Raw genomic sequence first — 50,171 nt, 5'->3', positions numbered from 1 at the left:
TGAAGTTCGTGGATGATCGCAAGTTTGACTGGCATTACATCGCGCCAGGCAAGCCGACCCAGAATGCCTTCATCGAAAGCTTCAACGGCCGCCTGCGCGACGAGCTCCTGAACGAGACCCTGTTCCCGTCCCTGCACCATGCCCGCGCCACACTGGCCGCCTGGCGCACGGACTACAACACCGAACGGCCCCACTCCCGCCTCGGCTGGCAGACCCCAGCCGAATTTGCCCGAACCTTCGCCCCGCAACGGGGCCTGACGCTGCGTAACCCGCAAAGCTCCGCGCCAGCCCCCGTTGCCCAACCCGCCCAAATGGGCAAAACTCAAACCCGGAGTCTCGCTCACCATGGATAAAAGTCGGGGGCAACGTCACTTCCCACGCACTTCAGCGGAAAACTTGTTCATTGTCTTGCTCATCATGCTCCATCCCACTCAGGAGGTGGAGCCTCCGGCAAACCCGGCGCGGTTCATAACCACCTCAATCAGGCAGGATACTTAAAATCGGCGATCAGTTGCCAGATCGTTCTGTTGAGCTCTCCCAAGCCTGCAATTGCCTTGCCAATCTCAGCGCGCGCCTGCTGATCAAGTACTTCGATCTGGCCCAGTTTTATCGCATCTCGCCGGTCTGAAATCCGCATCTGTATTGTTTTCGGGGAGCCGCCTTCGACATCGAAAGAGTAGATGCAATGATTGTAGCGGTTTCGCAGGCTGGAGAACCCCACCAGCTGACGCGTCAGGGTCAAGACCCGTGGCCGCTCCTCCGGCTGGCGCGGGTCTGTCTTTACCAGACGTTCGATCAGATCGACGCGAGCGCGCGTCGTGTTCAGGGTCAGGAATATGATGACGGCGGTTTCTTTGCTTGTTCCTGCCAGTCCAGCAATCAGATGGATCAACAGACTTTCGGTGTTCGTCCACGCGTAGTTGAGCCGCCCGACAAGAAGCATGACCTCGTCAAAATCGGCACCGGGTGCTGGTTGTGTCATCTTGACCCGTTGCGTGAGTACTTGACGAACCACTGAGCAGCCTGGGTCCGGTTGTGGACGCCGATCTTGCTAATCAGATTGTGCAGGTGCAGTTTGATCGTGTGTTCCGACAGGCCAAGTTGGTGAGCGATGGTCTTGTTGCGCATGCCCTGTGCGACAAGCCCGAGAACCTCCGTTTCGCGAGGAGTCAGAGCGCCGTTTTCGGCCCGCATCGGCTCAGCATGGGGAGCCGGTACTGAAACCAGGTCCAGAAGTCGGCCATGCACCACAAAATCACCCAGCAGGGCTAACCGGAACATTGGGGTCCAGACATCAATTGTCAGGTCCATTGGCAGAAAGCCCAAACCTGCGCCGCCCATCACTTCGCGGCGACGCGCCAGAAGCTGGCGCGCCAGGCTTTCGTTGCGATAGGCAAAGACAGACCGGATGCTTCCAGCCAGTTTCAGATCAAGACTGTTGTCACCAAGGATTTCGCTCCCAGCGGCGTCATCGAAAAAAACGAAGCGTTGCGTCCCGTCATGCGCATCCAGTCCCTTCAAAGTGTCGACCCGAATGACATCCATGCCACCGGATTCAGCTTCGGCGACGCGCAGAATCCAGTCTGAAAATGCAATCTGGCTTCCCCAGAACACGATTGAGCCTGGGCTCCTCGAATGGGGGCGGTTTGGTGTGCGGTCCGGTTCGGAAGTGAAGCCACCCTTCATGTCGCCTCCTTAAAAATAGCGTCGATCGGGTCCGCTCCCCACAATGAAGCAAACCGGGGATCTAATTCCCTTGGGGAAATACTTTCTCGAATGATCAAAAGTTAACACAAATTTGATTAATCGAGAACTAGCCGAATGATCAGGTTAATGTCTGAAATCAAAGGCAGCTTCGTCCAGCCATGGGTGAGAAAGTCATTACATCTGCATGAAATAACGCAGAAATTGTGCATTCTACCTGTGAAATGCTCCCGCTGGAAGAGATACACCATAGGTTGTAAGCGATCTTGCCTAGCTCTGTTGGGCGCCATCACCCTCACCGATTCGCACCTTGATTGCCCTGAAAAATGGCAACCTGTTCCATTTTTCTATTTCTGATCAACAAGTAGGCAGAGGGACCCGGTGCCCTGCTCCTTTTTGCAGCTATCTCGGAGTGCCGCCTCGGTGCCACCATTCCGATTGCCGCAAAGAGTGTGGCTATTTCATGACTGAATTTTGACCGCATACCTGCATTCCCATTTTGAGGGCAATCAGGGCATCAATTGGAAGGGGGGAGACTGCGCTACCGCAAGCTCGTGTCCGACCGTTTTGGTCTCAGACGACCCAATACGGCCGGTACAAATGTCAACCAATCTGACGCTATCGGCATGTTGTCTTGAAATGACTGACAACCCCCGGAGCGTCTCAGGAGACGCACGATGTTGAACAATCGCAACCAGAACAACAACCTGATGATCGACGATGTGAATATTGACCACATCGACGCCTCGTTCGAAACCGACATCTCTATCGAGACGGCCGAGTTCGACGTAAACGCCCAGCAGATGCAACAGGATCAAGATCAGGGCCAAGATCAGGACCAAGGCCAGGATCAGGATCAGGGCCAAGATCAGGACCAAGGCCAGGATCAAGACCAAGGCCAGGGCCAGGGTCAGGACCAGGGCCAGAACCAGTCGAATGATGGTTCCGGCAACAGTGACAACGACAACTCCAACGCGGTCAATATCGACTTCGGCGGAGGGGAGTGGATTCCCCGCGATGACGATTTCATCGACATCGACCTCGATGATGGGTCGGAAATGGGCGATGCAGTCGTGTCGCAGGGCGACATGCGATACAATGCCGGTGAAAACGTCAGTCTTGACGGCGTGACCTTTGGCGACGGCAACAGCAGCGCCTTTGTGCTGACGCAAGCGAACGATCTGAACGACAACGACACGCTCGACAGCCCCACTGTCAGCAACACTGGCGAGTTCAGCCAGAAGGGTGACGCCTTTGGGGGTCATGCAAAGGCCGGTGACGGCATCAACGCAGGCTCGGACGGTGGCGAAGGTGGCGGCCATGCCTCGGCCGATGGTGGCAAGGGCGACGCTGGCAACGGCACCGGCGGTTTTGCCATGGGCGGCAAGGCCGAAGGCGGCGACGGGGGCAGCGGTGACGGTCATTCGCATGACGGTGGCGATGCCTCGGCCAGTGGCCTTGGCCTTGGCCTTGGCTTCGGCGGCACCGATGCCAGCAGCGACGCCGCTGGTGGTTCCGGGGGCAATTCCGAAGCCGGCTCCGATGCTGATTCTGATATCGACTCTGATCAGGACGCTGACGGTGAAGGTGGCGACAGTGGCGATGCAGGGGCGATCGGCGTAGGTGCCGGCCTTGCAGGATCGGAAGCCGGATCGGAAGCCGAGGGCGCAGAAGGCGGTGATGCTGGCTCTCTGGGTGCCGGTCTGGGCCTGGGTCTGGCCGGATCGGAAGCAGAGTCCGAAGACGCCAACGGCGGCGACGCTGACTCCGAGGCCGACGGCGAGGGCGACAGTGAAGCCACGTCCGAAGCGGATTCGGACGATGCAGACGGCGGGGATGCCGGTGCGATCGGTGCCGGGCTTGGCCTGGGTTTGGCCGGATCGGATGCCGATGCCGAGGATGCCGATGGCGGCAATGCCGACTCGGATGCCGACACGGAAGCCCAGACCGACGGCGAAAGCGAAGCTGACGCCGATGGCGCAACGGCGGGCTCTGGTGACGGCGCTGGCGGCCAAGGCGGAGGCGCAGATGCGCAGTCGGATGCAGACAGCGATGCCGATGGTGACGCGGCCTCTGGCAACGGGTTGCTTCCAGGCTTTGGCAATGCCAGCACCGACAATGACGCAAGGGCGACTGCTGGCGACGCCGACGCATCTGGCGGTGACGCTGGCGATGGACGCGGCACTGGCGGCGATGCAACCGGCGGCATGGCAACCGGCGGTGATGTGACCGGCACCACCGATGCCATGGGCACGTCCGATGCAACCGGTGGCGCAGGGGGCAGCAATGCCGCCGACAGCGCAGCCGATGGCAGCGGGACCGGAACCGGCGACGCCGATGCAACCGCAGGCGCAGGTGGCAGCACTGCCGCAGACAGCGCGGCCGACAGCACCGGCACCGGAACGGGAATGTCCGATGCCGCGGGTGGCGCGGGCGGGTCCAATGCGGCAGACAGCGCGGCCAATGGTAACGGCACTGGCACAGGAACCGGCGGCACGGCCAACGGCGGCGGTGCCAGCAATGACTCGGCGGCGGATTCCTCTGCCACGGGCACAGGAACTGGAGGTGCCGATGCGGCCAGCGGTGCAGGCGGCTGGTCCGACATCTTCTCGCAGGCCGACCTTGATGGCACTGCGGAGTCGATGGCGGAGGCGATCGCAGGCTACGGGGGGGATGGCGCGTCCACTTCGGATGCGACCAACACCTCCAACGGTACCGGAACGGTCGATGCCGCGGGCGGCACGGGCGGCAACAGCACCGCCACCGGCTGGGGTGGTGATAGTGGTGCAACCTATGGCGGCGCGGCGACGCTGGGCGATGCCATGGGTGGAGCCGGCACCGGCGGGGCCGGCGGCACGGCCTCGACCGGGGCCGGTGGCGCAGGCGGCGACCTTGGAAGCTGGGGTTCCGGCAATGGCGAAAGCGGTGAAGTCACAGGCGAATCCTTCGCCTCGGCTGCAGCTGCGATCAACACCACGGCGTTCAACCAGAGCATCGTGATGGGCGCCAATGTGCTTGGCAACGCGGTCGACATGACCGTGGTCGGCGGGTCGCTGTCGTCGTCCTATGTGGGACACGACGAAGCCTGAGATCTGACACTTTCCGGGGCCGGTTCGTTCCGGCCCCGGAAACGCTTATGGCACAGCGGATACAGAGCCTGCCGGTTGATTGAGTGCTGGGGTTGAATATGGCCAATGATCTTATCAGTGACGAGATTGCGCGTTTCGTCGGCCTGTTTCACCTCGACGTCGAAGGAAACAGGCTCCGCCTTGAGTATGAGGCCTTTTCCTTCATCCGCGACAAGATTGTGCGCGATCCGCAATCCGTTCCCCAGACTGGCGTGAGCGCCCCCTACAGCCTCAAGGGTTTTGATCCCGGGCTGACATATCTACCGCCGCCCGCTCCGCCCTCGCCCGGGACATTTCATCCAGAGTTTCTGCGACACGACGTCAGCATCAACTTCGAACCACCGATCAGTCCTTCCGAGATGGAGGGCGATGATCCCCTGGCTTGGGGCGGATGGTCCTACAGTTGGTCGCCCCCCGTTGCGGTACCGAATTCAATTCTGGTGTCTTTCTTCCAAAAGGCAGACCTCTCAGACAATGATCTGCTGCTGGTGACTGGCGAGACGGTGTTTGTTACCCCTGCGCAGCTCACCCTGCAGTTTCTTGAGCTCATCGTTCAGGCCGAGGGCATCAGCGCCCTTGCCACACTTGGCATGACCGGCCAAGGCCTGCCGCAGCCTGCAGACCTTCTTGCCCTCATGGCCAAGCTCGCGGAGCTGTCGCCCGCGGGTCCACAGGCCGAAGTCCAGCTGTTTCTGCGCGGCGAGGGGGCGGTTGGCGACTATGTCAACGGCAAGCTGCTTGCCGCTTCGGGGGCCGGTGCAGACAACCTTGCCCCTGTGCCATACACCGGTGCCGGTGACCCCGCAAACACCGACGCGCCAGCATCGGTCCTGCCCGATTTCACCGACCTTCTCCCCAAATTCCTTGCCGAGAAAAATGCAGCCCGCGAGGAAGCGGCCATGGCGGCAAAGGATGCGCTCGCCACCCGGCCGGACGGCACCACGAATGCGCCTGAGACCGGTTTCGAAGTTGATCCCGGGCATAAGGTGGTGACCGGTGCGAATCTTGTTACCAATGAGGTGTCTGTCGTCCAGGTCTGGGTGGATGCGCCTGTCATTGCCGTTGCGGGCGACACGGTCCGCTTGGACATCGTAAGCCAGGTCAATGTGATGGCTGGTGCCGCGTCTTCGGCCTACGGACCTACGGCAAGCCCTTCCCAAATGCTGAATGCCGTCTCGCGTCAGGTCGAAAGTTCGGTCGATCCGGACGACCCGACAGAGCCAGCCGCCGCGGGGCAGCTCCCGGAAAACTGGACCATCGTACATGTCGAAGGCGATCTGGTTGCGGTCAACTGGGTCAAGCAATACGTTTTTGCAACCGACTTCGACCGCGCCGAAATCACGGTCACAGCCGCGGCGACCTATATCAGCACGAGCGAGAACATCATCAGCAACAGCGTCCAGCTGGTTGAACTGGGGTTTCACTACGACCTGATCCTTGTCGGCGGCAGCATGGTCAGTCTCAACGTGATCGACCAGGTCAACGTTCTGATGGATGCCGATGTGGTGGGTGGCGCTGAGGCAGGGAAGGTCAGTCACGCGTCGGGCGATAACCTTCAATACAATCAGGCCGAACTGATGCAGACCGGCCGCGACGAACTGACCGAAATGAAAGCCAGCTTTCGTACCGCGCTCGATGATATGGCCGAGGGTTCCAAAAGCCTGTCCAGCGAAGTCGCACAGGACGCGCTCTTCGCGGGCAAATCCGCGCTCAAGGTCCTTTATGTCAAGGGCGACTTTCTCAAAGCCAATATTATTGAGCAGAAGAATTTCCTTGGCGACACGGACCAGATCCAGTTGATGCTGGATGACCTGCTCGCTTTCGGCGAAACAGTGGAACTGGTGACAGGATCGAACGCCCAGCTCAACGCGGCAAAGATTGTCGAGATCGGCCTCGATTCCGAGATCATGGTGGGTGGCGAGGCTTACAGCGATGCGCTGATCTATCAGGCCCAGCTTGTGGAGAGTGATGCACCGCCCACGGGGGTGAACCTGTCGCCCTTGGCAAACGAGGCCGTCGCATTTCTGGCTGACGGCATGCTCGCGGAAAAGGCTGATCACGAGCCTGCCCCCTTCGCCGCCGGGCACGACCAGTCCGCCAGCGGCGATGCGCTGCACGCGATGCTCACGTAATGTGCAAAGTGACAGGAGAGTTGCCGTGAAGGATCACACCGAGACGCCGCTGCTGACGTTGAGCGCAGATCTTCTGGTCAAGGAGGGTCAGTCGAAGCTGCGGCCCGCGCCCCAGCCCGGGCCTGCCGCGCCCGACCTGACCGATCCGGCACCCAAGCGCGCACCAGACGCGACAGCGGATGCGGCAATCAACCCCGAGCTAAAAGCGAAAATGCGCGAAGGCCCGACAGCGGCCCGGCTTGGTGCCACGCTTGAGGCCACAGCCGGAGCCCCGATCCCGGAAAGGCCCAGCCCACCGACTTCAGGGAGCGGCGGCGGCGGTCATCGGGGGTCCAGGTTCCACCGACGTGTCGGGCCCGAAGACTTCAATGCCCGCTTGCAAGAAGGGCGCAAGGCGGTCTGGACCAACATCTCTTTTGTCTTGGTGCTCACCTGCGCCACCAATCTGCTGATCCTTGCGATCCCGATCTACCTGTTCCAGATCTCGGACCGCGTCCTGACCAGTCGGTCAACCGACACGCTGATCATGTTGACAACCGTCATCACCGGAGCGGTGGTGCTCTATGCGGTCTTCGACGCCATCCGGCGCTTCATCCTGATGCGCACCGCCGTCGAGATCGCCGCACAGTTGGGCGCTCCGGTGCTCAGCGCCGCGGCACATGCCTCGCTGCATGGCACGGGCCGCGAGTATCAGACCTTGGGTGATCTGCAGCAGGTCAGGGCTTTTCTGGTGTCCGGTACGCTGCTGTCGATCCTCGATGTGCCTTTCGCCCCTCTTTTCGTTCTGGTGGTTTTCTTTGTCCATCCCCATCTGGGCGTGATTGTGATCGTCACTTCACTGCTGCTGCTGCTGATTGCGCTGATCAACCAGAAGATTACCGCAAAGCCCTTTGCCGAAGCCAATCTTGCTCAGGCCAAGGCAAACCAGCATCTCGACTCGATGTCGCGCAACAGCCAGATCATCAACGCGCTTGCGATGATCCCCGAGGCTGTGTCGATGTGGGGACGCGATACTGCGGCCTCTCTGATCGCACAGGTCCGCGCGCAAGACCGCAACATCGTCAGCGCGTCTATCTCGCGCGGGATACGACTGCTGACTCAAGTCGCCATGCTGGGATGGGGCGCTTTTCTCGCCATTGGCGGTGAGCTGACTGGCGGCATGGTGATCGCTGCATCCATCATCGCCGGTCGCGCGCTTGCCCCGATCGAGGGCGCGATCGAGGGGTGGAATGCGCTGCTGCTGTCGCGCGCGGCCTATGCCCGGATTGTCGCTCTGCTGAGCAGTTCGCGTCTTCAGTTCGAACGCCTGCGCTTGCCGCGGCCAGAGGGTCGATTGGATGTCGAGCGTCTGCTTTATGTGCCGGGCGGGACCAAGCAGGTGATTCTGAACGGGCTCAGCTTCTCACTCAACCCCGGTGAGACCCTGGCAGTGATCGGAAACTCCGGGGCGGGCAAGACGACCCTTGGCAAGATGCTGGTGGGGTCCATCCTGCCGACCTCGGGCAATGTGAGGCTGGACCTTATGGATCTGCGGAATTGGGATACGCGGCAGTTGGGCGAAAGCCTCGGCTACCTGCCGCAAGACGTTCAGCTGTTTCCGGGCACCATCAAGGACAACATCGCCCGGATGCGGCGTGACGCCACCGACGAGCAGGTTCACACGGCGGCCGTGCTGGCGGATGTGCATGACATGATCGCCCAGCTTCCGCAGGGATATGAAACCTTTGTCGCAGCCGATGGCGCGCCGTTGTCCGGCGGGCAAAAGCAGCGCATTGGCCTTGCCCGGGCCTTTTACGGCAACCCCCGGCTTGTGGTTCTTGATGAACCGAACTCCAACCTCGACACGGCAGGGGACCGCGCGCTCGCCCGGGCCATTGCACAAGCGCGGGACTCGGCGATCACGGTGGTTGTCATCACACAAAAGCCTGCGCTGTTGAGCGTCGTCGACAAGATCATGCTTCTTGCCAACGGCGGCGTTGCGATGTTCGGCACCCGCGAACGGGTGCTCGAACAACTCAACGGCACCGCACAGCGCAGCGGGCCCGCGGTGCAGGCGGGGGGAGGGGAGGCCGCCCCGTCCGAGAGGCAAGACGCCACCCCCCCACATACACCCGGACAAAGAGCTCAGTCTGGAGGACAAAAAGATGGATAACGCTCTTGCAGATCCGCTGCCGCCACCAACCGCTGCGGAATGGTATCGCGATGTGCCGCGCTCAATTTCCAGGCTTGTGGTGACCAGCAGCCTGATCCTGCTCGCCAGCCTTGGCGGCTTCTCGGTCTGGGCCTTCGGTGCGCCCCTTGCCGCGGCGATCCTTGCACAGGGAAGCTTTGTCGCCACCGGACAGAACAAGGTCGTGCAGCACCTTGAAGGAGGACTCATCAAGGACATCCTGGTCAGCGAAGGAGACCATGTGACGGAAGGCCAGGTACTTTTGCGTCTGGATGCAACGGCGGCAAAGGCCAACAATCGTGAGCTTGAGCTGCGCCGGATCAGGCTGGAGGCCACCGAAGCCCGCCTGCTTGCAGAGCATCTGCGCAGCGACACGATTCTCTTTCCGGTTGAACTGGAGGCACTGCGCAGCGATCCCGAGGTGGCGGTCATCCTTGACAGCCAAAGCGTAGCCTTTGCGGTCACCCGCTCTGGCCTGACCAATGATCTGGCGATGACCGACCGCAACATGGCAGCGATCGAATTCCGCGAAACAGGCTATATCGCGCAGCGCGAGGCACTGCTTGACCAGATCGACCTGCTGGCAGAGGAACTGAACGTCAAGCAGGACCTGCTGGAGCGCGGGCTGATCCGGCGGACGGACGTTCTTGCCCTGCAACGCGCCGTTCTGGAGGGTGAAGGCCAGACCGCGCGGATCGACGCCGAGCTGGGTGAGATCGCAGAGCTGAAATCACGCACCATCAGCCAACGCGACCGCATGCTTGACGAATACAGCCGCACCGCGCTGGCACAGTTGCAGGTGGTGCAGAGCGAGCTTGAAAGCATCCGCGAGCAAGCCCGGCGATCTGAGAACATCCTGCTGCGGACCGAGGTGACCGCACCGGTCAGCGGAACGATTGTGCGCCTGTATTATCACACCGCAGGCGGCGTGATCGAGACCGGACGCTCCATCGCAGAGATCGTGCCCTCTGACGCGCCGCTTATCATTGAGACGCTGGTTGCGCGTGCAGATATCGACAGTGTCAAGGTCGGCCAACCGGCTGTCGTGCGCCTGACCGCGTTGAACCAGCGGACAACGCCTGTTCTACATGGGACCGTAGATTACATTTCGGCCGATGCGGTCGCCAACAGCACGGACCGGACCAACCGCGAAGTTTATGTGGTGCGCGTTGTTCTGGACCCGACAGAACTATCGCGGATCAGAGGCTTTGTTCCAACGCCCGGCATGCCTGCCGAAGTGATGGTCCAGACGGCGGAGCGCACCTTCGCGCAATACATCACCAAACCGATTACAGATTCTATGTCGCGCGCATTCCGGGAACAATAGAAACGGGGTACCAGGATCTGGCCAGTTCCGCCCCCCCAAGCGTGGTGGACCCGCCGGGGATCAGGTCGCTGCCGACAGGTTCACCCGCTTCATCAGCGTTTCTGCCGTTTCCTTGCGTTCAGAATATCGGTCCACAAGGTATTCGCCGCGGTCGCGGGTCAGCAGGGTGAACTTCATCAACTCCTCCATCACATCGACGATCCGGTCGTAGAGGGGAGATGGCCGCATCCGGCCTGCTTCGTCAAACTCCTGAAACGCCTTGGGGATCGAGGATTGGTTGGGGATGGTGATCAGCCGCATCCAGCGCCCCAGTATCCGCATCTGGTTGACCGCGTTGAAGCTTTGCGACCCGCCTGAAACCTGCATCACGGCCAGTGTCTTGCCTTGGGTTGGCCGAACGGCCCCCTCGGACAAGGGAATCCAGTCGATCTGCGTTTTCATGAGCCCCGTCATTGCGCCGTGCCGTTCGGGCGAAGACCAGACCATACCCTCGCTCCACGCCACCAGATCGCGCAATTCGCGCACCTTCGGGTGCGTGGCGTCCACGCCATCATCGACAAGCGGCAGGCCGGATGGGTTGAAGAAACGCACTTCGGCCCCAAGCCGCGTCAGGATACGACCGGCCTCTTCGCCCGACAGGCGGCTGAAGCTGCGCGGGCGGAGCGAGCCGTAGAGGATCAGGATGCGCGGGGCATGCGTTTTGTGCGGCGGGGTCAACAGGGCAGCACTGTCGATGCCGGGGAACAGCGCACCGTCGATGTTGGGTGTGTCAGACAAGCCGGTTTCCTTCCGCGTCTATGATGAGTTGCCCGTTTTCTTTCGCCCAGGGCCCGAGTGGCACTTTGTCCAGCAGGTCCAGCACCACCTCTGACGGACGGCACAGACGCACGCCTTTCGGGCTGCAGACGATGGGGCGGTTCACAAGGATCGGATGGGTGGTCATCGCGTCCAGCAACTGGTCATCGGTGATGCCCGGCGCGGTCAGGCCCATCGCTTCGGCCGGAGATCTGGCAATGCGCAAGGCCTCCTTCGGGGTGACATCGGCGGCTGCAAATAGCGCCAGAAGCTGCGGCCGCGTCCAGCCTTCGGTCAGATAGTCGATCACCGTCGGCTTATAGCCTGCAGCCTCGACGATCCTCAGCACATTGCGTGACGTGCCGCAGTCTGGGTTATGATGGATGACAATCGGAAAGCTCATCGCGGAAACCTTTCCCGGGTGCGGTTGGCAAAAGCCACCAGCGACAGCATCACCGGCACCTCGACCAGCACACCCACAACGGTCACCAAGGCGGCGCCCGAGTTCAGGCCGAACAGGCCGATGGCCACGGCGACCGCCAATTCAAAGAAATTCGACGTGCCGATCAGCGCGCAGGGGGCGGCAATCCTGTGCGGCAGGCGCCAGAGATAGGCCCAGCCATAGCCCAGCGCGAAGATGCCGTAGGACTGGATGATGATCGGCACGGCGAGCAGCGCGATCAGACCCGGCTGTGCCAGAATGACCGGCCCCTGAAACCCGAACAGCAGCACAACAGTCAGCAGCAGACCCATCACGGAGGCGGGCTTGATGCGGGCCGTGAAAGCCGCGACCGCCGCCTCACCGCCCTGACGGATCAGGGCAGATCGCGTCAGGACTCCTGCCACCAGCGGGATAACCACATAAAGCACGGTCGACAGGATCAGTGTCTCCCACGGCACAGCGATGTCGGTGACGCCCAGCAGGAAGGCCACAATCGGGGCGAAGACCACCACCATGATCAGGTCATTCAGGCTGACCTGCACCAGAGTGTAGTTCGGATCGCCCTTCGTCATCTGCGACCAGACAAACACCATGGCCGTGCAGGGCGCAGCCCCCAGCAGGATCAGCCCCGCGATGTATTCCGACGCCTTATCGCCGTCGATTAGACCTGCGAACAGATGCTGAAAGAACAGCACCCCAAGCGCTGCCATGGTGAAGGGCTTGATCAGCCAGTTGATCACCACCGTGATGATCAGCCCCTTTGGCCGCTGACCGACAGATTTCAGCGAGCCAAGATCAACCGCTACCATCATGGGATAGACCATCGCCCAGATCAGCACCGCGACGATCAGGTTGACCGAGGCGTATTCCAGACTTGCCAACCTTGCGAAGACGCCGGGCAAAATGGCACCAAGCGCCAGCCCGGCCATGATGCACAGCGCGACCCATAGGGTCAGATAGCGTTCAAACAGGCTCATGGGGCGTCTTTCGGTTCTGGGATGCAGCAAGCATCATTTGCTGGCAGCTTGAGCGATGCGACAAAGTCCGCCAGAAGGGACAACGCCTCGGGGTTCAGGGCATAGCATACGCGGGGGCCAGAGATTTCGCCGGTGATCACACCGGACGCCTTCAGGATGCGCAGATGCTCGGACACCGTTGATTGCGCGAGGCCCACGGCATCGACGATGTCGCCACCAATGCAGCCGGGGGTGGCGAGCAGCAGGCGCAGAATGCGGATGCGTGCGGGATGCGCAAGCGACTTCCCGAGATCAGCCAGTCTCTGATCTTCCAGCTCTGAACAGGGCGATGAGGTGCCAAGCATCACCTGGTTTCCTTTCGTATATCGTCGATTGCCGATATATAGGGGGTGGCAATGCGTGGTCAATCGTGAAATCGATCCGTTTCAATGGGTGCTTTGACGGTCAGATCGCCCGTCAACGCGTGTTGCGGAATTTTGCTTGATTCCCCAGCACTGCATAATCACCAAGCATTTTCACGATGACAGTCCCTTCGGGAAGTGACTCGATCTCGTTGGCCGCGCTTGCGTGGTCGGCGGCTGGTGGCATCCAGCATATGGCGTTGGATTTCATGGGTTCTCTCCGATGAGCCGGGTGATAACCCATTGGATGAAGAGTCAAAAGACAACGGCCCGGATGGGCAGTTGATCCGAAGGTCCCGGAACCAACCGCCATGTGTGGGGTTGGGCGGTGTAGGTCAGGCCAACCAAGCCTGATGCCGAGACTTTTGCAAAGGACGTAAAGATGGCAACCCGCCCCTACTGGAAAGGCTATCTTAAGCTGTCGCTGGTAAATTGTCCGGTTACCATGTCTCCGGCGACGTCCGAGGCGGAGAAGCTTCGCTTTCACACGATGAATGCGGCTACAGGTAACAGGGTGGTCAGCCGATACATTGACAGTGTTACCGGAAAACCTGTGCGTGATGAGGATGAGGTCAGGGGCTATGCCCGGGGCGAAGATGATTACGTGCTGCTGGAAGACGATGAGCTGGACTCGGTAGCACTCGAAAGTACCCGCACCATTGATGTCGATATGTTCGTACCCTCTGACAGCATTGGCTGGATCTGGTACGATGCACCGCATTATCTCGCCCCTGCCGATCGTGTCGGTGAAGAGGCGTTTTCCGTGATCCGTGCAGCCATGGACGAAACCGGAACGGTCGGCATAGCGCGGCTGGTGTTGGCCCGGCGCGAACGGGCCGTGATGCTCGAACCGCGAGGCAAAGGCATTGTACTTTGGACGCTGCGCTTTGGTGACGAAGTTCGCGAAGAGAGCGCCTATTTTGAGAAGGTTGATACGGATAAGCCCGACAAGAAGGTGATGGTGCTGATCAAAAAGCTGATTGAGGAGCGCACCAAACCTTGGGCCCCTGAGATGGCGTCTGACCCGGTACAGGACCGGTTGCTCGATCTGATTGCTGCGAAGAAAAAGGGACGCAAGCGTGCGCCGAAGGCAAAGGCCAGTCCCGATGCCGCGCCCAAGGACAATGTGGTGAACATTATGGATGCGTTGAAGCGCAGCCTCGCCGCCGAGAAGAAAGGCAAGTAGTCTAGAGCTTTTTGGCCTTTAACGGCACAGCAGCCTTTCGGAAATCCGCCCAAGGATCGGCAATAAGGGCAGCGATCCGCGCCGGGAGATTGGCGAGGCTGAAATGCGCTGGTCCGATATCCGGCCCAAGCTCTGTCCACGCCAAAGGCGTCGAAACTGCTGCGCCCGGGCGAGCGCGGGTGGAATACGCGGCCACGGCTGTGGCCCCGCGCTGGTTGCGCAGATAATCGATCAGGATCTTGCCCTTGCGCTTGGCTTTGGCAACTGTTGCGACATAGGAGCCAGGTGTATCGGTCGCCATCGACTGCGCCATCGCTTTGGCGAAGGCCTTAACCTCGGGCCATGTCGCATGCGGTTTCAGGGGTGTCACCACATGCAACCCCTTGCCGCCCGACGTTTTGACAAAAGCCGCCAGCCCCGCGTTTTCCAACCGTTGCCGCACTTCCTCTGCCGCCGTGATGATCTGCGACCACGCCACGCCCTCGCCTGGGTCAAGATCCATGGTAATCATGTCGGGGCGCTCCCAATCTTCCAGTGACACCCCCCAAGGATGAATTTCCAGTGCCGCCGATTGCACCAGGCCGATCAGGCCCTCCAGACTGTCGATGCTGATCAACGGATCGCCCCGGTCATTCGGATCGTCCACCAGCCGGATATTACGGTTCAGCCCCTTCCACGCATGTTTCTGAAAGAACATCTGTCCGTTGATGCCCGTTGGGCAGCGCAGCAAGGCCAGCGGCCGATTGACCACAAAGGGCGCAATCTGCCGCCAGACCTGAGTATAGTAGTCGGCAAGACCCTCTTTGGTGACACCCTCCCCGGGCCAATAGACCCGGTCGGGGTGGGTCAGTGTTACATTCGGGCGCGGGGGCGTCTTTGCAGGCTTTGCCGCCGCTGGGGCCTCCTCGCGCCGGATTTCCGTCGCAGGCTTATCTTCGCGCAAGCCGCGAAAGGCTGCGTGCCGCAGGTGGCCATCTGCCGTCCAGGCGCGGAATTCCACCTCGGCCACCACTTCCGGCTGCACATAGCGGACCTGTCGCGCCTGGTCGGTGGTCAGCGGCTTGTGAAACGGGCTGTCCGGACTGCCGATCTTTTCCAGCTGTCGGAACAGATCGCTGGCCACCCGCGCTGAAAAGCCAGTGCCGACCCGGCCGACATGGACCAGATTCTTCCCTTCATAAACGCCCAGCACCAACGATCCGACGGCATTTTTCGTAGCGCTGGATGGCATGTAGCCGCCAATCACGAACTCCTGCCGGGCCGAGCATTTGGATTTGATCCAAGCCTTGCCGCGCCCCTCGCGATAGGTGCTGTCAGCGGCTTTGGAAATGATGCCCTCAAGGCTCAGCCGACAGGCGTGTCGCAAGACCGTGGCCCCGGTTTCTTCGAAATGCGCGCTGTAGCGCAGGGGGCCGGATGCTTCGGACAACAGCTGTTCCAGCATGTCTTTTCGCTGCAACAACGCCAGATGCCGCAGGTTATGGCCATTGAGGTGCAGAAGATCGAAACCGTAGAACACAAAGCGGTCTGCGCGGCCTTCGCTCAGGTCCGCCTGCAAGGCCGAAAAGTCGGAGGCACCCGTGCCGCTTTCGACCACCAGTTCCCCATCTATCAATGCGGCCTGAACTTTCAGATCGCGCAGGGCAGCGGGCACGGTCTGGCCAAACCTGTCGGTCCAGTCCAGCCCGCTGCGTGTCAGCAATTTAATGCCGTCCGGCGCGATCCGGGCCTGAAGACGGTATCCGTCGAACTTGATCTCATGCAGCCAACGCTCACCGGTTGGAGCGGAGCGGGACAGAGTCGCCAGCATGGGGGGGATGAAGTCTGGCAGGCGTTCTTTTTTGGCCCTTTTGATCTTTGAAGGGTCCGGCGCGCTGGTTTCCGTCTCTTCTTCCTGTTCAAGCTTAGGGGGCTTTTTCCGGGCAGGCGCGGCGCGTGCAGGTACCTTGGCCGAAGGTGCCGCTGCCCCTGCGGCGATCTGGGGAATGTCGCGCCCGGTTTTCACCGATAACGGCAATTCTTCCAGAACATCAGGAGCATCCTCTGGCCGGGCTGCTTCGTCCTCGGCTTTGATCAGCAGCCAGTTCTCGCGCTTTTCCTGCGGTTTGCCCTGCATCCGTATCAGATGCCAGCGGCCTTGCAGCTTTTCGCCAGCCAGCTCGAATTCCAGATGGCCCTTGGCATATCCCCTCATCGCATCGCCAACCGGTGTCCAATTGCCGCGATCCCACAATAGAACTGTGCCCCCACCATACTCGCCTTTCGGAATGGTGCCCTCAAAACTACCATACTCCAGCGGGTGATCTTCGACATGCACCGCCAGCCGCTTTTCGCCCGCCACCAGACTTGGGCCACGCGTCACCGCCCAACTGCGCAAGACACCGTCCATTTCCAGCCGCAGATCGTAATGCAGGCGGCGGGCGTAATGTTTCTGGATGACAAAACTGTTGCCACGCGCCCGACCTTTGCGACCCTTTGGTTCTGCCGTAGTGGTGAAGTTGCGCTTCTGGCGGTATTGGGTCAGCGCCATGGCTCACCCCGCCTTGCGCTTCGGAGCCGGCTTGGCGCGGGATTTTCCGGTAGACTTTGCGCCACCGCTTTGCTTTGCACTGGCCCTCAGCGCTTCCATCAGGTCGACTACCTTGCCGGGCCTTTCAGCCGGACGCGGCTTGATCTTGCGGCCTTCCAACTTGGCGCGGACCAGTTCCTCCAACGCAGTCTCATAACGGTCATCGAACGCGGCGGGGTCGAATTTTCCCATCTTGGTCCCGATGATATGCCGGGCCAGATCAAGCATTTCGGTTGAGATCTTCGGCGCGGGAATGTCTTTGAATGCCGCCTCGGCGGATCGGACCTCGTAATCGAAATTCAGTGTGGTCGCGACCAGCCCTTTGCCATAGGGGCGGATCAGAACCGTCCGCATCCGCCGGAACAGGACGGTTTGGGCCAGAGCGGCAACATTCTTTGCAGCCAGACCATCACGGATCAAAGTAAAGGCCTCTTGTCCCGAACGGTCCGTGGGGGCCAGATAATAGGGTTTGTCAAAGTAGACATCATCAATCTCGGCGCAGGCCAGAAACGCTTCGATTGTCAGGACCTTATCGCTTTCCGGCACCGCTGCCGCAATGTCTTCCGGGTCCAGCAGGATATGCTCGCCATCCGACACCTCGTAGCCCTTGACCTGATCGTCACGATCAACGGCTTTGCCCGTTTCGGCATCAACAAACTCACGTTTTACGCGGTTGCCGGTCGCCCGGTTGATGGTGTGAAACGCCACCCGGTCCGAGGTCGACGCCGCCGTATAAAGCGCAACCGGGCAGGACAATTCGGCAATTCTCAACGTCCCCTTCCAGTTGGCGCGCGGTGCCATGTTCGACGTTCTCCCGATCCGAGGTTCGGATGACAACACCGAAAGCGGCAGGTTGTTCCGAACTAAAGCGGCCTGGGTTTTCCCATAGAACACCTCCTGATTCCTCAGTTGGTGCTCTCCACATTTTCCGGGCAAGTCCAGCGTGCTGATCAAGCTGGTCCAGAACCTTGCCGATCCGCCTTGTTCATTGCCACAGTCTCCGTTCGCATGCGCAAGGTCACCATAGAATGGGGCCAGTGCAGCGCTATGCGGCTCGGCTTACTGTGCCGTATAGCCACCATCGACCAGATGGTATGATCCGGTGATGAAGCTGGCGCGGTCCGACAGCAGGAAGACGATCAGCGCTGCGACCTCCTCGGAACGTCCAAGGCGGTTCAGCGCGTGTTTGCCTTCAAGTGCCTTGAGCGTCGCATCATCAAGCGCATCTGCCACGAGGGGCGTATGGATGAAGCCAGGCCCAACAGAATTGACGCGAACGCCACCGGCGGCATGCTCCAGCGCGGCATTCTTGGTCGCGCCAAGAACGCCATGCTTGGCGCTGACATAAGCCACAGAATTGGCAAAGCCCACTGAGCCGAGGATTGAGGCCACATTGACGACTGCCCCACCGCCGGCCTTTTCGATGGCTGGGATGGCGAAGCGCATGCCGTAGAAGACACCGGAAAGGTTGATGTCGATCACCTTCTGCCAGCCATCGATGTCATAGCTGCCCGTAGGGTCCGAGGGGCCGCTTATGCCGGCATTGTTGACGATGCCATGCAGCGCACCCGTCTTCTGTACGGCGAAATCCACCATCGCCTTGACCTGATCGGCCTTTGCCACATCCACAGCAACGGCAAATGCCTTGCCGCCTGAAGCGACGATTGCACTGGCGATGCTCTCGGCATGGGCCAGATTGATGTCAGCCACAATCACGGTCGCACCGCTGGTACCCAGTTCTTCTGCCGTGGCCGCGCCGATGCCGGAACCGCCACCCGTGACGATGATCGTCTTGTCGTCGAACCGCAGATCCATCGGTCGTCTCCTTCATGTTCAAGATTCTGATCTCTCCAACATAGTCATCGCGCGTCGTCATTGTCAGAGCATGGTGGGGAAAGTGCTCCACAAACGTTGCCGCCGCTCAAGTGGAAGTGGCTTCCGCTGACTGGATTCCCGCGCGGTGGCTTCTGCGAAGTGGATTCCTGACTAGCCAGCTCGCCGCCTGCGGCACCCAAAACTGCCCAACGAATGTCAGGTCCTTGGTTTTTTGCCGAGATTCACGGCGGTGTGCCGTGACCTACCAATGTGCGATGGTACCGTCAGGCAGGATCGCATCCAGCGCTGGGACTATTTCCGGTGCAAAAGGATGGCGGGCGGCGGTCGCTTCGTTGATCTCAATGCCAAGGCCTACGCCTTGCGGCACGTCCCAGCAGCCGTTCACAAGCTGCATCGGATGGTCGAAAATCTCGTCGAACCATGGCACAAGACCGACCGCCTCTTCCTGAATAAGGAAGTTTGGCGTTGCCACATCGAAATGCAGCGCGACTGCCCCTGCCACCGGCCCCATCGGATTGTGAGGTGCGATGCCCATCTGTCCGGCTTCGGCAATCGCGGCAATTTTTTTGCCGCCTGTCAAGCCGCCGCAATGGCTTAGATCGGGCTGAATGTGGGCCACGGCCTGCAACTCGGACAGTTCGGCAAATTCGCGCAAGGTGAACAGCCGCTCGCCGGTCGCCAGCGGGCAATTCACCCGACGTGCTAACCCGGCCATCGCGGCGGCATTGCCAGGTTGGATGGGTTCCTCGACAAACAGCGGGCGGATTGGCGCGATCACGTCGATGTAGGCCCTCGCCACCTCGGGCGATGCGGGGCGGCCATGAAAATCGGTCATGATCGCGACTTCCGGCCCCACGCGGTCCCGCACGGCTTCGGCCACCTTTTCCACATGCAGCAGTTCGGGCACCGTGGCCTCGTAGGCGCAATAGGGCACAAAACCCAACTTGACGGCGTTATAGCCCATCGCAAGGGTTTCCTCGACGGCGGCGCAGAAAGCGCCGATATCCTCGGTCCCGATCTGCGCCCCGATCTTGGCGCGCCGCAGATGGGTATAGACCCGCACCTTGTCACGCACCTGCCCGCCCAGCAATTGCCAGACAGGCACGCCCAAGTCCTTTGCCTTGATGTCCCAAAGGGCCTGATCAATCGCCGACACTGCTGTCAGCCCGATGGAGCCCAGCGGCCAGAAGCTGAATTTGGTCATCCGGGCAAAAATATGCTCGATCCGTCGCGGATCTTGCCCGACCACGAATTGCTCCAGATCTTCCACGGCACCCACAACCGCGCGGGTCTTCCATTCCAGCGTCGCCTCACCCCAGCCATGCAGGCCCGGCTGGTCGGTTTCGACCTTCACAAATACCCAGTTTCTGTGGATCGCATTGACCACAACGGTACGGATGGCAGTAATCTTCATCAGGCGTCTCGTTTCAATTAGTTCAGCAGCGTCGGAAGAAAGCTGGATATTTCGGGAACAAGGCACAGCACGCCAATGGCGATCAGCTGCGCGGCAAGGAACGGAGCCAGCGCCCGGATCAGCGGCCACATGCCGATGCCCCCGACGCGCATCACCACGAAAAGAACCACGCCCACCGGCGGGGTCAGCAGGCCCATCGCAAGCGTCAGCATGATGATCATGCAGGCCTGCAACGGATCAATGCCAAGGCTGGTGACGATCGGCATGATCAGCGGCGCAAAGATCAGGATGGCGGCCCCAATGTCCAGGAACGTACCCAGAACCAGCATCAGCGCGGCCACTGCGAAGAGAAACAGCACCGGGCTGTCTTGAAACACACCCGTCATCGCCGAAACCCAGGATGAAATCCCAAGGATGTTCAGCGCATATGACAGGATGGTTGCCGCTGCCACCAGCAAATAGATGCTGGCAGAGGTGCGCGCAGCGCGCAAAAAGGCAAGCCACAGGCCGTGCCATGTCATCACTCGGAACACCACCATGGATAGAAAGATTGCGTAGGCTACGGCTATGCCGCCGCCTTCGGTGGCGGTGTAGATGCCCGCAAGCATCCCGCCGATGATGATGGCGGGCAGCGTCAGAACCGCCAGCGTTTCCAGGATCATCCGGCCAAGGCCGTCGCGGCTGAACCGGGCGCGGCGTGGCTTTGGAAGCTTCCCGCGCAAGGCGTCAACGGCAACGACCGCAGCGCAGGCCCCTGCAAGCAAAAGGCCGGGCAGAATGCCGGCCAGAAACAGGTCGATCACCGAAAGACCCGTCACCGCTGCCATCAGGATTGCAAGTCCGGATGGCGGAATGATCGGCCCGATGATCGAAGAGGCAGCGGTGACCGCCGCCGAATACTCCCGAGTGTAGCCTTCCTTCGGCATCTCGTCGATGAACACCCGCCCCAGCGCCGCCGCGTCGGCCACGGCAGAGCCGGAGATGCCTGCAAACATCACCGATGTGCCAATATTGGCAAAGGCAGTGCCGCCGCGCAGCCAGCTGGTCATCGCCGAGCCGATTGCGATCAGGCGGCTGGTGATGCCCCCCGCGCTCATGATCTCGGCGGCAAGGATGTAGAACGGCACGGCGAGAAAAACGAAACTGTCCACCCCGGTAAATAGACGGGTAGCTGTCACACTGAGCGGCAGGCCCGACATCCAGACACCAAGCATCCCGGCCAGCCCGAGGGCAAAAGCAACCGGAACGCCGACCAGCAACAGCACTATGCCCAAAGCGGCGACGGCAAGCATCAGGAGGCCCCCCCGGCAGACGTGTCCTTAACCGGGCCACTGTCGGGTTCAAACCCGGAAAGCCAGCTCAGCGCGATCTGCACCAGCATCAGCGCCGATCCGACCGGAAGGGCGGCATAAGGCAGGATCATCGAAATGCCCGACGCAGGCGTAGTCTGCGCGGCGTTGCGCAAGGCAAGTGGATAACTGTAGACCAGAATGATGACGCAGAAGATGCCCGCCACCGAGTAAAGTGCTGATTTGACGTAGCGCGACAGGTGGGGCGGCACCATTGCCTCCAGCGCTTCGATCCCCATGTGTTCGGCGCGGAAGATACAGGCCACGCTGCCCAGCATCATCAACCAGATCATCGAATAGCGCATGACCTCTTCGGTCCAGTTGAACCCGATGCTGAACATGTAGCGCCCGCCCACCTGTGTGAGGTTCAGGACGGTGACGACGATCATCAACAGACAGGCCAGAACCTCGGTCAGGCGTGCAAGCCCGCGCGCGGTCCGTGTGGCGGTGACTACCATTGGTTGCTCCCAAAACGGCACTCCCTCTCGGGGGACCGGAAAAGTCAGGTCACGGCCCGGCGCGCCAAAGGCGACCGGGCCGCAGTCCGGCGGGATCAGTTGCCGTAAAGGTCCGCCTTTGCTGCTTCGACAGCTGCGATCATGTCATCGACCACCTGATCGCCAACCGATTCACGGATGAAGGTCAGCACCGGCGGCTGCGCGATTTCCTTGAATGCGGCCTTTTCTTCGGGAGTCGAGACATGGATTTCCATCCCCATCTCTTCCACCAGACGGCGGCTGTAGCGCCAGTCGCCTTCGGTCTTGAGCAGGTTTTCGGTCACAGCCATCATCTCCGCCGCATCCTTGATGATCTGCTGCTGGCCTTGCGGCAGCGCCGTGAACCAGTCGTTGTTGGCAATGATCACATGCAGGCCAAAGGTGTGCTCATTCAGGGTGAAGTAATCCTGCACCTCGCCATGCCCACCGCTGAACACAACGGCTGGCGGGTTTTCCTGGCCGTCCACCACGCCTTGCCGCAGCGCCATGACGACCTCAGAGCCAGCGATGGGCACTGCCGTGGCGCCCAGCGCGTTGACCATTGTCATATAGACCGGGCTTTCCATGGTGCGGATCTTGAGCCCCGCCATGTCCTGCGGGGTCACAAGCGGGCGCACATTGTTGGTGAATGACCGGAAGCCGTTTTGCGAAAAGGCCAGCGCCCGGATGCCGGTGGTGGCAAGGATGTCTTCCCGCATGCGATCAGCGAAATCGCTTTGCATCACATTCCAGGCGATCGGTGCCGATTCAAAGATGTAGGGAATCGACCAGACCTGCATTGGCGGATAGAACCCCGCCATGGCCCCGTCGGCAGGAAAGGTCATTTCCAGACTGCCCTGCTGAACCATCTCGATCATCTCGCGTTCGCTGCCCAGCTGGTTGCCTGGGAACATGCGAACGGTCATCTCACCGTTGCTTTTGAACTCGACATATTCCTTGAAGCGGACCAGCGCCTGATACTCTGGGCTGTCCCCTTCGGGCATGCCGAGGCCGAATTTGATTTCCACGCTTTGAGCATGGGCGGCTCCGAAAATAAACGTGGCAGCCAGCATTGTGGCCGCACAGAACGTGCGTGTCATCGTCATCAGATCCTCCTCCTCCGTAAATCTGGGTCTGCAGGCGCAAGGTCTGGGCATGCTGCCGGGCGTTGCCAGAGTAGGCCAAATGGCTCTACATGAGATGTAGACTGCCTATTTCTAGATCATATGTAAAGAAGGATTTTATGCGTGAAGTCTGATCTCCCATCACAGGACCGCAAGCCCGAATTCCGCATTCCGACGGAATTCGGGGCTTCGCTTCCAACTGGCGCGGCCAAACAAGCTGTGGAAATTCTTGGACGTCGTATCGCCAATGATGCCTATCCGCAGGACATGGTCATGCCGACCGAGGAAGAACTTGGTCAGTCTCTCGGTGTCAGTCGGGCGACCGTACGTGATGCGATCAAGGTTCTCTCAGGCAAAGGACTGGTCAGAACCGCGCGGCGGTATGGAACACGTGTCCGGCCCATAGAGGAATGGAATCTTCTGGATGGTGACGTCGTCGCTTGGCACGACTCCACACATCCGAGAATCAAACGGATTTTTGCCGAAACAACTGAATTGCGCGCCATTCTGGAGCCTGCTGCAGCAAGGCTTGCCGCAATTCGCGGAACGCAAGATCAGGCGAAAACCCTGCTAGCGGCTGCCAATGCCATTTACCCCGAGCAGGTAGATATTGAACGTCTGTTCGCGGCAGATTGTCAGTTTCACGTCACCCTTCTGGACATGACCCGAAATACGGTCATGCGGCAAATGCGGCAGATCATTCTGACGATGCTGCGCGTGTCCTATGAATTCGGGGTCGCAAACCCGGAGAACGAACAAGTCAGCCGTGAGGGTCACCTTGCCGTTGCCCAAGCAATTGGTGCCCGCGATCCGGACGGTGCGTTCAAGGCTATGTCAGCCATGTTGGAGCTTAACCGTTCCCTCGCGGATGACTACTGGCGGGATTTTTGATCAGTCCTGTCATGCATGTTTGCGTCGGCATGTAACGGCTAGACTTCATGGCTGTTCACTTCCAATCATGCGGACCCAAGGCCGCACCTTCGGTATCGCTGCCATCACCTCTTCCTCGCGCCCGCGATCAGCCCATCCCCCACCCAGTCCAGCGCCCGCCACCAATCCTCATAGCCGCGACGGGCGGATTCGATCTGTGCCGGAAGTGGCCATAAAGTGACCGGGCAGGCCAGCAGTTCAACTGTTCGCCATTTGCCAAGCGTCTTCGCCCGTTCTGTGCCGAAGACGATGGTCGTCGCCCGTTCGCCATGCAGGTTCTGCCGGGTCTCGACGGGCAGTCAGCGCGGCACGACGCCCGGCAGCACGCCGGGGTCGACCTGGCGCGCGCCAGTTCCGCCACTCGGCTCGCCATGCGGATGCCGCCCACCCTGTGCGGCATGCCGGCAACGGTGGCGGCTATCACCTCTGCCTGGGGATGGGTGTAGCTCCCCATCTTGTGCCGGCACGCGCCGAGAAAGCAGATCGATCACGACCGCCAGATACAAGAACCCCTTTTGGGTGCGGATGTAGGTTATGTCGCTCGCCATTGGGCTCGGACCAATGGCACCTTCCATGGCTCGCCCCAGAACTGGTCGGGGCATCGACATCGAATTCCCGGTTCAGAGTGCTGTCCGCCACGACTGCAGGGTTGCCACCGTAAGAGCCCGCCTTCCTTTTGTAACCAATCTGGGCCCTTATGCCCGCCAGGCGGGCCAGGCGCCACGCCCGGTTGGGGCTGATGTCTTCGCCCATGTCGCACAGATCATAGTGCAGCTTGCGCTCGCCATAAACCTCGCCGCTGTCATCCCAAGCCTGCTCAGCAGCACGCTTTGGTGCCGGTCTTCCAACGGACGATGGCTCAAAGGCTCTCGCAGCCATGTATAGAAGCCGCTCGGATCAACGAGGAGATCTTCGGCAGCCTGGCGGATGCCGGCCGCACGCTGGCCTTCTGCAATATGACGACAACAACGTCAGGCTCCATTCCTCGCTGGGCAACAAGACCCCGTCCGACGCGCGCCGGGCGCTTGAGCGATCTGAGGGCTCCGCGCGCTTGCCCACCCCGAAACCGACCACTATCAACCCCAAAGACCCTCATTATGAACGAGGACGACCGGGGGGCAGGTCAACTTGGGCTGAATTTCTGATGAGTGCCGGTTGCAAACCGGCCCTGAAATCACCCTCTGCCGGCACCGACGCGCATAGGGTCCGCGGCCGAGTCAGGGGCTTCCGCTTGCAGGGGCATTGGTCTTTTCGGGAAATTGATGGACCCGGCCGCCGTGCTGCACTAACCCAGGATAACAGGGCCGGGACGGCGGGCAAGGTGCGGCATGGACGGTTTGGAAGACAAGAAAGCTCTGCGCCAACAGCGGCTGCTGCAGCGGCTGACGCTGGACCGGCATTTGACGCTGGACGAGATCGCACAGCATTTTGCGGTTACCACCCAGACGGCACGCCGCGATGTGATGGAGCTGTCGCAACGCGGATACCTGCGTCGGGTACCGGGGGGCGCGATGGTGATCGACGGGGTCGGCGCTGGTACCCTGCGCGACCGGCGCATCGCCAACCGTGCGGCAAAGGAGCGGATCGCCGTTCGGGTGGCGGCCGAAATTCCCGACGGAAGCGCGATCTTTCTTGATACCGGCACCACCTGCGAGGCGATTGCCCGTGCCCTTGTGGGTGCCAAGGATTTGCGTGTTGTCACCTATAGTCTGCGGATTGCGGCCTTTCTGGCAGACCAGACCTCTTTCATCCTGGCTCTGCCCGGCGGCTTTGTCCGTCTGGTGGATGGCGCGGTGTTTCAGGAATCCACGGCGGCCTTTCTGTCCGGCTTTCGCTTTGATCTGGCCATCCTCTCGGTGACCGGGGTCGAGGCGAGTGGCGAGCTGACCAATGACGACCCTGCCGAGGTAACCGTCGTGCGCGCGGCCATGGCGCAGGCACAGCGGACCTATCTGGCCGTGGATCACAGCAAGTTCGGCAACCGTGGCCTGGTGCAGATGGGCAATCTGTCAGAGATCAGCTGTGTGATTTCGGATCGGCCGCCACCTGACGAGGTGGCGATGCGAATCGCCGCCTCGGGTGGCAGGGTCCTGATCGGCTGAACCCATCAACAGGCCGAGAAAACTCTTAACGTCGCCGCAGATTCAGGCAAGATTATGGCTGGACAGTGGCTTCGTCTGCCTAAAAGGTGCGACGGCGGTCCAAAATGATGCAAACTCGTGGGTCCAGGATCAAAAATGTAATAAAATTTACATTCAATGATCATCTAATGACACCGGAAATGCCAATCATGTGAAGTGGACCCTCACCATGCCTCTTGCTCCATCCCCAACCCGCAACCCTATGCGCAGTCTGCGCAAGCGGGCGATCCTTCTGGCCACTGCCGCCGCGTTGCTGGCCCTCCCCACGGGGGCCGCACAGGCCGAAGGCGATACGCTCCGCCTGCTGACCTATAACATCTGGAACAAGTTCAAGCAGCGGCCCGATCTGGCGGCGCAGCTGCTGATCCCCGGAAATTATGATGCCGTGCTGTTCCAAGAGGAAAACGGAAGCCGTTTTGTCACCGACCTGCCCGGGATTCTGGGCGAGGCCGGGCTGGGCCAGTATCAGGGCGCGCGCAGAGGCAGCTCGGGCATCCTCTCGCGGCTTCCGGGCACGGTGGGCAGCTATCAGCTGCCCGATACCCCCAACACCAACGGTCGCAACATCACCTTCGCCGTCGCCGATGCGGCGGGCGGTCGTCCGGCGACGACCATCGGATCGATCCACCTCGACTATGCCGACACCTCGGGAAATCGCCTGCGCGAAGCGGGCGCGCTGGTCGAATGGGTCAAGCAACAGAACGGCCCGGTCATCATGGGCGGTGACTTCAACGCCGGTGACGTGTCTGAACGCGGCCTGCACGACGTGACTGCCCAGATCCGCCTGATCCGCACCGTCGGCAACAACAGCCTGTACCGCGATCTGGCCTATCAATACATCGCCAACGGTGACGAGGCGGTGATGCGCCAGGTCATACAGGACAGCTTTCCGGGCCAGAATATCGACTCGCTGTCCTGGAACCAGTGGGGCACCGCGCTCGCCACTGCCGCCGCACAGGGCCGCGATGTCGGCCTGCGGGACGAGACCTATCCGGTCGCCAGCAATATCCCCGTGACCATGAACGTCCTGAAAAAGGACTTTGTGATGATGCAGACCGAAGCCATCCGTGAAGGCTTTGCGCCGCACCCCGCCGGGGATGGCAGCACCACCTGGCCGAGCTATGGCGAGGATGCCACCAACACCTGGACCAGCTGGGACCGGGTCAAGATCGACCACTTCCTGGTTTCGCGACCCTATGCCAAATGGTACGCGCTCACCGATGATCCGGCCGATCAGTATCTTGGCGTCGTCGACAAGTTCTATGTCGATCTGGGCAATGGCCAGACCGCGCCGCTGTCGGACCACGAACCCGTCGGGCACGAATTCACCTGGGTTGGTCCGCAGTTGGAGAAATACGCCGGTGCTTTGGGCGAGCAGACCCGCCTGGTCTGGGGTGAAGGCGCATCGACCTTTGAGAGCCGGGACGGTGTGTTCAACCTGACCCGCAACAATGCTCGTACCGATGTCTATCTTGGCCAGGTGTCGGACGCCAATGGCATACCGACACTCGACTGGCTGACCGAAGCCGAGAAGAAAACCCTTCTCGATTGTGGCAGCTCGGACAGCCGTCTGGCGGGAGCCATCGCAGAATACTGCATCGACGACCATTCCTTCATCAGTGAAACCCTTGTGACCGATGGCGGCATCGTCGCGGTGACCGAGGATGCCGCCCTTGGCGGAGCAGCGGCGCGTCTGCGGCTTGCCGATGGTAGTTTGCGGATCGACGGCACCGAGATGACCACGCTTGGCCGCGAGGTTTCGCTTGAGGGTGAAGGCGGGATACTGTCGGTGGCGGATGCCGGCGCAGCCGTGACCGCGAGCGGAGTCATTTCGGGCGAAGGGGATCTGTCGAAACAAGGTGACGGCGTTCTGCGTCTGGCGGCGGTGAACACCTACACCGGCTCGACCACGGTCGAGGCCGGCACGCTGCTGGTCAACGGCTCGACCGTCGCCTCGGCCGGCACCACGGTCATGGGCGGCGCCGTGATCGGCGGCATCGGGCATCTGAGCAATCTGGAACTGCGCCAAAGCGCCATCCTGCGGCCTGGCGACATGGGCATCGGCACGCTGTTTGTCGATGGCGATCTGTCGCTGGACAGTGCGCTTCTCGACTTCGAGATCGGCGCAAGCGGATATGACAAGCTGGTCGTCGCCGGCGATTTCACCGCCCTGTCCGATTATTCGCTCAGCTTCAGCTTCCTTGACGGGCTGTTTCCGGGCACCAGCGATTTCTTCGAGTTCCTGACGGTGGGCGGCGATTTCTCCGGCGTTCTGGACTTTGCAAAGCTGTTGCTGCCCCTCAGCGGTGAGTTTGCCGGTCTGAACCTGTTCGGCGACAACAAGGGCACCTTCGCCTTGGCCTGGACGAACCCCTACCAGGTCGCGGCGGTTCCTCTGCCGCTGCCCGCGCTGATGCTGCTGTCAGGGCTTGGAGTGCTGGCCGCAATGCGGCGCCGGACCCCCAAGACGGCGTAACACCGCACTGACCAAGCCGGAACCGGCCTCTTGCGGCCCGGTGGCATTACTGCCGCCGGGCCAATTTGCTGAGGGTGATCCTCGCCACAGCCAAGCGCAAACACGCGAGGAGGGGCATGCTGTCACCGAACGTCATCTAGCAGTGGCAAAAGCTGACACTGCAATCTGTCAAGAAAACCTGGGGCAAGTCAGCTTGCGGCACTCAGCCGATGGTGCGGCGCAGCACGTCCAGCCAGTTGCCCCAGCAGAGCCGGGCAATCAGATCTGCCCCATAGCCCGCCTGTTCCATTGCCTGCGTCAGCTTGGTCAGGCCCGCAGCAGACCCGATAAAGCGTGGGATCATGGTGCCGTCAAAGTCCGACCCCAGCGCCACGCCGCCTTCGCCCAGCCGGCCAATCAGATGGTCGATGTGGCGCAGCATCACCTCGGGGCCGGTATCGGCGTTCTTCACCCCGTCATCGCGTAGAAAGGCCACGCCGAAGTTCAGGCCGACCAGCCCCCGGCTTTCGGCAATGGCGTCAAGCTGGCGGTCGGTCAGGTTGCGGGTGGCGGGCGTGAGCGCATGTGCGCCGGAATGGGTGGCAACCAATGGCGCATCGGTCAGCTTTGCCACATCCCAGAACCCGGCCTCGTTCAGATGGCTGAGGTCGAACAGGATGCGCAGGCGGTTGCAGGTGGCTAGCAGCCGCCGCCCCGCGTCTGTCAGCCCCGGGCCGGTATCGGGCGAGGCGGGGAAGTTGAACGGCACCCCATGACCAAAGATATTGTCCCGGCTCCAGACCGGGCCAAGGGACCGCAGGCCTGCGGCGTGATAAAGATAGAGCGTGTCGAGATCGGCGCCGATCCCCTCGCAGCCTTCGATATGCAACAGGGCGGCAATGGCACCTGCCGCCTGCGCAGCCTCAACCTCGGCAGCGCTGCGGCACAGGCGGATCGCATCGGGCCGGTCTGCGGCCATGCGGTGCAGGATTGCCGCCATGTCCAGCGTCACCTCCCGCGCCATCATCGGGTCGACAGGCGGAAACGCGCGATAGGTTGCCATCGGGTCGGGCGCGGCTGCGGGATCGGCCGGCACCCAGACTGCGAAAAAGCCACCCGCAAACCCACCCGCACGGCATTTTGCCAGATCAAGATCGCCCTCTGTGCCGTTGAAAAATGCGGCCCCCGTCCGGTCGCCAGCTGCCCAGAGTTTGCTCAATACATCGTTGTGGCCATCGAAAACCGGGCGCATCGGCATGGGATTGTCCTTCTTTGTAACGACGATACGACTCGCCTTGACAGGGGGGTACAAAAATTGCCCAGTTGGTCAAAGTTGCGCCTGCCCGGTCCGGGTATAGACGCATAGCAACAAGAGAGACAGGGAGTCTTCCATGAAACTTGATCTGACCCTTCGCCGTGCCGGTGCGTTTGCGCTGGCCTCTTTCCTGGCCGGGACCGCGCCTGCCGCGCTGATGGCACAGACCCCGGCCGATACGCTGGTGATCGGCGATGCGATTGACGACATCGTGTCCATTGACCCGCATGAGGCGTTCGAGTTTTCTGGCACTGATCTTATCAACAATACCTATGACACGCTGGTAGAACTTGACCCGACGCAACGGGGCGTGCTGGTTCCCGGTCTGGCCGAAAGCTGGGAGGTGGCCGAAGATGGGGTGACCTACACGTTCAAGATGCGCCCCGGCGTCACCTTTGCCTCGGGCAATCCGGTGCGGGCCGAGGATGCGGCGTTCTCCTTGCAGCGTGTGGTCAAGCTGAACAAGACCCCGGCCTTCATCCTGACCCAGTTCGGCTTCACGCCCGAAAATGTCGAGGAAATGATCACCTTTGACGGTGACACGGTCACCTTCAAGACCGATCAGCCCTATGCGCCCAGCTTTGTCTACAACTGCCTGACCGCGGCCGTCGGCGCGATTGTGGACAAGGAAACCGTCATGGCCAATGAGGTCAATGGCGACATGGGCAATGAATGGCTGAAGTCGAACACGGCGGGGACGGGGGCCTATGTGCTTCTCTCCTACAAACCGTCTGACAGCTATATTCTTGAGGCACGCGAAGGCCATTGGCGCGGTGATGCCAAGCTCAAGCGCGTGTTCATGCGTCACATCCCCGAGGGCGCGACCAACCGCCTGCTGCTGGAACGGGGCGATATCGACGTCAGCCGCGAAGTGACCTCGGTGGATATCGAGGGGATGGAGGGCAATGCCGACATCCGCGTGGAAACCGATCTTGCGGGCTATATCTATTACATCTCTGCCAACCAGAAGAACGAGGCTCTGGCCAATCCCAAGGTGCTGGAGGCGATGCGCTGGGCCATCGACTATCAGGGCATGACCGAAAGCTTCCTTCAGGGCGAACAGACCGTGCATCAGGCCTTCCTGCCGCGCGGCTATCTGGGCGCGATCGAGGAGACCCCCTATGCGCTGGATATCGAAAAGGCCAAGGCGCTGCTGGAGGAATCCGGGGTCGAATTGCCGCTGAACATCTCCATGTCGGTGCGCAACAGCCAGAACCGCACGGATATGGCGCAATCGGTGCAGAACACCTTTGCGCAGGCCGGGATCAACCTGACCCTGTCCATCGGCGAAGGTGCGGAAGTGCTGGGCGAATACCGCGCCCGTCAGCATGACCTGACGCTGCAAAGCTGGGGGCCGGACTATCCCGACCCGCATACCAACGCCTCAACCTTCGTGATCAACGGCGACAATTCGGATGAGGCCCAGCTGACCGGCAGCCTTGCCTGGCGCAACGCCTATGATCCGGGCGAGCTGATGACCATGACGCAGGCCGCCGTGATGGAGCGTGACACCGACAAGCGCCGGGCGATGTATGAGGATATTCAGCGCCAACACCGCGACACCTCGCCGTTCATCATGATGTTCCAGGAAAACAACCGCACCGCGATGCGCAGCAACATCTCGAACTTCTACACCGGCGGCACCGTGGATTCGGTGACCTACTGGCTGACCGAAAAGTAAGGGTCTGTCGGCGGGCGGGGTCAAACCTGCCCGCCGATACCTGCCGCGCATGACCGCAGCTCCTGACGCTCCCGCCCCGCCTGCCGGCCGATTGTCCGGCCTTCCCCGTGTGCTGCGTCTGATCGGCGGCACGGCGCTCTCGCTGGCTATCACCCTTTTGGGCCTGTTGCTGGTAACCTTCATCATCGGGCGCGTGGTGCCCATTGACCCGGTGCTGGCCATTGTCGGCGAACGTGCCACCACGGCGCAATACGAGGCGACGCGGCTGGCGCTTGGCCTCGACGAGCCGATGTGGAAGCAGTTCGCAATTTATGTCGGCAATGCGGTGCAGGGCGATCTGGGCCAGTCGCTGCGCACCAAGCGCGAAGTGTCAGAGGATATCATCCGCTATTTCCCGGCGACGCTGGAACTGGCCACCATCGCCACCCTGTTTGGTGTGCTGGTGGGCGTGCCTGCCGGCGTACTGGCCGCCACTCGGCCCGGCACATGGGTGGACCAGATCGTGCGGATCGTTGGGTTGATGGGCTATTCCATGCCGGTGTTCTGGCTGGGACTTCTGGCCTTGCTGGTGTTTTATGGCATTCTGGGCTGGGTTGGAGGGCCGGGGCGGCTGGATGCCGGGTTCTCGATGATGTTCGAACTGGATGTAGAGCAGCGAACCGGCATGATCCTGATCGACACCGCGCTTGCCGGTGAATGGGCCATGTTCCGCAATGCGATCAGCCATATCATCCTGCCATCTGCGGTGTTGGGCTACACGTCGATGGCCTATATCAGCCGCATGACCCGCAGTTTCATGATGAATGAGCTGGGACAGGAATACATCACCACGGCGCGGGTCAAGGGGATGCCCGAATGGCGCGTGGTCTGGGTCCATGCGCTCAAAAACGTGATGGTGCCGCTGATCACAGTGATTGCGCTGTCTTATGCCTATCTGCTGGAAGGGTCCGTGTTGACCGAGACGATCTTTGCCTGGCCGGGCTTGGGCAGCTATATCACCGACGCGCTGTTTGCCGCCGACATGCCTGCCGTTCTGGGCGGTACGGTCGTGGTGGGCGTGGTCTTTGTCACGCTGAACATGGCGTCTGACCTTTTGTATCGCCTTGTCGATCCGAGGGCACGCTGATGGCCACATGGACCGAATGGCTGCGCGACCCAAGCCCCGCCTCGCGCACCCAGGCGCGGTTGGGTCAAAGCTACCTTGCCTGGCTGCGGATGCGGCGCAATCCGCTGGCGATGGTGGGGTTGTTCATCATCCTTGTCTTGCTGTTCATTGCGGCCTTTGCACCCATGGTCGCCACCCATGACCCGCTGGCGCAAAACCTGTCGCAACGGCTGCTGCCCCCCGGAACGCCGGGGCATTGGCTGGGCACTGATGATTTCGGACGCGATATCTGGAGCCGGATCGCCTATGGCAGCCGCATCACGCTGTACATCGTGACGCTGGTCGCGGTGACGGCCCCTCTGATCGGGCTGCTGATTGGCACGGTTGCGGGCTATTTCGGCGGCTGGGTCGATCAGGTGCTGATGCGGATCACCGATATTTTCCTCGCCTTCCCGCGGCTGATCCTTGCGCTGGCGCTGGTGGCGGTGCTGGGGCCGGGGATTGAAAACGCGGTGCTGGCCATCGCGCTGACGGCATGGCCACCCTATGCACGGGTGGCGCGGGCCGAAACGCTGACGGTGCGGACCTCGGATTACATCGCCGCCGTGCGCCTGCAAGGGGCCGGGGCAGGGCGGATCATCTGGGGCCATGTGATGCCGATGTGCCTGCCCTCGGTGATCATCCGCGTCACGCTGGACATGGCAGGCGTGATCCTGATTGCCGCCGGTCTGGGCTTTCTTGGCCTTGGCGTGCAGCCGCCGACCCCGGAATGGGGCCTGATGATCTCTTCGGGGCGCAAGTTTCTGTTTGAACAGTGGTGGGTTGCCACGATGCCGGGGCTTGCCATCTTTATCGTCTCGCTGGGTTTCAACCTGCTGGGTGACGGGTTGCGCGATGTGCTCGATCCAAGGAGTTCGGGCAAATGACATTGCTTTCTGTAAAAGACCTGCGCGTGACCTTTGACACCGAGGCGGGCCGGGTCGAGGCCGTGCGTGGCGTCTCTTTCAGCCTTGGCCGCGAACGGCTGGGCATCGTGGGCGAAAGCGGATCGGGCAAGACCATGACGGGCCGGTCCGTGCTGCGGCTGATCCGCCCGCCGGGGCGGATCGAGGCGACCGAGATGGTGTTTGACGGCACAGATCTTTTGCGGGCGTCGGAACGCGAGATGCGGGCCCTGCGCGGCCAGCGGATTGCCATGGTGATGCAAGACCCGAAATATTCGCTCAACCCTGTGATGAAGGTCGGCGCGCAGTTGACCGAAGGTCTGCGTCAGCGCGACGGCATGTCGGCGCGCGCTGCGCGCCTCAAAGCCATTGAGGCCTTGGAGGCGGTGCAGATCCGCGGGCCCGAGCGCGTGATGGAGGCCTATCCACACGAATTGTCGGGCGGCATGGGCCAGCGGGTGATGATTGCGATGATGCTGATCCCTAACCCGGACCTTTTGATCGCGGATGAACCAACCTCGGCGCTGGATGTGACGGTGCAGGCGGAAGTGCTGTCGATCCTGGATGGGCTGGTGCGCGACCGGGGCATGGGGCTGATCTTCATCAGCCATGATCTGCGGCTGGTGGGGCGGTTCTGCGACCGCGTTCTGGTGATGTACAAGGGCCGCGTGGTCGAAGAGCTGGAGGCAAAGAACCTGATGCAGGCAGAACACCCCTATACACGGGGTCTGCTGAACTGCCTGCCCCGGATCGGCGGGTCTCGCGCGCCCCTGCCGGGGCTGGACCGCGCTGCGGAATGGGCGGAGTAGGGCGATGGCACTGATCGAGGTTGAAAACCTGTCGGTTCAATACGGGACCAAAGGCCAGCTGGTGCGCGCAGTCGAAGGCGTGAGCCTGCGGGTCGATGCCCGGGAAAGCTATGGTCTGGTCGGCGAGAGCGGCTCGGGCAAATCGACCATCCTGCGCGCGATCTGCGGGCTTGCCCCCGTGACGGCGGGCCAGATCCGCATCGGTGGGCAGCCGGTGCCCACCCCACGCGGCCGTGCCTTCAGCCGCAGGGTGCAGATGGTGTTCCAGGACCCTTATGCCAGCCTGCATCCGCGCCATACGCTGGACCGCACCCTGTCGGAGCCCCTCGCCATTCATGGCATCGGCGGCAGTGACGCGCGGGTGGTCAAGGCGCTGGAGGATGTGGGCCTGCCCGCCAACTTCCGCTTCCGCTATCCGCATCAGCTTTCTGGCGGGCAGCGCCAGCGGGTGGCCATCGCGCGCGCCCTGATGCTGGAGCCGGAAATCCTGCTGCTGGATGAACCGACCTCGGCGCTGGATGCCTCCGTTCAGGCCGAAACGCTGAACCTGCTGAACCGGCTGCGCGAGGAACGCGGATTGACCTTTTTGATGGTTAGCCATGACCTTGCGGTGATTGACCATATGTGTGACCGCGTGCTGGTCATGCAGCATGGCCGCGCGGTCGAGGAGTTGACCCGCGACCAGCTTGCCGGTGCAAAGATGACCACGGATTATGCCCGCACGCTGTTCGATGCCAGTGCCGATCGGATGCTTGAGGCCTGAACGCTGTCGGAACGGAGAAGATGGATTTCCGGGGTTTGGACGAACACAGCGATGCACTATTGCAAAGTCGCCCCGCTCCGGAGCGGCGCGATGAGATTGGCCAGAAAGCCGGGATGGATGCGGCCGGAAAATCGGTCGAACCACTGGACTTGCCTTGCATGCGACTGGGTTGGATCACTGGCGCGCGGTTGGACCTCCATCCGCATCTCTATCTGGCGCGCCAAGGCCCGCGCCAACAGCCTTTGGCACTGGCAGGCAAAAGCCCCTTGGCCTTGGAGCGGCAAGTGGCCTAAACGGGCACTGAGAGCGGCACAAATCCGCGACAGGTCCATGCCGACCGCACCATCTGAAGTAACATCAAAGCTGTGAGATCCCGGATGACAATGGCCCATGATCCCGAAACTGATGGCGCAAAAATGTCGTTCGCGCAGGATATGTCTTACGGCGACTATCTGTCGATGGACGGCCTGCTGAGCGCGCAGAAGCCGCTGTCTCAGGCCCATGACGAAATGCTGTTCATCGTGCAGCATCAGACGTCAGAGCTGTGGATGCGGCTGATCCTGCACGAGTTGGGCGCGGCACGGGAGCTGATGCTGGCGGGGCGGTCCGGCGAGGTGTTCAAGATGCTGAGCCGCGTCGCCCGGATCTTCGAGCAGTTGAACAACGCCTGGGATGTCCTGCGCACAATGACTCCCAGCGATTATTCCACCTTTCGCGACAGCCTTGGAGCCTCCTCCGGTTTCCAGTCACATCAATACCGGCTGATCGAATTCATGCTGGGCAACCGCAATACGGCGATGATGAAGGTGCACGAACACCGGCCCGAACTGCATGCCAAGCTGACGGCAGAACTAGGCCGGCCGTCCTTGTACCACGTCGCGCTGCGGGCGCTTGAGGCAGAGCTGGACCTGCGCTTCGATCCGGCGGTGTACCGGATGGACGCGCCCCATGCGCCGGATGCTGCGGTGATCGACGCGTGGTCGCAGATCTACCGCAATCCGCAAGGTCACTGGGTGATGTATGAACTGGCGGAAAAACTGGTGGATCTTGAGGATTATTTTCGCCGCTGGCGCTTCAACCACGTGACCACTGTTGAGCGCGTCATTGGCTTCAAGCGCGGCACGGGGGGCACCAGCGGGGTGAAATACCTGCGCCGGATGCTGGAGGTGGAACTGTTCCCCGAGCTTTGGCATCTCAGAGGTGCGCTTTAAGCTCTTTTGGTCAATCCCCCCACGATTTCAGCCATAGCGCAGCCAGCGGCCTCGTGCCTGCAAGGCGGCTATGATGGCCATGGTAACAGGATGCGGCCCGGTGCCAAATCTGGTTTCCGAGGTGATGCTCTGCCCCTCCATGTCGAAGCGGGCGCGGATGACGTGTGGGCCGCCGCTTTCGGTCGAATGCAAGGCGATGCTGGTCGCGTCAATGCCCGGGCCGCCCAGGGCAGCGGCGGTTGCCGTGTTCAGATGGTCGGGAAAGTGCAAGGCCGCCGTGGCAAGGGGGCCTTCGAACAGCAGGCCGGGGGCGGGGCCAAGGTCAGGGGCGGATTGTTCGATGTGCAGCCGCGCGCCGGTGCCGGGCGGGCACAGATTTGGGCCAGTGATCCAGCCGGTGAACAGCCGTAACTCCGTTCCATGGTCCGTGGCCACCGCCCGGAGCCGGTCATGCAGCCGGTGGTCGATCAGCGCAGAGGCGCCGACGGTCCACAGATCGCCCTGCGCCAGCAACGCCTCGCCAAAGTCGCGCAGGGCGCAAGGCCCGGCGGTGTCTATCGTCAGGGGGGCGGGTGGCGCGTGACCATCCCGCCCCACCTGTGTCACCACATAGCCCGCACGCGCCGCAAGCCAGTCGGCCACCCCCGCGCCGATCTTGCCACGGCCGATCAGGTTGACAGCCGTCAGGTCTTCGGGGGGCAGGCGGCCCGCGCGCCCCTGCGGCAGCGGACCCCCTTTGGTCACTGCATCGACGTGATGAAGGCGCCGACTTCTTCCAGCGTGAAGTAACGCTTTTCATCAATCCCGGCTTCGCCAAAACCCCATGACACAGCCGGGGCCGACACATCGCCGAACTGGTCGAATGCGACAGCCCCCGTTCCACCCTGCCAGGACACCGACTTGCCTTCGGACAGCAGCGCCATCGCCTGTTTGATGCCCGCGACATCCGCCGTCACCGGGGTGCCCGTCGGGTCGGTGACCATCGGCACCTTGGCGGCAATCTCTGCGCCCGTCGCATCGCGCCCCGCCGCGTGATAGGCCAGGAGCGAAATCGCCGTCGCGTCAAAACTGTTGGGCAGGCCAGGGCCAGTGGGGGCGGTACCGAACTTTGCCTCATAGGCGGCGACAAAGCCGGTGGCGCTGTCGGTGCGCGGCGAGGAGGTATCGGTGCCGATGAACTCGGCCAGATATTGCATGCCCACCGCATCGCGGAACTCGTCGGACTTGAGCGAATTGGCCCCGATCATCTTGGTGGTGCCGCCCAAGGACAGCCATTCGCGCACGACCGAGATGCCTTCCTTGGGGTAAAGCGCAAGGTATACCGCCTCGGGCGCGGTGCCGATGGCTTCGGTCACTTCGGCGCGGTAGCTGGGTTGGGCGTCGGTGATGGCGATGGATGTGGCCACCTCGATCCCGGCACTGGCAAAGGCGTCAGCGGCCAGTTTGCCAAGGTCCTGACCCCAGTCGTCATTCTTGTAAAGGATGGTGACCTTCTTGTAGCCAGCTTCCTTTGCGACCATTGCGGCGACAGAGGCCTGCACCTGACTGGTGGCAAAGGTGCGGAACCACAGCCCCTTCAGGGCTCCTTCGGCGGCAAGGTCGGTCAGTCGGGTGGAGGAGGAACAGCACGAAATCTGCATGACCCCGGCAGGCACGGTGACAGAGGTCAGGATCGGGATGGTCACGCCCGAGCCGACCGCTCCGATCAGAAGCTGCACCTTGTCCAGATCGACCAGCGCCTTGGCAGCATCGACGCCGACCTTGGCGTCGTTCTGGTCGTCGCGCAGGATGGACTCCACCTTGCAGCCGTCGACGCCGCCTGCCTCATTCACCATGTCGGCGACCCAGAGCGCGGTTTCGGCAATCGGCTTGCCCCAGTCGATCGAGGTTGGCAGCACGATGCCGACCTTGACCGAACAGTCCTGTGCGGCAGCCGCATTGGCCATGACGGCCAGTGCCGCAGCGGCCGAAAAACTCATGATCTTGCGTGTCATTCAGAAAGCTCCCTTGCTGGTTGTTCCGACCTTGCTGGCCGTTTTGGTAAAGCGCTGGGTGATGCGTTCGGGCAGCAGTCCCTGCGGGCGCCACAAGAGCATCACAACAATCACGGTCCCGATCAGGATGTACTGAATCGGGCCGGTGTAAAGCTGCATCGCGGCGGGGGCGAATTTCGACAGGGCGAAGCCGCTGCCGGTCCAGGCCCCCCAGATCAGGAAGGCCCCCAGCACCGCGCCCCGGTTGTTGCCGGCCCCCCCCACGATCAGCATGGCCCAGACCTGGAAGGTCAGGATGGGTGCCAGATCCTGCGGGCTGACAAAGGCGTAGAACGCAACATAAAGCCCGCCCGCCACGCCCATGATCATCGAGCCGATGACAAAGGACTGCAGGCGCAGGCGGGTGGGGTTCTTGCCAAGGCTGCGGGCGGCCACCTCATCTTCACGGATGGCACGCAGGGCGCGGCCATAGGGCGATTGCACAAGGCGTTGCAACGCCCAGTAGACCGCCGCCAGCACGGCCATCACCATGGCCAGAAAGCACAACCCGTATACAAAGGTGTTGCCAATGGCCGCCTCCAGCGGGCGGGGGAAACCGCGCAACCCCTTGGCCCCGCCCGTCAGCCATTCGGCGTTGCGCGCGATGCTTTCGAAGGCCACGGCCACGCCGAAGGTGGCGATGGCAAGGTAATCGTGGCGCAGGCGCAAGGTGAGGATGCCAACGATCCAGGCGATTGCCCCCGCCAGCAGCACGCCGCCCGCGAGGGCAAACAGGAAGGGCCATTCAAACCCGCCGAACTGCCCCGGCTCGGGCCGCCCGCCCAGGATCATGGTGCCGTATGCGCCAGCACCAAAAAAGGCGACGACGCCGCCGTTGAACAGGCCCGTGTAGCCCCATTGCAGGTTGAGCCCCAGCACGACAATGGCAAGGATGCCCGCCATGGTGGCAAAGAAGGCGAGGTAAGAGATCAGGCCGATCATGACTCGTCCCTTCCAAACAACCCATTCGGGCGGACCAGCAGCACGGCAAGGATGATGACGAAAGGCATCGCGGGCGCATAGCCCGAGGGCAGCACCATCAGAGCCAGCCCCGAGGCGATGCCGACGATGAAGCCGCCCAGCACCGCGCCATGCACCGACCCGATGCCGCCCACGATGGTGGCCGCAAACACCGGCAGCAGAAAGTTGTGCCCCAGCACCGGCGTGATCTGGTTGGTCAGGGCATAGAACACCCCCGCCGCCGCCGACAAGCCGCCGCCGATCATCCAGACGGCGGTGATCATCGTGCTCAGCCGCACGCCCGACACCTGCGCAAGGGCAGGGTTTTCGGCGACTGCGCGCAGGGCAAAGCCGAATGTGGTGCGCGTCAGGATCAGATGAAACCCGGTCATCAGGGCCAGTGCCGCCCCCAGCACGAACACCTGATCGGGCTTGATCAGCAGCAGGGGATCGCGTGAGACCACGATGGCAAAGGCGATATCGTTGGAATAGAGCTGCGCGCTGTGACCGAAGATCAGAACCAGCACATTGCGCACGATCAGCGCGACGCCGAAGGAGGCAAACACCATCGACAGCGCGTCGGCCTTGGCCCGGATGCGCCTGAACACCAGCCAGTCTATGGCAACCGCTGATGCCCCGGTGATGACCATGGCGATGATCGTGGCCAGGGCCAGCGCCCCACTCAGCGTCAGGGGCGCGAAGGCGGTGTCGAGCACGGGGACCAGCCCCGAAAACAGCACATCGAACACAAGTGCCGCATAGGCCCCGATGGCCAGCAGTTCGGCATAGGCAAAATTGGCAAAGCGCAGCATGTGCATGACCAGCGTCAGGCCGATGGCGCCAAGGCTGATGATGGCACCGGTCAGGATGCCGTCAACGAGGCTCTGGATCATGCGGCCCCCACGCGTTTGCCGCCCAGATAGATTTCGGCCACCATCGGGTCCGACAGGATGGCGGCGGCGGGGCCGTCCAGCTGGTTGCGGCCTTCGGCCAGGATATAGCAGTGGTCGGCCACCCGCAGCGCCTGTTTGACATTCTGTTCCACCAGCAGAACGGTCACCCCCTGCGCCGTCAGGCTGCGGGTCAGGTCCAGCACTTCGGCGGCGATCTTGGGCGACAGCCCGGCGGAAGGTTCGTCCATCAGCATCACGCGCGGCCGACCCGACAGGGCCATGGCGACAGCCAGCATCTGCCGTTGCCCGCCCGACAATGACCCTGCGCGGTCGGCCTGTTTGGCGGCCAGTGGCGGGAACAGGGCGTAAAGCTCGTCCAGCCGGGTGGTGCGGTCTGGCACGCGGCGCAACACGAGGGCGAGGTTTTCGCGGATGGTCAGGTGGCGAAAGATGTTATCTGTCTGCGGCACATAGGCCAGGCCCAGGGCACCCATCTGGTCGGGGCGGATGCCGGTGATGTCGGCGCCGTCCAGTGTGACCGTGCCCGCCGATACCGGCACCAGACCGGCAATGGCCTTGATCAGCGTGGATTTCCCAGCCCCATTCGGCCCGATGATCACCGTCAGGCTGGCGCGCATCACCGACAGGTTCACCTGCCGCAGGATCGGCAGGTCGCGCACATAGCCTGCTTCCAGCGCGGCGATGGTCAAAAGCGCGGTCATGCCGGGGCCCCCAGATAGGCGTCAAGCAGCAGCGGATTGACCCGCGCCTCATCGGCGCTGCCCTCAAACACCACGCGGCCCTCGGCCAAGGCGATCACCGGGTCACAGTGGCGCATCACGAAATCCATATCATGTTCGATCACCACAAAGGTGGTGCCGCGCCGGTTCAGCTCTTCGATCCGTTCAATCAGCGTGCGGGTCAACGACGGGTTCACCCCTGCGGCGGGCTCATCGAGCAGGATCACGCTTGGGTCGCCCATCAGCGCGCGGGCCAGTTCCAGCAGTTTCATCTGCCCACCCGAGATCTTGCCCGCCGGCTGATCGGCCAGCTTGTCCAGCGTCATGAATGCAAGAATGTCGCGCGCCTTGTCACGCAGCCGGGCTTCCTCGGCCGCCACCTTGCCGCGTCCGAACAGCGCGCCGAACACGGTCTCGCCCAGCTGCGCAGGTGGGGCCAGCATCACGTTGTCCAGCACCGACATCCGGCGGAACGGGCGAGGGATCTGGAAGGTGCGGGCCAACCCGCGCGCGAACAATGCCTCGGAGGGCAGGCCGGTGATGTCGGTCCCGTTCAGCGACACAGTGCCCGATGTGGGTTTGAGCGTGCCCGCCACCATGTTGAACAGCGTGGTCTTGCCCGCGCCGTTCGGCCCGATCAACCCGGTGATGCTGCCGCGCCGGATGGTCAGCGACACGCCGTCCACTGCGCGGAACGGGCCGAAATCCCGGGTCAGCGCGGAAAGGGACAGCACCGGGTCGGTCATGCGCCGTGGACTTTGTCGTTGGGATTGGTGTTGAGGTTGTATTTCATGATCCGGCCGTGCCGCCCGCTGCGATCACCCTCCAGCCCGTACACCGGGCCATGCGGCCCCCCGGCCTGTGCAAGAACCGCGTCGATCGCCGCGCGGTCGGCATCGTCGAGTGTCAGGCGGAACGCTTCCAGCGTCTGGGGCAGATGCCGCGCATAGCGTGCGCCGACGATGGCGGCGGCGACCTGCGGCTGATCCAGCACCCAGCGGGTGGCGACAGAGGACAGCGACACGCCATACCGGGCACCAATGGCGCTGAGTGTGGCAAGCAGGGTCTGGAACAGATCCCAAGATCCAAATTCGTCGATGATCAGGCGGTATTTGATCAGGCTGCGGTTGTCGAACTGAAATCCGGGGTCGGGTCTGCCCAGCCAGCCATCGGTCAGGAATCCGCCCGCCAGCGTGCCATAACACAGGATCTGCACATCCCGCTGCGCGCCCCATGCGGCCATTGTCGCCGCCGGACGACGGTCAAGCACCGAATACTGCACCTGCGCCGAGGCGATGTCGAAGCCTGCGTCGATGAACGGGTCCATCCCCGGCGTATCCCAGTTGGTTACGCCCAGTGTGGCAATCTTGCCCTTGCGCTGGCAGTCCTTCAGCACCTCGAGCGCCTCGACCGCGTTGCCGATGGACAGATCCCACCAATAGAACTGCACCATCGGAATCCGGTCGATCTGCAGCCGCTTCAGCGAACGGTCGACGATGGCCTCCACCTCGTCAGGGCGGATGTCGGCCAGACGGGTCAGGTCAGGCACCAGCTTGGTATGGACAACGATGCGGTCGGCCACCTCGGCCCCGCGGCGGTTGCGGACATTGGCGATGAAGGCACCGATCATTTCTTCCACGCCCTTGTAGATATCGGCGCAGTCGAAGGTGGTGATCCCGGCGTCAAGGAAGGCTTCCATATCGGCAATCGCCTCGGCGGGCCGCACCTCGCCATGGTCGCCCGCCAGTTGCCAGCCGCCCTTGATGATGCGCGAAATCCGGTGGCCGGGGCGAAGGTCGATGGTCTCAACAGTCATTCGGAGTCTTTCCAATAGGGTGTGGCGCGCTGGTCGGGCAGACCGGTGGTCGCGGCATGGGAATACCAGCGGCGGCCTTCCCGCACGATCCGGAACCGCCCTCCGCAATGCGGATCTGCGCAGGCAATTTCGGCGTCTGTGCTCATCCAGTCATCCGGGTCGGTGTCGCGTTGGCGGGCGGGCAGGTGGGGCAACACGCCGATGAGGGCATACATCGACACCTGCTGGCCTGCGTCGAACACAAGGTTTTCGCCGATCACGCGAAACGACTCGCCTTCGATATGGCGACAGACCGGGACGCGCCCGTCCAGCACGGTGTCGACCCGCAGATCATAAAGCCAGAACCCGCGTTCGCCGTCTCGTTCCATCGATGCGCCTTTCCGGGCTTGACCGAGTCACTTGTGATCTGTGATATTTTATCAAAGATACCCAATGAGTCTGTCAAGAGTCACCATGAACACTCAGGCCATTGCCCGTCTCGACCTGACCAAGTTGCGCGAGAATGCCTATTTCGCGCTCCGCGATGCTTTTACCCGCGGCGCCTTCGCCCCCGGCGATACGCTCAGTCTGCGCATGTTGGCCGAACAACTGGGCGTGTCGATGACCCCTGTGCGTGAGGCGGTGCGGCGGCTGGTGGCCGAAGGCGCGTTGGTCGATACGCCGTCGCGCACGCTGATGGTGCCGCATTTTGATGCCCGTCGCGCAGCGGACCTGATGGCGGCGCGACTGGCGCTGGAACGTCTGGTGCTGGATCAGGCGATGGACCGGATCGATGCTGCAGGCATCGACATGCTGGATGCCATCCTGACCCGCGCCAAGGACGGGCCGGACAATCTGCCTGATCTGGTGGCCAACCACGATTTCCACTTCACGCTCTACGGATATTCCGGCTCTGACGTGCTGCTGCCACTGATACAGGCGCTGTGGCTGCAATATGGGGCCTATCTCAACCTGATCATCAATCGTCCGCAGGCCGGGCAGATTGCCGAACATGCGCATCACCATGAGATCGTGGCGGCCCTGCGCGCGCGCGACCGCTCTGCCGCACAGGCAGCGCTGCAGGCTGACATCACCCGATCCTTCCGTTTCCTTATCCCCGAAAGCTGACCCATGACCGCCAGACCAGACCGCCTGCGCCTGACCGATAGTTTGGAGATTTCGCGCGCCCTGACCGGGTTGTGGCAGGTGGCTGATATCGAAAAGGATGGTGCCACCATCGACCCCGAGACGGGGGCGGGCTGGCTGGCCGATTATGCGGCGGCGGGGTTCGATACCTTTGACATGGCCGATCACTACGGCAGCGCCGAGATCATCACTGGGCGGCTGCTCGCGCGCGGCGGTGACCCACGCCCCGTGGCGCTGACCAAATGGTGCCCCGCGCCGGGGCCGATGACGGCTGAAGTGGTGCGCGCCGGGGTGACGGACCGCTTGCGGCGGCTGGGGGTGGACCGGGTGGACCTGTTGCAGTTCCATTGGTGGACGTTCGAGCATCCGGCCTGGCTGGACGCGCTGCACGAACTGGCGCGCCTGCGCGACGAGGGGCTGATCGGCGAGTTGGGCGTCACCAATTTTGATGCCGCGCATTTCAATCTGGCGCTGTCGGACGGCGTACCGCTTCTGACCAACCAGGTCAGTTTTTCACTGATGGACCGTCGCGCGGCGGGGGATCTGGCGGCGGTTTGCGCGCGACACGGCGCGTGGATCCTTGGCTATGGCACGCTGAACGGCGGGTTCCTGTCGGACCGTTGGCTGGGCCAGCCCGAGCCTGCGCAGATCGCCGACTGGTCCAAGATGAAGTATCACCGCTTCATCCAGGCCGCAGGCGGGTGGGACGCGTTCCAGACCGTGCTGCAGGCAGCGGCGCGCGTGGCGCGCAAACATGGCGTCTCGATCTCCAACATCGCGACCCGCTGGGTGCTGGAGCAGAGCCGCGTTGCGGGCGTGATCATTGGCGCGCGTCTGGGCGAGGCGATGCATGCAAGCGACAACCTCAACCTCTTTGCCTTCGCGCTGGACGCGGAGGACCGTGCCACGCTGGAGGCGGCGTTTGCTGCCACCACCCCGATTCCGGGCGATTGTGGCGATGAATACCGCAGGCCGCCCTTCCTGACCGCTTCTGGCGACCTGTCGCATCACCTGTCGGAGGTGCCGAAGGCTTTTGTGCCGCAGCCGGTGCCGGGCGGGGCGCAGGTGCTGACCGGGTCAAAATGGGAAGACATCGCCGGCTATTGCCGCGCACAGCGGATCGGGGATCGGATTCTGGTATCGGGCACTACGGCTGTGGCGGGCGTGTCGCGCGCAGTGGCACCACAGGATGCCGGGGCGCAGGCGACCTATATCCTTGACCGGATCGTGGCGGCGGTCACCTCGCTCGGCGGGCAGGCCGAAGACATCGTGCGGACGCGGATCTACATCACCGACGAGTCCGATGTGATGGCGGTATCTGCCGCGCATGGGCGGGTGTTCGGTTCGGTTAAGCCCGCCAACACCTTGGTGCGGGTCGCCGGGCTGATCGGGGATCACCGTGTAGAAATCGAGGCCGAAGCACTGTTGCGCGACGGGTAGGCCACCTTGACCCTGGACGGCCTGCCAATTTTCACTCCATGGCCACCAAAGACTGCTGGCAACACCGGCAGGCGCGTTTGCGCGCGTCATGCGGACTGCCGCCGCGCCATAGAATCGTTGAAATCCTGTTCTTCCCTCCTGCAATCGGCAGCACGGTCGAACTGATCCGGAACCCAGAGGACGGCCCGCCTCTGGCCGATGACGGTTCGACTGCGGGGCATGACGGATAAGATGAGGAACGCGATGAAGAACGGCGATGTGTCTTTCTGGTACGCCGATATGGGCGGCCTGCCCGCATACCGGGCGGCACTGCCCGGCGATATCGATGTCGATGTCTGCATTGTGGGGGCAGGCTATACCGGGCTCTGGACGGCCTATTACCTGAAAGCGGCCAATCCCGATCTGTCGATTGCCATCATCGAGAAGGAGTTTGCCGGCTTTGGGGCCTCGGGGCGCAATGGCGGCTGGTGCTCTGGCGGGTTTTCGTGGAACCGCTCGAAATACCTGTCCACCGGCACCCGTGAAGGCGTGATCGATTTTGAACGGCAGCTGCGCGCAACGGTGGATGAAGTGATCCGCGTTTGTGAGGCGGAAGGGATTGACGCGAACATCCGGCGCACCGATTGCCTGACCTTTGCCTGCACCCCCGCCCAGATGGAGCGGCTGCGTGCCGAACAGGCCGATGACATGGCCTGGGGCGTGCCTCAGGCGCGCAGCCATCTGATTGGTGCGGCCGAGGCCGCCGCCCGCATCCGCATCAAGGATGTGCAGGGCGCATTGGTGACAGGCGGTGTCGCCCGGGTGCAGCCGGCCAAGCTGGTGCGCGGTTTGGCCGAGGCCGTCTCCCGCAAGGGGGTTGCGATCTATGAACAGACCACGGTGACTGGCATCCGCAAGGGCCATGTCACCACCAATCGCGGCACGGTGGCGGCGCACCGGATCGTGCGGGCGACCGAGGGGTTTACCCATGGCATTCCCGGCAATGCGCGGGAGTGGATTCCGCTGAACAGTGCCATCGTGGTGACAGAACCCGTGCCCGACGAGATGTGGGAGGACCTGGGCTGGACCGGCTATGAAGTGTTCGGCGATGCGTCGCATGCCTATTGCTATGCGCAGCGCACTCAGGACAACCGCATCGCCATGGGAGGCCGGGGCGTGCCGTACCGGTTCGGGTCCCGGACCGATGTGAATGGCGAAACCCAGGCCGAAACGGTGGAAAAACTGAAAGACATTCTGTACCGGATGCTGCCGCAGACCCGAAGCCTGAAACTGGACCACGCATGGTGTGGCGTTCTGGGTGTGCCGCGCGACTGGTGCACCACGGCGGGGCTGGATCCGCAGACCGGCATCGGCTGGGCTGGGGGCTATGTCGGGCTTGGGGTGTCCACGTCCAATCTGTCGGGGCAGACCTTGGCCGATCTGGTGCTGGACAAGCAGACCGAGCGGACCACGCTGCCATGGGTCAACCGCAAGCCCCGCAAATGGGAGGTGGAGCCGTTCCGCTGGCTTGGCGTGCATGGCATGTACTGGCTGTACAACCTGGCCGACCGGCGCGAAGCAGCCAAGGGCGGGTTGCGCACCTCGCGGCTCGCCAGACTGGCGAACCGCATCGTTGGCCGCTGAACGACCTGCTCAACCCAACCTGACCGAACACAGCAGGATTGATCCTTCCGGTGGGCGTGCTGTTCTGTGACAGCGGCGAGAATGGGCTGGCCCACGCACCGCTGGACGCGTCAAGCGCCTTATTGCGCCGGAAACGCCCGGCTCAGTCCCGGTGCTCCGGCCAGACCAAAGCGCCAGGGTCGGTCGGTTGCGCGGCTTAGTCCGATGCGGGGCCCGGTCAGGAGATCGGGCGGGGCACCCCTGCGCGCGACCAGCACCAGCGCATCGCCGTCAAAGGCCCTGCCATCATCGCTCATCTGCACGTCCAGCGCCTGACACAGCCGGCCCGGCCCGGCGCACAAGGGCCCAAGGGGGCGGCGTTGCCGCATCAGGCCAAGACCGGTGTCAGGCATGAGGGCGCGGATCAGAACCGCCTCACCGGGGCGGCCCACCACATTCAGGCATAGATGAATGCCATAGGACCGGTAGACATAGGCATGGCCGGGCGGGCCGAACATGCTGCGGTTGCGTGGCGTCGGTCCCCGATGGCTGTGTGACGCTGGGTCGTCGCGCGCATAGGCCTCGGTCTCGATGATCACCCCACCGGCACCGCGCACCGTCAGATGCGCGCCGACAAGCGCCCGTGCAAGAGCGCAGACGTCAAGCGCGGGGTCGAAAGGATAGCTTTGGGCCATAAGCGGATGTCCAGTGGTGCAGCCGGGGTTGCGTCTGATCCCGCCCGGTAGCGGGCAGCGTAGAGTGGACCACAGCTTTGCAGGGCGTGCAAATCATGGCGTCGGCCGGTCGTATCGTCAGGGCCGGTCAACCGCCATGCCCGCACGGCGGGTGCGGGCGCATTTGCGCAAAGCATACTGCGACGCGGGCTTGCCTTGCGCGCGGCGGGCGCGATGATGGGGCAGGCGCAACCCAGAGGAAGGCCCCATGACACCCGAGTCGATTCTGGCTGATCTGGTGGCGATCCCGGATCTGCCCGGCCAGCCCAATACCCGCATGGCAGAATGTGTCCGCAGCCATCTGGCGCGGCATGGGCTGGAATGCAGCGTGATCACCGGGCCAGAGGGGGACAGGGTCAATCTGTTCGCCAGCATCGGCCCGCGCGATGTGCCCGGTTATATTCTGTCTGGCCATATGGATGTGGTGCCGGTTGACGGCCAGATCTGGACCTCTGACCCGTTCCGGCTGCGCGCCGAAGGCGACCGGCTGTTTGGCCGGGGGGCAAGCGACATGAAGGGCTTTCTCGCCTGCATGATCGCCATGGTGCCTGCGTTTCAGGCGATGGACCTGCGACAGCCCATTCATCTTGCGTTTTCCTATGATGAGGAGATCGGATGCCGCGGGGTGCGCCATCTGATTGACCGGTTGCCCGGCCTTTGCGCCCCGCCGCTGGCCTGTATCGTTGGGGAGCCGACGGATCTGCGCCCGGTGCTGTCGCACAAGGGAAAGCAGGCCACGGAACTGGTGATCGAGGGGCGCGCCGCGCATTCCGCCCAGCCTGATCTGGGGATCAACGCGCTGTATCCGGCGGCCGAGATGCTGGTGTTCATCCGTGATCTGGCGGCGCGGCTGGCATCGGAGGGGCCTTTTGATGCGCGTTTTGTCCCGCCCGGGCCGACCATTGTCGCGGGGGTGGTGCAGGGCGGGTCAGCGGTCAACATCATTCCCGACTGTTGCCGGGTCCGCATGGAGGTGCGCTCTGTTCCCGGACAGCCGCCAGAGGCGATCACCGCGATGGTGCTTGACCGGCTGGCCGATCTGGTGGCTGACGGTACGGCGCTGCGCGTATCGCACAGTGAGCTGAGCAGCTACCCCGCGCTGCCGCCGCCAGAAGATCCGGCACTGGCCGAGCTGCTGGAGCGCCTGACCGGTCAACCGGCACTGCCTTCGGTCAGCTATGGCACCGAGGCCGGGCTGTTCCATGCTGCAGGGATTGCGTCCATCATCTGCGGCCCGGGGGCGATCCTGCGGGCGCACCGGCCTGACGAATACATCACCGGCGCAGAGCTGGCGGCCTGCTGCCAGATGCTGGAAAGGCTGGCCGCAGAGCTGTCCTAGGCTGTGGGAGAACTGGAGCGGCCCCTTGCCTTGCGCCGCGAATTGCAGGACTCTGGTTGACAGAGCCACAAACCGCTGCCCCCAAGCAAGAAAGCCACGTATGACCCACGCCCGGACATCCCTGCTGGCCTGTGCGGTCAGCCTGTGTCTTGCCGCTCCGGCGCAGGCGGAGGAGGTGGTGGTCTTTGCCGCCGCCTCGCTGCGCACCGCGCTGGATGCCGTGGCGGCCGAGTTTCAGGCGGCGACAGGGCATGGCGTGACCATCAGCTACGCCGGATCGAACGCGTTGGCCCGACAGATCATAGAAGGTGCGCCTGCCGATATCTTTCTATCCGCCGCGGTGGAATGGATGGATGTGGTGGAAGAGGCCGGGCTGGTCAGGCCGCAGACCCGGCGCGATCTGTTTGGCAACGCGCTGGTGCTGGTGGGCGGGCCGGGGGCAGCCCCGGTCGAGCTATCGCCCGGCCTTGATCTGGCGGGGCTGCTGGGCGAAGGCAGGCTGGCCATGGGACTGGCCGAGTCTGTGCCGGCGGGGCAATATGGCAAGGCGGCGCTGCAAAGCCTTGGCTTGTGGGACGCCGTGGCACCATCGGTGGCACAGGCCGACAATGTGCGGGCAGCCCTTGCCTTTGTGGCAGCTGGCGAGGCCCCCTATGGCATTGTCTATGCCACAGATGCGGTCGCCACCCCCGGGGTCACCGTGGTGGGGACGTTCCCGGCAGACAGCCATCCGCCGATCCTGTTCCCCGGTGCGCTGCTGACCGGGGCGGCAGATGCGGCGGATGCGGCATTTTTTGCGGCGCTGACATCTGAGGCGGGGGCTGCGATTTTCGCGGCGCAAGGCTTCAGGGTCCTGAACTGAAGGCGCGCGCATGGCAGACTGGCTTTCCCCTGACGAATGGCGCGCGGTTGCCCTGTCGCTGAAAGTGTCGTTCTGGGCGGTGCTGGTCAGCCTGCCGCTGGGCATCCTGACCGCGCATGCGCTCGCGCGCTGGGAGTTTCCGGGCAAGCAGGTGCTGAACGGGCTGGTGCATCTGCCGCTGATCCTGCCGCCGGTGGTGACGGGGTATCTGCTGCTTGTCACCTTCGGGCGGCGCGGCGCTGT

At 62.4% G+C, this 50,171-nt stretch carries 45 protein-coding genes and 2 pseudogenes (1 of these 47 only partly in view); 22 read left to right on the top strand and 25 right to left on the bottom strand.

What is annotated here, in order from left to right:
- Positions 1–353 (top strand): integrase core domain-containing protein (locus CXR43_RS11300; protein ID WP_146036507.1); only part of this gene is annotated, 353 nt, incomplete at its 5' end.
- A gap of 128 nt (positions 354–481) precedes the next feature.
- Here the strand turns inward: CXR43_RS11300 and CXR43_RS11295 are convergent.
- Together CXR43_RS11295 and CXR43_RS18070 are read right to left on the bottom strand one after the other, a co-directional pair.
- Positions 482–982: a hypothetical protein gene (locus tag CXR43_RS11295; protein WP_103334008.1), complete on the bottom strand. Its 501-nt coding sequence runs from the start codon at positions 980–982 to the stop codon at positions 482–484.
- Entirely contained in the window at positions 979–1,686 is a 708-nt protein-coding gene (locus CXR43_RS18070; protein ID WP_246831354.1) for a helix-turn-helix transcriptional regulator, read from the bottom strand. The genes CXR43_RS11295 and CXR43_RS18070 overlap by 4 nt, the downstream gene beginning before the upstream one ends.
- Before the next feature lie 695 nt (positions 1,687–2,381).
- Between CXR43_RS18070 and CXR43_RS17920 the strand changes: the two genes are divergently transcribed.
- The 4 genes from CXR43_RS17920 to CXR43_RS11265 all read left to right on the top strand — a co-directional run bounded on the left by CXR43_RS17920 (position 2,382) and on the right by CXR43_RS11265 (position 10,461).
- On the top strand, positions 2,382–4,793 hold the full coding sequence (locus CXR43_RS17920; protein WP_168219804.1) for a beta strand repeat-containing protein: 2,412 nt from the start codon (positions 2,382–2,384) through the stop codon (positions 4,791–4,793).
- Positions 4,794–4,891: 98 nt separating this feature from the next.
- Positions 4,892–6,964 carry a hypothetical protein gene (locus CXR43_RS11275; RefSeq protein WP_103334006.1) on the top strand — a complete coding sequence of 691 codons (2,073 nt, stop codon included), beginning with the start codon at positions 4,892–4,894 and terminating at the stop codon, positions 6,962–6,964.
- Positions 6,965–7,061: 97 nt separating this feature from the next.
- The gene (locus CXR43_RS11270; protein WP_435530797.1) at positions 7,062–9,116 is read left to right on the top strand and encodes a type I secretion system permease/ATPase; all 2,055 of its coding nucleotides are present in this window, start codon (positions 7,062–7,064) and stop codon (positions 9,114–9,116) included.
- Positions 9,109–10,461, top strand: coding sequence for an HlyD family type I secretion periplasmic adaptor subunit (locus CXR43_RS11265; RefSeq protein ID WP_103334004.1), 1,353 nt, complete (start codon positions 9,109–9,111; stop codon positions 10,459–10,461). Before CXR43_RS11270 ends, CXR43_RS11265 begins: the two co-directional genes overlap by 8 nt.
- A 60-nt stretch (positions 10,462–10,521) precedes the next feature.
- On the opposite strand, the gene arsH is transcribed toward CXR43_RS11265, so the two are convergent.
- The 5 genes from arsH to CXR43_RS17915 form a co-directional block, all read right to left on the bottom strand.
- On the bottom strand, positions 10,522–11,238 hold the full coding sequence (gene arsH / locus CXR43_RS11260) for an arsenical resistance protein ArsH (protein WP_103334003.1): 717 nt from the start codon (positions 11,236–11,238) through the stop codon (positions 10,522–10,524).
- A complete protein-coding gene (locus tag CXR43_RS11255) occupies positions 11,231–11,659 on the bottom strand; it encodes an arsenate reductase family protein (RefSeq protein WP_103334002.1) in 429 nt (142 codons plus the stop codon). Before CXR43_RS11255 ends, arsH begins: the two co-directional genes overlap by 8 nt.
- On the bottom strand, positions 11,656–12,675 hold the full coding sequence (gene arsB / locus CXR43_RS11250; RefSeq protein WP_103334001.1) for an ACR3 family arsenite efflux transporter: 1,020 nt from the start codon (positions 12,673–12,675) through the stop codon (positions 11,656–11,658). The genes CXR43_RS11255 and arsB overlap by 4 nt, the downstream gene beginning before the upstream one ends.
- Positions 12,672–13,019: an ArsR/SmtB family transcription factor gene (locus CXR43_RS11245; RefSeq protein ID WP_103334000.1), complete on the bottom strand. Its 348-nt coding sequence runs from the start codon at positions 13,017–13,019 to the stop codon at positions 12,672–12,674. Before CXR43_RS11245 ends, arsB begins: the two co-directional genes overlap by 4 nt.
- Before the next feature lie 112 nt (positions 13,020–13,131).
- Positions 13,132–13,287 carry a hypothetical protein gene (locus CXR43_RS17915; RefSeq protein WP_168219747.1) on the bottom strand — a complete coding sequence of 52 codons (156 nt, stop codon included), beginning with the start codon at positions 13,285–13,287 and terminating at the stop codon, positions 13,132–13,134.
- Positions 13,288–13,458: 171 nt separating this feature from the next.
- Here CXR43_RS17915 and ku (CXR43_RS11240) point away from each other — a divergent pair, with 171 nt between their 5' ends.
- Positions 13,459–14,262: a non-homologous end joining protein Ku gene (gene ku / locus CXR43_RS11240; RefSeq protein ID WP_103333999.1), complete on the top strand. Its 804-nt coding sequence runs from the start codon at positions 13,459–13,461 to the stop codon at positions 14,260–14,262.
- Between the two features lies 1 nt (position 14,263).
- On the opposite strand, the gene ligD is transcribed toward ku (CXR43_RS11240), so the two are convergent.
- From ligD to CXR43_RS11205, 7 genes are all read right to left on the bottom strand, one after another.
- The gene (gene ligD, locus CXR43_RS11235; RefSeq protein ID WP_103333998.1) at positions 14,264–16,792 is read right to left on the bottom strand and encodes a DNA ligase D; all 2,529 of its coding nucleotides are present in this window, start codon (positions 16,790–16,792) and stop codon (positions 14,264–14,266) included.
- A gap of 3 nt (positions 16,793–16,795) precedes the next feature.
- Positions 16,796–17,632: a non-homologous end joining protein Ku gene (gene ku / locus CXR43_RS11230; RefSeq protein ID WP_103333997.1), complete on the bottom strand. Its 837-nt coding sequence runs from the start codon at positions 17,630–17,632 to the stop codon at positions 16,796–16,798.
- A 258-nt stretch (positions 17,633–17,890) separates the two neighbouring features.
- A complete protein-coding gene (locus CXR43_RS11225; protein ID WP_103333996.1) occupies positions 17,891–18,646 on the bottom strand; it encodes an SDR family NAD(P)-dependent oxidoreductase in 756 nt (251 codons plus the stop codon).
- Positions 18,647–18,908: 262 nt separating this feature from the next.
- Positions 18,909–20,081: a galactonate dehydratase gene (dgoD, locus tag CXR43_RS11220; protein WP_103333995.1), complete on the bottom strand. Its 1,173-nt coding sequence runs from the start codon at positions 20,079–20,081 to the stop codon at positions 18,909–18,911.
- Positions 20,082–20,098: 17 nt separating this feature from the next.
- A complete protein-coding gene (locus CXR43_RS11215) occupies positions 20,099–21,373 on the bottom strand; it encodes a TRAP transporter large permease (RefSeq protein WP_103333994.1) in 1,275 nt (424 codons plus the stop codon).
- Positions 21,373–21,888: a TRAP transporter small permease gene (locus CXR43_RS11210; RefSeq protein ID WP_103333993.1), complete on the bottom strand. Its 516-nt coding sequence runs from the start codon at positions 21,886–21,888 to the stop codon at positions 21,373–21,375. The genes CXR43_RS11215 and CXR43_RS11210 overlap by 1 nt, the downstream gene beginning before the upstream one ends.
- A gap of 95 nt (positions 21,889–21,983) precedes the next feature.
- A complete protein-coding gene (locus CXR43_RS11205; protein WP_103333992.1) occupies positions 21,984–23,012 on the bottom strand; it encodes a TRAP transporter substrate-binding protein in 1,029 nt (342 codons plus the stop codon).
- 141 nt (positions 23,013–23,153) lie between these two features.
- On the opposite strand from CXR43_RS11205, the gene CXR43_RS11200 reads away from it, so the two are divergent.
- Complete coding sequence (locus CXR43_RS11200; RefSeq protein ID WP_103333991.1) at positions 23,154–23,921, top strand: FadR/GntR family transcriptional regulator; 768 nt, start codon at positions 23,154–23,156, stop codon at positions 23,919–23,921.
- Between the two features lie 45 nt (positions 23,922–23,966).
- On the opposite strand, the pseudogene CXR43_RS18065 reads toward CXR43_RS11200, so the two are convergent.
- Positions 23,967–24,423 (bottom strand): annotated as a pseudogene (locus tag CXR43_RS18065) (hypothetical protein); the annotation flags it as partial.
- Between the two features lie 433 nt (positions 24,424–24,856).
- On the opposite strand from CXR43_RS18065, the pseudogene CXR43_RS11190 reads away from it, so the two are divergent.
- The 3 genes and pseudogenes from CXR43_RS11190 to CXR43_RS11180 all read left to right on the top strand — a co-directional run.
- A pseudogene (locus CXR43_RS11190) lies at positions 24,857–25,061 on the top strand (integrase core domain-containing protein); the annotation flags it as partial.
- Between the two features lie 227 nt (positions 25,062–25,288).
- Positions 25,289–26,062: a DeoR/GlpR family DNA-binding transcription regulator gene (locus tag CXR43_RS11185; protein ID WP_103333990.1), complete on the top strand. Its 774-nt coding sequence runs from the start codon at positions 25,289–25,291 to the stop codon at positions 26,060–26,062.
- A gap of 241 nt (positions 26,063–26,303) precedes the next feature.
- Positions 26,304–28,577: an endonuclease/exonuclease/phosphatase family protein gene (locus CXR43_RS11180; protein ID WP_168219803.1), complete on the top strand. Its 2,274-nt coding sequence runs from the start codon at positions 26,304–26,306 to the stop codon at positions 28,575–28,577.
- Positions 28,578–28,779: 202 nt separating this feature from the next.
- Here CXR43_RS11180 and CXR43_RS11175 read toward each other — a convergent pair whose 3' ends face one another.
- Positions 28,780–29,808: a dipeptidase gene (locus CXR43_RS11175; RefSeq protein WP_103333988.1), complete on the bottom strand. Its 1,029-nt coding sequence runs from the start codon at positions 29,806–29,808 to the stop codon at positions 28,780–28,782.
- Positions 29,809–29,947: 139 nt separating this feature from the next.
- On the opposite strand from CXR43_RS11175, the gene CXR43_RS11170 reads away from it, so the two are divergent.
- From CXR43_RS11170 to CXR43_RS11140, 6 genes are all read left to right on the top strand, one after another.
- Positions 29,948–31,552: an ABC transporter substrate-binding protein gene (locus CXR43_RS11170; protein ID WP_103333987.1), complete on the top strand. Its 1,605-nt coding sequence runs from the start codon at positions 29,948–29,950 to the stop codon at positions 31,550–31,552.
- Between the two features lie 49 nt (positions 31,553–31,601).
- The gene (locus tag CXR43_RS11165; protein WP_103333986.1) at positions 31,602–32,678 is read left to right on the top strand and encodes an ABC transporter permease; all 1,077 of its coding nucleotides are present in this window, start codon (positions 31,602–31,604) and stop codon (positions 32,676–32,678) included.
- The gene (gene nikC / locus CXR43_RS11160) at positions 32,678–33,583 is read left to right on the top strand and encodes a nickel transporter permease (protein ID WP_103333985.1); all 906 of its coding nucleotides are present in this window, start codon (positions 32,678–32,680) and stop codon (positions 33,581–33,583) included. Before CXR43_RS11165 ends, nikC begins: the two co-directional genes overlap by 1 nt.
- Positions 33,580–34,410, top strand: coding sequence for an ABC transporter ATP-binding protein (locus tag CXR43_RS11155; protein WP_103333984.1), 831 nt, complete (start codon positions 33,580–33,582; stop codon positions 34,408–34,410). The genes nikC and CXR43_RS11155 overlap by 4 nt, the downstream gene beginning before the upstream one ends.
- Positions 34,411–34,414: 4 nt before the next feature.
- On the top strand, positions 34,415–35,173 hold the full coding sequence (locus CXR43_RS11150; protein WP_103333983.1) for an ABC transporter ATP-binding protein: 759 nt from the start codon (positions 34,415–34,417) through the stop codon (positions 35,171–35,173).
- 377 nt (positions 35,174–35,550) lie between these two features.
- The gene (locus CXR43_RS11140; RefSeq protein ID WP_103333981.1) at positions 35,551–36,384 is read left to right on the top strand and encodes a tryptophan 2,3-dioxygenase; all 834 of its coding nucleotides are present in this window, start codon (positions 35,551–35,553) and stop codon (positions 36,382–36,384) included.
- Positions 36,385–36,411: 27 nt separating this feature from the next.
- Here CXR43_RS11140 and CXR43_RS11135 read toward each other — a convergent pair whose 3' ends face one another.
- The 8 genes from CXR43_RS11135 to CXR43_RS11100 are packed head-to-tail and all read right to left on the bottom strand — an operon-like array spanning position 36,412 to position 43,194.
- On the bottom strand, positions 36,412–37,128 hold the full coding sequence (locus CXR43_RS11135; RefSeq protein ID WP_103333980.1) for an aspartate dehydrogenase domain-containing protein: 717 nt from the start codon (positions 37,126–37,128) through the stop codon (positions 36,412–36,414).
- On the bottom strand, positions 37,125–38,378 hold the full coding sequence (locus CXR43_RS11130; RefSeq protein ID WP_103333979.1) for an ABC transporter substrate-binding protein: 1,254 nt from the start codon (positions 38,376–38,378) through the stop codon (positions 37,125–37,127). Before CXR43_RS11130 ends, CXR43_RS11135 begins: the two co-directional genes overlap by 4 nt.
- Positions 38,379–39,359 carry a branched-chain amino acid ABC transporter permease gene (locus CXR43_RS11125; RefSeq protein ID WP_210402080.1) on the bottom strand — a complete coding sequence of 327 codons (981 nt, stop codon included), beginning with the start codon at positions 39,357–39,359 and terminating at the stop codon, positions 38,379–38,381.
- Positions 39,356–40,270, bottom strand: coding sequence for a branched-chain amino acid ABC transporter permease (locus tag CXR43_RS11120; protein ID WP_103333978.1), 915 nt, complete (start codon positions 40,268–40,270; stop codon positions 39,356–39,358). The genes CXR43_RS11125 and CXR43_RS11120 overlap by 4 nt, the downstream gene beginning before the upstream one ends.
- Positions 40,267–40,992: an ABC transporter ATP-binding protein gene (locus tag CXR43_RS11115; RefSeq protein ID WP_103333977.1), complete on the bottom strand. Its 726-nt coding sequence runs from the start codon at positions 40,990–40,992 to the stop codon at positions 40,267–40,269. Before CXR43_RS11115 ends, CXR43_RS11120 begins: the two co-directional genes overlap by 4 nt.
- Positions 40,989–41,756, bottom strand: coding sequence for an ABC transporter ATP-binding protein (locus CXR43_RS11110; protein WP_103333976.1), 768 nt, complete (start codon positions 41,754–41,756; stop codon positions 40,989–40,991). The genes CXR43_RS11115 and CXR43_RS11110 overlap by 4 nt, the downstream gene beginning before the upstream one ends.
- Complete coding sequence (locus CXR43_RS11105) at positions 41,753–42,826, bottom strand: aldo/keto reductase (protein ID WP_103333975.1); 1,074 nt, start codon at positions 42,824–42,826, stop codon at positions 41,753–41,755. The genes CXR43_RS11110 and CXR43_RS11105 overlap by 4 nt, the downstream gene beginning before the upstream one ends.
- The gene (locus CXR43_RS11100; RefSeq protein WP_103333974.1) at positions 42,823–43,194 is read right to left on the bottom strand and encodes a TIGR04076 family protein; all 372 of its coding nucleotides are present in this window, start codon (positions 43,192–43,194) and stop codon (positions 42,823–42,825) included. The genes CXR43_RS11105 and CXR43_RS11100 overlap by 4 nt, the downstream gene beginning before the upstream one ends.
- A gap of 64 nt (positions 43,195–43,258) precedes the next feature.
- Here CXR43_RS11100 and CXR43_RS11095 point away from each other — a divergent pair, with 64 nt between their 5' ends.
- From CXR43_RS11095 to CXR43_RS11085, 3 genes are all read left to right on the top strand, one after another.
- Positions 43,259–43,933: a GntR family transcriptional regulator gene (locus tag CXR43_RS11095; RefSeq protein WP_246831352.1), complete on the top strand. Its 675-nt coding sequence runs from the start codon at positions 43,259–43,261 to the stop codon at positions 43,931–43,933.
- Between the two features lie 3 nt (positions 43,934–43,936).
- Entirely contained in the window at positions 43,937–45,391 is a 1,455-nt protein-coding gene (locus tag CXR43_RS11090; RefSeq protein WP_103333972.1) for an aldo/keto reductase, read from the top strand.
- 231 nt (positions 45,392–45,622) lie between these two features.
- Positions 45,623–47,014 carry an NAD(P)/FAD-dependent oxidoreductase gene (locus CXR43_RS11085; RefSeq protein WP_246831351.1) on the top strand — a complete coding sequence of 464 codons (1,392 nt, stop codon included), beginning with the start codon at positions 45,623–45,625 and terminating at the stop codon, positions 47,012–47,014.
- 119 nt (positions 47,015–47,133) lie between these two features.
- Here CXR43_RS11085 and CXR43_RS11080 read toward each other — a convergent pair whose 3' ends face one another.
- Complete coding sequence (locus CXR43_RS11080) at positions 47,134–47,688, bottom strand: DNA-3-methyladenine glycosylase (protein WP_103333970.1); 555 nt, start codon at positions 47,686–47,688, stop codon at positions 47,134–47,136.
- Positions 47,689–47,935: 247 nt separating this feature from the next.
- Here CXR43_RS11080 and argE point away from each other — a divergent pair, with 247 nt between their 5' ends.
- From argE to modB, 3 genes are all read left to right on the top strand, one after another.
- Entirely contained in the window at positions 47,936–49,066 is a 1,131-nt protein-coding gene (gene argE / locus CXR43_RS11075) for an acetylornithine deacetylase (RefSeq protein ID WP_103333969.1), read from the top strand.
- A gap of 100 nt (positions 49,067–49,166) precedes the next feature.
- Positions 49,167–49,928 carry a molybdate ABC transporter substrate-binding protein gene (modA, locus tag CXR43_RS11070; RefSeq protein ID WP_103333968.1) on the top strand — a complete coding sequence of 254 codons (762 nt, stop codon included), beginning with the start codon at positions 49,167–49,169 and terminating at the stop codon, positions 49,926–49,928.
- 10 nt (positions 49,929–49,938) lie between these two features.
- Positions 49,939–50,171 carry the start of a molybdate ABC transporter permease subunit gene (modB, locus tag CXR43_RS11065; protein WP_103333967.1) on the top strand. The gene runs 466 nt beyond the window's last position, so the window shows 233 of its 699 coding nt (coding positions 1–233); the start codon lies at positions 49,939–49,941; its stop codon lies off the right edge, out of view.

The sequence above is a fragment of the Pseudotabrizicola formosa genome (assembly GCF_002900965.1).
Classification (GTDB): Bacteria; Pseudomonadota; Alphaproteobacteria; order Rhodobacterales; family Rhodobacteraceae; genus Pseudotabrizicola; species Pseudotabrizicola formosa.
The sequence above is the reverse complement of the archived record's forward strand: the minus strand, read 5'-3'. Positions and strand labels throughout refer to the sequence as shown.

Excerpts from the sequence above, each read along its gene's own strand:
- CXR43_RS11295 (WP_103334008.1), bottom strand. The coding sequence starts at position 982 with ATGACACAACCAGCACCCGGTGCCGATTTTGACGAGGTCATGCTTCTT.
- CXR43_RS18070 (WP_246831354.1), bottom strand. The coding sequence starts at position 1,686 with ATGAAGGGTGGCTTCACTTCCGAACCGGACCGCACACCAAACCGCCCC.
- CXR43_RS17920 (WP_168219804.1), top strand. The coding sequence starts at position 2,382 with ATGTTGAACAATCGCAACCAGAACAACAACCTGATGATCGACGATGTG.
- CXR43_RS11275 (WP_103334006.1), top strand. The coding sequence starts at position 4,892 with ATGGCCAATGATCTTATCAGTGACGAGATTGCGCGTTTCGTCGGCCTG.
- CXR43_RS11265 (WP_103334004.1), top strand. The coding sequence starts at position 9,109 with ATGGATAACGCTCTTGCAGATCCGCTGCCGCCACCAACCGCTGCGGAA.
- CXR43_RS11255 (WP_103334002.1), bottom strand. The coding sequence starts at position 11,659 with ATGAGCTTTCCGATTGTCATCCATCATAACCCAGACTGCGGCACGTCA.
- arsB (WP_103334001.1), bottom strand. The coding sequence starts at position 12,675 with ATGAGCCTGTTTGAACGCTATCTGACCCTATGGGTCGCGCTGTGCATC.
- CXR43_RS11245 (WP_103334000.1), bottom strand. The coding sequence starts at position 13,019 with ATGCTTGGCACCTCATCGCCCTGTTCAGAGCTGGAAGATCAGAGACTG.
- CXR43_RS17915 (WP_168219747.1), bottom strand. The coding sequence starts at position 13,287 with ATGAAATCCAACGCCATATGCTGGATGCCACCAGCCGCCGACCACGCA.
- ku (WP_103333999.1), top strand. The coding sequence starts at position 13,459 with ATGGCAACCCGCCCCTACTGGAAAGGCTATCTTAAGCTGTCGCTGGTA.
- ligD (WP_103333998.1), bottom strand. The coding sequence starts at position 16,792 with ATGGCGCTGACCCAATACCGCCAGAAGCGCAACTTCACCACTACGGCA.
- ku (WP_103333997.1), bottom strand. The coding sequence starts at position 17,632 with ATGGCACCGCGCGCCAACTGGAAGGGGACGTTGAGAATTGCCGAATTG.
- CXR43_RS11225 (WP_103333996.1), bottom strand. The coding sequence starts at position 18,646 with ATGGATCTGCGGTTCGACGACAAGACGATCATCGTCACGGGTGGCGGT.
- dgoD (WP_103333995.1), bottom strand. The coding sequence starts at position 20,081 with ATGAAGATTACTGCCATCCGTACCGTTGTGGTCAATGCGATCCACAGA.
- CXR43_RS11215 (WP_103333994.1), bottom strand. The coding sequence starts at position 21,373 with ATGCTTGCCGTCGCCGCTTTGGGCATAGTGCTGTTGCTGGTCGGCGTT.
- CXR43_RS11210 (WP_103333993.1), bottom strand. The coding sequence starts at position 21,888 with ATGGTAGTCACCGCCACACGGACCGCGCGCGGGCTTGCACGCCTGACC.
- CXR43_RS11205 (WP_103333992.1), bottom strand. The coding sequence starts at position 23,012 with ATGACGATGACACGCACGTTCTGTGCGGCCACAATGCTGGCTGCCACG.
- CXR43_RS11185 (WP_103333990.1), top strand. The coding sequence starts at position 25,289 with ATGGACGGTTTGGAAGACAAGAAAGCTCTGCGCCAACAGCGGCTGCTG.
- CXR43_RS11180 (WP_168219803.1), top strand. The coding sequence starts at position 26,304 with ATGCGCAGTCTGCGCAAGCGGGCGATCCTTCTGGCCACTGCCGCCGCG.
- CXR43_RS11175 (WP_103333988.1), bottom strand. The coding sequence starts at position 29,808 with ATGCGCCCGGTTTTCGATGGCCACAACGATGTATTGAGCAAACTCTGG.
- CXR43_RS11170 (WP_103333987.1), top strand. The coding sequence starts at position 29,948 with ATGAAACTTGATCTGACCCTTCGCCGTGCCGGTGCGTTTGCGCTGGCC.
- CXR43_RS11165 (WP_103333986.1), top strand. The coding sequence starts at position 31,602 with ATGACCGCAGCTCCTGACGCTCCCGCCCCGCCTGCCGGCCGATTGTCC.
- nikC (WP_103333985.1), top strand. The coding sequence starts at position 32,678 with ATGGCCACATGGACCGAATGGCTGCGCGACCCAAGCCCCGCCTCGCGC.
- CXR43_RS11155 (WP_103333984.1), top strand. The coding sequence starts at position 33,580 with ATGACATTGCTTTCTGTAAAAGACCTGCGCGTGACCTTTGACACCGAG.
- CXR43_RS11150 (WP_103333983.1), top strand. The coding sequence starts at position 34,415 with ATGGCACTGATCGAGGTTGAAAACCTGTCGGTTCAATACGGGACCAAA.
- CXR43_RS11140 (WP_103333981.1), top strand. The coding sequence starts at position 35,551 with ATGACAATGGCCCATGATCCCGAAACTGATGGCGCAAAAATGTCGTTC.
- CXR43_RS11130 (WP_103333979.1), bottom strand. The coding sequence starts at position 38,378 with ATGACACGCAAGATCATGAGTTTTTCGGCCGCTGCGGCACTGGCCGTC.
- CXR43_RS11125 (WP_210402080.1), bottom strand. The coding sequence starts at position 39,359 with ATGATCGGCCTGATCTCTTACCTCGCCTTCTTTGCCACCATGGCGGGC.
- CXR43_RS11120 (WP_103333978.1), bottom strand. The coding sequence starts at position 40,270 with ATGATCCAGAGCCTCGTTGACGGCATCCTGACCGGTGCCATCATCAGC.
- CXR43_RS11115 (WP_103333977.1), bottom strand. The coding sequence starts at position 40,992 with ATGACCGCGCTTTTGACCATCGCCGCGCTGGAAGCAGGCTATGTGCGC.
- CXR43_RS11110 (WP_103333976.1), bottom strand. The coding sequence starts at position 41,756 with ATGACCGACCCGGTGCTGTCCCTTTCCGCGCTGACCCGGGATTTCGGC.
- CXR43_RS11105 (WP_103333975.1), bottom strand. The coding sequence starts at position 42,826 with ATGACTGTTGAGACCATCGACCTTCGCCCCGGCCACCGGATTTCGCGC.
- CXR43_RS11100 (WP_103333974.1), bottom strand. The coding sequence starts at position 43,194 with ATGGAACGAGACGGCGAACGCGGGTTCTGGCTTTATGATCTGCGGGTC.
- CXR43_RS11095 (WP_246831352.1), top strand. The coding sequence starts at position 43,259 with ATGAGTCTGTCAAGAGTCACCATGAACACTCAGGCCATTGCCCGTCTC.
- CXR43_RS11090 (WP_103333972.1), top strand. The coding sequence starts at position 43,937 with ATGACCGCCAGACCAGACCGCCTGCGCCTGACCGATAGTTTGGAGATT.
- CXR43_RS11085 (WP_246831351.1), top strand. The coding sequence starts at position 45,623 with ATGAGGAACGCGATGAAGAACGGCGATGTGTCTTTCTGGTACGCCGAT.
- CXR43_RS11080 (WP_103333970.1), bottom strand. The coding sequence starts at position 47,688 with ATGGCCCAAAGCTATCCTTTCGACCCCGCGCTTGACGTCTGCGCTCTT.
- argE (WP_103333969.1), top strand. The coding sequence starts at position 47,936 with ATGACACCCGAGTCGATTCTGGCTGATCTGGTGGCGATCCCGGATCTG.
- modA (WP_103333968.1), top strand. The coding sequence starts at position 49,167 with ATGACCCACGCCCGGACATCCCTGCTGGCCTGTGCGGTCAGCCTGTGT.